Source organism: Sphingobium sp. Ant17 (assembly GCF_000588875.1).
Lineage (GTDB): Bacteria > Pseudomonadota > Alphaproteobacteria > Sphingomonadales > Sphingomonadaceae > Sphingobium.
This window is the reverse complement of sequence record NZ_JEMV01000022.1, coordinates 1-57671: the sequence shown is the minus strand read 5'-3', so window position 1 is coordinate 57671 and position 57671 is coordinate 1. Positions and strand designations below refer to the sequence as shown.

General features: G+C 64.3%; 39 protein-coding genes and 4 pseudogenes (1 of these 43 running past the window's edge). 22 read left to right on the top strand and 21 right to left on the bottom strand.

The annotated features are described in order from the left end of the window. Positions 1 to 1526: the 5' portion of an acyl-CoA dehydrogenase C-terminal domain-containing protein gene (locus BF95_RS11665; protein ID WP_043151563.1), read on the bottom strand. It extends 277 nt beyond the left edge of the window; 1526 of the gene's 1803 nt are visible here — the first part of the coding sequence; its start codon is at positions 1524 to 1526; its stop codon lies off the left edge, out of view. Between the two features lie 40 nt (positions 1527 to 1566). Next, entirely contained in the window at positions 1567 to 1974 is a 408-nt protein-coding gene (locus BF95_RS11660) for a MerR family transcriptional regulator (RefSeq protein ID WP_043151562.1), read from the bottom strand. Between the two features lie 109 nt (positions 1975 to 2083). Between BF95_RS11660 and BF95_RS11655 the strand changes: the two genes are divergently transcribed. The 8 genes from BF95_RS11655 (at position 2084) to BF95_RS11620 (ending at position 11728) form a co-directional block, all read left to right on the top strand. Then, positions 2084 to 2491, top strand: a complete 408-nt coding sequence (locus BF95_RS11655) for a DUF2946 family protein (protein ID WP_043151561.1) — start codon at positions 2084 to 2086, stop codon at positions 2489 to 2491. Positions 2492 to 2594: 103 nt separating this feature from the next. After that, on the top strand, positions 2595 to 4625 hold the full coding sequence (locus BF95_RS11650) for a TonB-dependent receptor family protein (RefSeq protein ID WP_043151559.1): 2031 nt from the start codon (positions 2595 to 2597) through the stop codon (positions 4623 to 4625). Positions 4626 to 4647: 22 nt separating this feature from the next. Next, complete coding sequence (locus BF95_RS11645; protein ID WP_043151593.1) at positions 4648 to 5919, top strand: PepSY-associated TM helix domain-containing protein; 1272 nt, start codon at positions 4648 to 4650, stop codon at positions 5917 to 5919. Between the two features lie 41 nt (positions 5920 to 5960). Next, positions 5961 to 7583: an NAD(P)/FAD-dependent oxidoreductase gene (locus BF95_RS11640; RefSeq protein ID WP_043151558.1), complete on the top strand. Its 1623-nt coding sequence runs from the start codon at positions 5961 to 5963 to the stop codon at positions 7581 to 7583. Positions 7584 to 7686: 103 nt separating this feature from the next. Then, the gene (locus BF95_RS11635) at positions 7687 to 8718 is read left to right on the top strand and encodes a phosphoribosylglycinamide synthetase (protein ID WP_043151557.1); all 1032 of its coding nucleotides are present in this window, start codon (positions 7687 to 7689) and stop codon (positions 8716 to 8718) included. After that, positions 8718 to 9527, top strand: coding sequence for an NTP transferase domain-containing protein (locus tag BF95_RS11630; protein WP_043151556.1), 810 nt, complete (start codon positions 8718 to 8720; stop codon positions 9525 to 9527). Before BF95_RS11635 ends, BF95_RS11630 begins: the two co-directional genes overlap by 1 nt. Before the next feature lie 3 nt (positions 9528 to 9530). Continuing rightward, complete coding sequence (locus tag BF95_RS11625; protein ID WP_043151554.1) at positions 9531 to 10619, top strand: sugar-transfer associated ATP-grasp domain-containing protein; 1089 nt, start codon at positions 9531 to 9533, stop codon at positions 10617 to 10619. Beyond that, a complete protein-coding gene (locus tag BF95_RS11620; RefSeq protein ID WP_043151592.1) occupies positions 10616 to 11728 on the top strand; it encodes a glycosyltransferase in 1113 nt (370 codons plus the stop codon). The genes BF95_RS11625 and BF95_RS11620 overlap by 4 nt, the downstream gene beginning before the upstream one ends. A gap of 25 nt (positions 11729 to 11753) precedes the next feature. On the opposite strand, the gene BF95_RS11615 is transcribed toward BF95_RS11620, so the two are convergent. The 3 genes and pseudogenes from BF95_RS11615 to cysD all read right to left on the bottom strand — a co-directional run bounded on the left by BF95_RS11615 (position 11754) and on the right by cysD (position 15482). Continuing rightward, the gene (locus BF95_RS11615; RefSeq protein ID WP_043151591.1) at positions 11754 to 12503 is read right to left on the bottom strand and encodes a 3'(2'),5'-bisphosphate nucleotidase CysQ; all 750 of its coding nucleotides are present in this window, start codon (positions 12501 to 12503) and stop codon (positions 11754 to 11756) included. Between the two features lie 5 nt (positions 12504 to 12508). Beyond that, a pseudogene (gene cysN, locus BF95_RS11610) lies at positions 12509 to 14421 on the bottom strand (sulfate adenylyltransferase subunit CysN). A gap of 122 nt (positions 14422 to 14543) precedes the next feature. Continuing rightward, a complete protein-coding gene (gene cysD, locus BF95_RS11605) occupies positions 14544 to 15482 on the bottom strand; it encodes a sulfate adenylyltransferase subunit CysD (protein ID WP_051519972.1) in 939 nt (312 codons plus the stop codon). A 59-nt stretch (positions 15483 to 15541) separates the two neighbouring features. Here cysD and BF95_RS29080 point away from each other — a divergent pair, with 59 nt between their 5' ends. Both BF95_RS29080 and BF95_RS11600 read left to right on the top strand, forming a co-directional pair. Further along, positions 15542 to 15817 carry a hypothetical protein gene (locus BF95_RS29080; protein WP_235209699.1) on the top strand — a complete coding sequence of 92 codons (276 nt, stop codon included), beginning with the start codon at positions 15542 to 15544 and terminating at the stop codon, positions 15815 to 15817. Further along, a complete protein-coding gene (locus tag BF95_RS11600) occupies positions 15781 to 16629 on the top strand; it encodes a helix-turn-helix transcriptional regulator (protein ID WP_235209698.1) in 849 nt (282 codons plus the stop codon). Before BF95_RS29080 ends, BF95_RS11600 begins: the two co-directional genes overlap by 37 nt. Before the next feature lie 4 nt (positions 16630 to 16633). Here BF95_RS11600 and BF95_RS11595 read toward each other — a convergent pair whose 3' ends face one another. The 11 genes and pseudogenes from BF95_RS11595 to hflK all read right to left on the bottom strand — a co-directional run bounded on the left by BF95_RS11595 (position 16634) and on the right by hflK (position 36874). Next, positions 16634 to 17425: a sulfite exporter TauE/SafE family protein gene (locus BF95_RS11595; RefSeq protein ID WP_043151553.1), complete on the bottom strand. Its 792-nt coding sequence runs from the start codon at positions 17423 to 17425 to the stop codon at positions 16634 to 16636. Positions 17426 to 17655: 230 nt separating this feature from the next. Beyond that, complete coding sequence (gene rpoC / locus BF95_RS11590; RefSeq protein ID WP_043151589.1) at positions 17656 to 21912, bottom strand: DNA-directed RNA polymerase subunit beta'; 4257 nt, start codon at positions 21910 to 21912, stop codon at positions 17656 to 17658. Positions 21913 to 21986: 74 nt separating this feature from the next. Further along, complete coding sequence (gene rpoB, locus BF95_RS11585) at positions 21987 to 26150, bottom strand: DNA-directed RNA polymerase subunit beta (protein WP_043151552.1); 4164 nt, start codon at positions 26148 to 26150, stop codon at positions 21987 to 21989. Positions 26151 to 26458: 308 nt separating this feature from the next. After that, positions 26459 to 27748: an aminotransferase class V-fold PLP-dependent enzyme gene (locus tag BF95_RS11580; protein WP_443018362.1), complete on the bottom strand. Its 1290-nt coding sequence runs from the start codon at positions 27746 to 27748 to the stop codon at positions 26459 to 26461. Between the two features lie 121 nt (positions 27749 to 27869). Next, the gene (locus BF95_RS11575; protein ID WP_043151588.1) at positions 27870 to 29201 is read right to left on the bottom strand and encodes a cell wall hydrolase; all 1332 of its coding nucleotides are present in this window, start codon (positions 29199 to 29201) and stop codon (positions 27870 to 27872) included. A gap of 12 nt (positions 29202 to 29213) precedes the next feature. After that, positions 29214 to 30143, bottom strand: coding sequence for a cysteine synthase A (gene cysK / locus BF95_RS11570; RefSeq protein WP_043151550.1), 930 nt, complete (start codon positions 30141 to 30143; stop codon positions 29214 to 29216). Continuing rightward, positions 30140 to 31299, bottom strand: a pseudogene (locus BF95_RS11565) (MFS transporter). Before BF95_RS11565 ends, cysK begins: the two are co-directional and overlap by 4 nt. A 273-nt stretch (positions 31300 to 31572) precedes the next feature. Beyond that, positions 31573 to 33171, bottom strand: a complete 1599-nt coding sequence (locus BF95_RS11560; protein ID WP_043151549.1) for a helicase HerA-like domain-containing protein — start codon at positions 33169 to 33171, stop codon at positions 31573 to 31575. Positions 33172 to 33268: 97 nt separating this feature from the next. Next, complete coding sequence (locus tag BF95_RS11555; protein WP_043151548.1) at positions 33269 to 34771, bottom strand: Do family serine endopeptidase; 1503 nt, start codon at positions 34769 to 34771, stop codon at positions 33269 to 33271. A 136-nt stretch (positions 34772 to 34907) separates the two neighbouring features. Then, positions 34908 to 35756, bottom strand: coding sequence for a protease modulator HflC (gene hflC, locus BF95_RS11550; RefSeq protein ID WP_043151587.1), 849 nt, complete (start codon positions 35754 to 35756; stop codon positions 34908 to 34910). Then, positions 35756 to 36874: an FtsH protease activity modulator HflK gene (hflK, locus tag BF95_RS11545; RefSeq protein WP_043151547.1), complete on the bottom strand. Its 1119-nt coding sequence runs from the start codon at positions 36872 to 36874 to the stop codon at positions 35756 to 35758. The genes hflC and hflK overlap by 1 nt, the downstream gene beginning before the upstream one ends. Before the next feature lie 94 nt (positions 36875 to 36968). On the opposite strand from hflK, the gene BF95_RS11540 reads away from it, so the two are divergent. The 9 genes and pseudogenes from BF95_RS11540 to BF95_RS11500 all read left to right on the top strand — a co-directional run bounded on the left by BF95_RS11540 (position 36969) and on the right by BF95_RS11500 (position 46892). Further along, entirely contained in the window at positions 36969 to 37934 is a 966-nt protein-coding gene (locus BF95_RS11540) for an Mrp/NBP35 family ATP-binding protein (protein ID WP_043151545.1), read from the top strand. 182 nt (positions 37935 to 38116) lie between these two features. Then, positions 38117 to 38551: a CoA-binding protein gene (locus tag BF95_RS11535; protein ID WP_043151544.1), complete on the top strand. Its 435-nt coding sequence runs from the start codon at positions 38117 to 38119 to the stop codon at positions 38549 to 38551. A 39-nt stretch (positions 38552 to 38590) separates the two neighbouring features. Next, positions 38591 to 40858, top strand: a complete 2268-nt coding sequence (locus BF95_RS11530) for a molybdopterin cofactor-binding domain-containing protein (protein WP_043151543.1) — start codon at positions 38591 to 38593, stop codon at positions 40856 to 40858. Further along, positions 40855 to 41865 (top strand): ferrochelatase, encoded by a 1011-nt coding sequence (gene hemH / locus BF95_RS11525; RefSeq protein ID WP_043151541.1) that lies wholly within the window; start codon positions 40855 to 40857, stop codon positions 41863 to 41865. The genes BF95_RS11530 and hemH overlap by 4 nt, the downstream gene beginning before the upstream one ends. 19 nt (positions 41866 to 41884) lie before the next feature. Continuing rightward, positions 41885 to 42606, top strand: a pseudogene (gene phbB, locus BF95_RS11520) (acetoacetyl-CoA reductase). Next, positions 42606 to 42899, top strand: a complete 294-nt coding sequence (locus tag BF95_RS11515; protein WP_043151540.1) for a ribbon-helix-helix domain-containing protein — start codon at positions 42606 to 42608, stop codon at positions 42897 to 42899. Before phbB ends, BF95_RS11515 begins: the two are co-directional and overlap by 1 nt. 61 nt (positions 42900 to 42960) lie before the next feature. Beyond that, a complete protein-coding gene (locus BF95_RS11510) occupies positions 42961 to 45261 on the top strand; it encodes a TonB-dependent receptor (protein WP_043151539.1) in 2301 nt (766 codons plus the stop codon). Between the two features lie 171 nt (positions 45262 to 45432). Further along, positions 45433 to 46194 carry an energy transducer TonB gene (locus BF95_RS11505; protein ID WP_043151586.1) on the top strand — a complete coding sequence of 254 codons (762 nt, stop codon included), beginning with the start codon at positions 45433 to 45435 and terminating at the stop codon, positions 46192 to 46194. Between the two features lie 14 nt (positions 46195 to 46208). Further along, the gene (locus BF95_RS11500) at positions 46209 to 46892 is read left to right on the top strand and encodes a Fe2+-dependent dioxygenase (protein WP_043151538.1); all 684 of its coding nucleotides are present in this window, start codon (positions 46209 to 46211) and stop codon (positions 46890 to 46892) included. Between the two features lie 398 nt (positions 46893 to 47290). Here BF95_RS11500 and BF95_RS11495 read toward each other — a convergent pair whose 3' ends face one another. After that, positions 47291 to 47587 (bottom strand): RNA-binding S4 domain-containing protein, encoded by a 297-nt coding sequence (locus BF95_RS11495; protein WP_043151537.1) that lies wholly within the window; start codon positions 47585 to 47587, stop codon positions 47291 to 47293. Further along, the gene (locus tag BF95_RS11490; protein ID WP_043151536.1) at positions 47580 to 50294 is read right to left on the bottom strand and encodes a helicase-related protein; all 2715 of its coding nucleotides are present in this window, start codon (positions 50292 to 50294) and stop codon (positions 47580 to 47582) included. The genes BF95_RS11495 and BF95_RS11490 overlap by 8 nt, the downstream gene beginning before the upstream one ends. Positions 50295 to 50521: 227 nt before the next feature. Between BF95_RS11490 and BF95_RS11485 the strand changes: the two genes are divergently transcribed. Both BF95_RS11485 and BF95_RS11480 read left to right on the top strand, forming a co-directional pair. Next, entirely contained in the window at positions 50522 to 52051 is a 1530-nt protein-coding gene (locus BF95_RS11485; RefSeq protein ID WP_043151534.1) for a M23 family metallopeptidase, read from the top strand. Between the two features lie 40 nt (positions 52052 to 52091). Further along, positions 52092 to 52886, top strand: a complete 795-nt coding sequence (locus BF95_RS11480) for a nucleotidyltransferase family protein (protein WP_043151533.1) — start codon at positions 52092 to 52094, stop codon at positions 52884 to 52886. A 91-nt stretch (positions 52887 to 52977) separates the two neighbouring features. Here BF95_RS11480 and BF95_RS11475 read toward each other — a convergent pair whose 3' ends face one another. Next, positions 52978 to 54291, bottom strand: a complete 1314-nt coding sequence (locus tag BF95_RS11475; RefSeq protein WP_043151532.1) for a lipopolysaccharide biosynthesis protein — start codon at positions 54289 to 54291, stop codon at positions 52978 to 52980. Positions 54292 to 54410: 119 nt separating this feature from the next. Here BF95_RS11475 and BF95_RS11470 point away from each other — a divergent pair. Beyond that, a pseudogene (locus BF95_RS11470) lies at positions 54411 to 55180 on the top strand (sugar phosphate nucleotidyltransferase). Positions 55181 to 55399: 219 nt separating this feature from the next. On the opposite strand, the gene lpdA reads toward BF95_RS11470, so the two are convergent. Together lpdA and sucB are read right to left on the bottom strand one after the other, a co-directional pair. Further along, positions 55400 to 56800, bottom strand: coding sequence for a dihydrolipoyl dehydrogenase (gene lpdA, locus BF95_RS11465; RefSeq protein ID WP_043151531.1), 1401 nt, complete (start codon positions 56798 to 56800; stop codon positions 55400 to 55402). Positions 56801 to 56920: 120 nt separating this feature from the next. Continuing rightward, the coding region (gene sucB / locus BF95_RS11460) for a dihydrolipoyllysine-residue succinyltransferase (protein ID WP_043151529.1) at positions 56921 to 57671 on the bottom strand (751 nt) is incomplete at its 5' end.

The following is a 57671-nucleotide window of genomic DNA, read 5'->3' as shown; positions in this document are numbered from 1 at the left end:
GCATTCTGCATCAGCCACATGGTCGCCGCGCCCAGTTGCGCGCTTGCCTTTTCCAGCGCTTCGGCAAAGGGGGCGAGCTTCTCATGCCCCTTGGCTTCGGCGACTTCATCGGCGACCACCTTGAGGAAGGCCTGCAACGCCCGGCCGCCATTCATCGGCAGCTTGCGCCCGACCAGATCCATCGCCTGCACACCATTGGTGCCTTCGTAAATCTGGGCAATGCGCGCGTCGCGGACATACTGTTCCACGCCATTTTCCCAGATATAGCCATGGCCGCCGAACACCTGCTGGCAGGAGACGGCGATGTCGAAGCCCTTGTCGGTGCCATAGCCCTTGATCACCGGGGTCAGCAGCGACAGCATGTCGTCGGCGGTCTGCCGTTCTTCAGGGGTTTCGGCATGATGCGACAAGTCGGCCTGGAGCGCGCCCCACAGGATGAGCGCGCGCAATCCTTCGGTGATCGCCTTGGCCTCCATCAGCATGCGACGCACGTCGGGATGGACGAACAGCGTGTCGGCCTTCTCTTCCGGCTCCTGCGGGCCGGTCAGCGCGCGGCCCTGCCGCCGGTCGCGGGCATAATGAACCGCATTCTGGAAGGCGATCTCCGCCTGGCCCAGCCCCTGCAGGCCAACGCCCAGCCGCGCGGCGTTCATCATGATGAACATGGCGGCGAGGCCCTTATTCTCTTCGCCCACCATCCATCCGGTCGCGCCGTCATAATTCATGACGCAAGTGGCGTTGCCGTGAATGCCCATCTTATGTTCGATCGACCCGCACGACACGGCGTTGCGGTCGCCCAGCGATCCATCGTCATGCACCATCATCTTGGGCACGACGAACAGCGAGATGCCCTTGCTGCCTTCCGGTGCATCCGGCGTCTTGGCCAGCACGAGGTGGATGATATTGTCCGACAAGTCATGCTCGCCCGCCGAAATGAAGATCTTCGTGCCGGTGATCGCATAGCTGCCATCGGCATTGGGAACCGCCTTGGTCTTGATGAGGCCCAGGTCCGTGCCGCAATGCGGTTCGGTCAGGTTCATCGTGCCGGTCCATTCGCCCGACACCATCTTGGGAATGTAGCGCTGCTGCAGCTCGTCGCTGCCCTTGGCGATCAGCGCGGCTACCGCGCCGGCGGTCAGGCCATGATACATTTCGAACGACTGGTTGGCCGATAGGACATATTCGTCCACTGCCGTCGCCAGTACGCTGGGCAGGCCCTGGCCACCAAATTCGACCGGGCCGTGGATGGTGGTCCAACCGCCCGCGACGAACTGGTCGAACGCTGCCTTGAAGCCGGTCGGCGTGGTCACGCTGCCATCGGGATGGCGGGTGCAGCCTTCCTTGTCGCCCACGGCATTGAGCGGGAACAGGACTTCGGCCGCCATCTTGCCGCCTTCGGTCAAGATCGCGTCGACGAGGTCAGGGGTCGCATTCTCAAAGCCGGGCAGATTGGCGTAGCGCTCCAGCCCGACCACATGGTCCAGCACGAAACGAGTGTCGCGAACGGGGGCGGTATAACTGGGCATGATCTTCTCCTGCGAATTTTTTATGAGAGGCGGTTATTATTCAGTGGGCAATGGTGGCGACGAAGGCATCCAGTTCGGCGATGGCGGCGTCGATATCGTCCTTCTGCCGGTTGAGTAGGTCGATGCGCGCCTTGCACTTGGCGACCGTCACGCGGCGCTGTTCCTCATGGGCTTCGTCGGCGTCATAGAGGTCGATCATCTCGCGAATTTCGGTGAGGCTGAACCCCACCCGCTTGCCGCGCAAGATCCAGGCCAGCCGTGCCCGGTCGCGCCGCGAATAGATGCGGGCCAGACCCTGCCGCTCGGGCGATATCAGCCCTTCATCCTCATAGAAACGCAGCGCCCGCGCCGTGACGCCGAATTCTTCCGACAGGTCGGTGATGCTGTAGCTTTGCCGTTCGCTATGATCGGGCAATTCGATGCCCGCGATGCTGCTGCGATTGTCCATGAGGATAGAGATAATGGCACTTTACGTTTACGTCAAGGTGAGTGGGTGGGCTGAGACAATTTGTAGCGGTGACAGGTCGCCGATCATCCGTTAGGCGCGCAACGTGACCATGGGGGCAATCAGACGATCGGAAAGTGCGCGCGGCCTGCTGGCCGCGTTGGCGCTGCTCGTCCTCGCCATCCAGATGATCGTGCCGCCCGGCTTCATGCCCGTCCGCACGGCGCAAGGCGTCGTCGTGACGCTCTGTACCGGGCAGGGCGCGGTCAATGTCGTGGTGGATCGCGACCAGGCACCGGGGCAGGGCGATCATCAGCCCGATGACGGCATGGGCAGCCAGCAACATTGCCCCTTCGCCGCGTCGGTTCAGCCGATCGTGCCGCCGCTGATCCTCGCTGATCTCACGCTGCCCGCCTGGACGCTGGCCTTCGGCCCGATCGCCTTCGCGCTCAAGACCGGCCTGATCGCCCGCCTCGCCGCGCCTCCCCCACCGTCCTCCGGGCCGCCGACAGTCCTTTGACATCCTCCCCTGCAAGGGGAGGATCGCATCTGTCCAGCCCCTGTTCCAGCCGATCAAATATGGGTCGTTGGAATAAAAATACTATTATCAATAGGTTAAATCTATGCGCCATCATTCCGGCCTGCGCAGAATATCGCTGTGCGCCCTCGCCCTGTCGTCCGTCCCCGCTTTTGCCGAAGAGGCGGACGGCAGCCGCATCATCGTTACCGCCAGCCCGATGATCGAAGCCGCGACCACTCGCGTCCAGCGCACCGCAGGCGGCGTCGATGTCGTCGCGGCCGAGGCGTTCGAGGATAAGGTCGCCGTCTCGCTGCGCGATGCGCTCACCTTTTCGCCCGGTGTCTATACCCAGCCCCGTTTCGGGCAGGAGGTCCGCATCTCGATCCGGGGATCGGGACTGTCGCGCGGCTTCCACATGCGCGGGCTGACCCTGTTGCAGGATGGGATTCCGCTCAACCTTGCCGACGATAATGGCGATTTCCAGGAACTCGACCCACAGGTCTTCCAGCATATTGAGGTCTATCGCGGCGGCAATGCGTTGCGCTTTGGTGGATCGACGCTGGGCGGGGCGATCAACGCCGTGACGCCGACCGGCCGCAGTGCGCCGGGCATCGAACTGCGCGTCGACGGCGGCAGCTTCGACACGATCCGGTCAAAGGCCGCCTATGGCTATGCCGACGAACGGGGCGACGCCTGGGCCGCGATCACCACCGATCGGTCGGATGGCGACCGCGATCATGGCAAGCGGACATCCTATCGCTTCAACGGCAATGTCGGGGTGAAGATCAGCGAACATATCGAAACCCGCTTCTACGCCAGCGCCCAGACTATTCGTCAGAAGCTGTCCGGGTCGCTGTCCGAAAAGTCGGTGCTGACCGACCCGGCCAGGGGCAATTTCTTCGGCGATCAGGCGCGCGACATCGATTCGGTCCGCCTGCAAAACCGCACCACCATCGCCCTTGGCAATGGCGCGCTCGCCTTCGGCCTCTTCTTCAACGCCAAGGATCTTTATCATCCCATCTTCCAGGTGATCGACCAGAAATCGGAGGATCGCGGGGCATTCGCCAGCCTTGACCTGGCGGGCAATCTGGGCGGCATGCCGGTGGAAGTGACGCTCGGCAGCCAGGCACGCTTCGGCAAGGTGACCGCGCGCCAGTTCGTCAACATCGCGGGCGATCGCGGCGCCCCGACTGCTTTGGTCCAGCAGCGCGCGCAGACGATCAACAGTTATGGCGAAGCGCGCATTGCCCCGGTGCGCGGCCTGTGGCTGATCGGCGGTGGCCTCTATACCCATGGCGAGCGCCGCATCGACAATCGCTTTGCCCCGGCGCGCAGCGGGGACGCCCGTTTCGACGCCTTCGCGCCCAAGATCGGCCTGCTCTACGAACCAAGCGCCGCAGTGCAATTTTTCGCCAATTACAGCCGGTCGGTCGAACTACCTGGCTTTAGCGAGCTCAGCCAAACGCCCGCAGGCGGTGCGCCCGGCTTCACGCCCGTCCGCGCGCAAAAAGCCTGGACGGCGGAGATCGGCACGCGCGGCCGCATCGGCATCGCGGCCTGGGACATCAGCCTCTATCGCGCCGACATCAAGGGCGAGATGCTGCAATATAGCGTGATCGCGGGTGTCATCCCGGCGGCGACCTTCAACGCAGACAAGACCCGGCATCAGGGTGTCGAAGCGGGCCTGCAACTGGCCTTCACCCCTTGGGCATCGCTGCGGCAGGTCTATCAATATAGCGATTTCCGTTTCCGCAACGATGCCGTCTATGGCGACAATCGCCTGCCGGTGGTGCCGCGCCATTTCTACCGCGCGGAATTGCGGCTGGGCACTGACAGGATCAGCGTCTCACCCTCGATCGAATGGCTGCCGCAGGGGGCATGGGTCGATTATGTCAACAGCAAGCGGGTCGGCAGTTATGCGCTGCTCAACCTTGGCGCGCAGGCGCAACTGCGCGATGGCGTGACCCTGTTCCTTGACGCCCGCAACCTGACGCAAAAGCGCGCCATTGGCGACATCAGCGCGCTGGTCCGCTACGCCGCCGACAATCCTGCAACGGCGGCGGACGAAGGCAGCGTCGCCTTCTATCCACTTGAACGCCGCGCCATTTATGGCGGCCTACGCGCGCGCTTCTGAAGCTCAAGGGGAGGACGGGACGATGACGGACGGAGCCTTCTATCGCGCGATGATGCGCTGGCATTTCTATGCTGGGATCATCGTCCTGCCGATCCTCGCGCTGATGGCGGTGACGGGCGCGCTCTATCTCTACAAGGCGGAGGTGGAGGCGTGGCTCTATCCGGTGGAGATCGCCGCCAGGCCGGGGGTGGCGATGCTGCCCCTCTCGCGCCTGATCGCCGCCGTCGAGCAGGTCAGCGGTGAACAGGCGACCCAGATCCTGCGCCCCGCCAGCGCCACCCAAAGCTGGCGCGTGACGACCAAGGCGGCTGATAGCGCGTCGGTTGTCCATTTCGTCGATCCGCATAATGGTCGCCTGCTTGGGGTCATGCAGGGCGGCGGCATCATGAAGACGGTCAAGGATCTGCACAGCCTGGCGCTGACTGGCGCGGTCGGCAATCGGCTGGTCGAGGTGGTGGCGGGATGGGCGATCATCCTGTGTATCACTGGCCTCTATCTGCGCTGGCCCCGGCACGGCCAGCCCGCCATCGCCATTCGGGGCAGGGTGAAGGGACGGCTATTCTGGCGCGATGTGCATGGGACGCTCGGCTTCCTGTCGGCGGGCATCATCCTGTTCCTGGCGATCACCGGCATGCCCTGGACGGATATATGGGGTGGCGGGCTGCGCACCGTGGTCGCGGCGAACGACTGGGGCCGCCCGAAAATGGCGGTCATTCCCTGGACGGCTCCTGCCAAGGATGCGCTGCCCTGGACCCTGCGCGAAGGCGGGGCGGCACCGGGCGGGGCGGGCGACATCGGCGTCGATGCGGTCGCGGGGATCGCGGCCCAGCGCGGGCTGCCGGACGGCTATCAGCTCATCCTGCCCGCCTCGCCTGGCGCGCCCTATCTGGTCGTCACCCTCGTCACGCGCGCCGACGATTCCCGCGCCATCACCATCGACGCGGCGAGCGGCGCGGTGGTGCAGGATATGGACTGGCGCATGTTCGGCCCCGGCGCAAAGGCGGTCGAATGGGGCATCGCCACCCATCAGGGGCAGCAATATGGCGAGATCAACAGGCTGCTGATGCTGGCGGGCTGTGTCTGTCTGCTCGCTTTGTGCCTGACCGCGCCCATCCTGTGGTGGAAGCGTCGCAAACAAGGACGGCTGACCGCACCACCGCGCGCGATCGGTCGGGCGGAACGGGTCGTCGCCGTGACGATGCTGCTGCTGGGGGCGCTCTTCCCGCTTACGGGCCTCAGCATGATCGTGGCGCTGGCGGGCGAATGGCTGGTCGGGAAAATGCGCCCCGCCTGACGCCGCTTCCGTTTGGGCCATAGAGCGACTATGGGCAGCGCATGATCCGCCTTTCCGGCCTGAAACTGCCCCTCGACCATCCTGCCGAGGCGATGCCGCCTGCGATATGCGCGCGCCTTGGCCTGCAACCTGAAGAGCTGCGCGGCCATAGCCTGGTGCGGCGCGGCAATGATGCGCGGCGGCGCAGCGCGATCCAGCTCGTCTATACGCTCGACGTCGATGTCGTCGACGAAGCGGGTGTGCTGGCGCGCTTCGCGCATGACCATGACGTGCGGCCGACGCCCGACACCAGCTATGATTTCGTCGCCCGCGCGCCCGATGGCTGGCAGGGCAAGCGGCCGATCGTGATCGGGGCGGGGCCGTGCGGCCTGTTCGCCGGGCTGCTGCTGGCGCAGATGGGTTTCCGCCCGATCATCGTCGATCTGGGCAAGGTGGTGCGGGAGCGGACCAAGGACACCTGGGGCCTGTGGCGGCGCGGTGAGCTGAACCCCGACAGCAATGTCCAGTTCGGCGAAGGCGGCGCGGGCACTTTCTCCGACGGCAAACTCTATTGCCGGGTGAAAGACCCGCGCTTCCTGGGCCGTAAGGTGCTGGCGGAGTTCGTCGCGGCGGGCGCGCCGGACGATATATTGTGGGAGGCGCACCCCCATATCGGCACCTTCCGCCTGGTCACCATGGTCGAATCCATGCGCCGCCAGATCGAGGCGCTGGGCGGCGAATATCGCTGGCAGACCCGCGTCGATGATCTGGTGCTGGAGCGGCGCAGCGATGGCACGCAGCAATTGCGCGGCATCGTCATCCAGGATGGCAGCGTGATCGAGAGCGATCATGTCGTGCTTGCGGTCGGGCATAGCGCGCGGCCGACCTTCACCATGCTCCATGGCCGGGGCGTGCATATCGAACCCAAGCCCTTTTCCATCGGCGTGCGGATCGAACATCCGCAAAGCTGGGTGGACAAGGCGCGCTATGGCAGTTGCGCGGGCCACCCGGATCTGGGCGCGGCGGCCTATAGCCTGGCGCATCACTGCGCCAATGGCCGCACCGTCTATAGTTTCTGCATGTGTCCGGGTGGCCGCGTCGTCGCCGCCACGTCGGAGGAAGGGCGCGTCGTCACCAACGGCATGAGCCAATATAGCCGGGCTGAGTTCAACGCCAATTCGGGCCTGGTGGTCGGGATCGACCCGGCGCGCGACTATCCCGACGGGCCACTCGCGGGGATCGATTTCCAGCGCCACTGGGAATCGCAGGCCTATGTGGCGGGCGGCTCCACCTATTGGGCGCCGGGGCAGCGAGTCGGCGACTTCCTCGCCGGGCGTCCGTCAACGTCATTGGGATCGGTCACGCCATCCTACAAGCCGGGCGTTACGCCGACCGACCTGTCGCACTGCCTGCCCGACTTCGTGGTGGAGGCGTTTCGCGAAGCGCTGCCCATATTCGGGCGGCAACTGGCCCAATATGACCATCCCGATGCGGTGATGACCGGCGTGGAAACGCGCACATCGTCGCCCATCCGCATCACCCGCGACAAGGATTTCCAAAGCCTGACCGTGGCGGGCCTCTATCCGGCGGGCGAAGGCGCGGGCTATGCCGGGGGTATCTTGTCCGCCGCGATCGACGGCATCAAGGTGGCCGAAGCGGTGGCAAAGGCGATCGTCACCGCCTGACATGCGTTTGTCATCGCGGCGTCATATCGAAGCCGCCTGAACGACGCATTACCGTCATCGCGTGGTCGCCGCCCTGTCATGGCAGGCGACTAAATACAGGGCCATGCTGACCCATATCGACCGTTGCATTCGCATCTCCCCGGCCGACAAGGCTCGGTTGCGCCTGCTTTTCCTCGCCAAACATGCCCGCGCATCCGGCCAGCCGGATGCGGTCGATGGCAATCACGCCCTCTATCATCATGAGATGCGATCGACGCTGGAGGCGATCGGCCTCCAGGTGCGGGTCGCCGACAGCTATGAAGCGCTGTTCGATCGGCCCGATGTCGATTTTGTGGTCACGCTGCTCAATCGCGGCGGGTTTCAGAATAGCGAGATGCTCGCGCCGCTGCTGCTGAGCTGGCGCGACATGCCGCATATGGGCGCCAGCCCGATCCTGCGCGGCGTGTCGGACGATAAATATCTCTCCAAGCTGATCGCGCAGGCGCATGGCGTCCCGACCATGGCGGCGCAAGTGTTTCGGCGCGGCGGCCTGCCCGCGCAGCCGGGCTTTGCGGCCGAGCGGCTGGTGGTCAAGCCCAACGCCTCCTCCGCCTCCTGGGGGCTGGCGATGGTCGATGGCTGGGACGAGGCGCTGGCCCATGTCGCCTATCTTCAGGCGCTCGGTCATGACGCGCTGGTCGAGGCCTGGGCGCCCTTGCTCGACATCGCCGTGCCGGTGGTGGGCGGCAGCGGCGGGCAGCCGTGGATATTGCCGCCGATGATGTATGTCCCCGCCGACCCCAATCGCGCGCGCAGCCATGAAGAAAAGCGCGGCCTCATCGATGCGGGCGATGATCCGTTGGTGCTGGTCGAGGATCGCGACCTGCTCGCCCGGCTTGACGATTTGACCCGCCGCCTACTGCCCGAACTATGGCCGTTCGACTATGGCCGCTTCGAATTCCGCTATGACCCGGCCAGCGGCGCGGTGCAGTTCATGGAAGTGAACCTGTCCTGCAACCTCTGGTCGAAAAAGACGATCTCGCGCTCTGCCGCGTCGATCGGCGTCGATCATCAAACGCTGGTGGAAACGATCATCGGCCACAGCCTGGAACGGCAGGGTCTGCTCACCGAAGCGCCGATGCGGGTCGCGGCCTGATGGGTGGTCGCACGACCGCGCTGGTGCTGGCGGGCAAGCGCGATGGCGCGACCGACCCGCTCGCGCTGGAAGCGGGCGTCACCCATAAATGCCTGGTGCCGGTGGTGGACCAGCCGATGCTGGTCCATGTCATCGACGCGCTGGCGGCGAGCGAGCGGATCGGCGAGATCCGCGTCGCGATCGAAGAACCGGACGTGCTGACCAGCCTGCCGCAACTGCGCGGCCTGATCTCCAGCGGACGGCTGGTAGCGATCGGCGCGCGGCCCAATCTGGTGGATTCGGTGCTGGCTGCAGCGGACGGCGCGCGTTTTCCCCTGTTCATTACCACCGCCGACAATGTGCTGCTGACCCCGCCCGCCATAGCCGAGATGCTGGATGGCTGCGTTGCCGAGGGCGCTGATGCGGCGGTTGCCTTCGCCCGGCGCGCGTCGGTGCTGGCCGCGCACCCGGAGGGACAGCGCAAATTCTACGCCTTTGCCGATGACAGCTATTCCAACTGCAACAGCTATTGGCTGAAGGACAAAGCCGCGCTGGCCGCTGCCGAAACCTTCCGGTCGGGCGGCCAGTTCGTCAAGCACCCCTTGCGCATCATTGGGGCGTTCGGGCTGCTCAACCTTATCCGCTTCCGCTTTGGTATCGGTACGCTGGCCGCGACCTTCGCCCGCTTTTCGCGCCGCTTCCGCCTGACGATCGCGCCTGTGATCCTCTCCGATGGCGCGGTCGCGATCGACGTCGACAATGCCCGCACGCGCGGGGTGGCTAGCGAAGTGCTTAGCCGCCGTGTGACCATCGCCCAGGCCGCGGAATAGCATTTGCCCACGCTGCGCGCGTTGCCCGGACGGGGCGACAATGATTTGCTCGCTGCCTATCGAGACGGGCTGACCCGGCACTGGCCGTTCCGTCGGCATGCGCTCGCGCGCTTGCTCGCGGCGACGGGGCAGGGGGGCTGGACCCCGACCGAGCGGCATCTCCTGTCCGATGCGGTGCGGCAGCGGGGGCTGAGCATGCGCGACCGCAAGGGGCTGCACCGGCTGCTCAATCCAGGGGCTTTTCCCTTCGCCAGTAACCCACTGAAGAACAAGCAACTCTTCGCGGAGGTCGCGTGGGCGGCGGGCCTGACGATCGCGCCTGCCTGTAATCCCGACCGCGAGGATCTCGCCACCTGGTTGGCGGGTGAGCGCGACATCATCGCCAAGCCGAGCTTCCGATCGAAGGGCCAGGGGGTCGAGCGTTTCTGGCGTGAGGAGAATTGGCGCGGTTGCGATGGCCCGGTCGGCGACGACCTGCTGCGGGCACAGCTGTTGCGGGTGTGGCGCGAAGGCGGCGTGATCCAGCGCCGCCTGCCGACCCACGCCGCGCTCGTGGATCTGTCGCCTGGCGCGCTGCCGACGCTGCGGGTGATGACCTGCCTCGATGAAGATGGCCTGCCCGAAGCCTGCGGCCTCGCGCTGCGGCTATCGGCCGGGGGCACCCGTCCGGTCGATAATTTCAACGCGGGCAATCTGGTGCTGGGCGTCGATGCCACCGGGCGCTGCGGTCCCGCCTGGCTGGGCGGCGGCGCAGGCGCGCCCAGCGTGCATGTGCATCACCCCCTGACAGGCGCGCCGATCGAGGGCTTCCTGCTGCCGGACCTCCCCGCCGCGATCGCGCTGGCGTTGGGCGCGCATAGCGTCTTTCGCACCGGCTTCACGGTGATCGGCTGGGACATCGGCATGACCGAAGCCGGGCCTATGCTGGTCGAGGGCAATTGGAACCCCGGCACCGACATCCTGCAACTGGTGGAGGGACGCGGGGTCGCGGACATGCGGCTGGGCGCGCTCTACCGCCACCATCTCGATCGATTGCCAGCCCAAGCCTGGTGTGCTGCCCGCGCGATCGAGTGGGACCGGCGGCGGGCGTGATCTGCATCTATGTCCACGCGCTGGTCGCGACCGGCGTTGTGCGCAATGCCCGGCTGATCGCCGCCGGCCTCGCCGCGCAGGGACATAAGGTGCAACTCGTCACCGCGCTGCCGGGCGGGGAGGGGGTTGCGGGCGTCGTCCATCATGCCCTGCTGCCCGGCGCAGGCCGATCGCGCCTGTCGGAAAAGCTGCGCGCGGCATGGGCGTTGCGCGGCTATCTGCGCGCCACCCGCCCGGCGCTGCTGATCTCGGCGGGCAATCACGGCCATGGTACCGTCTGGGCGGGCAGTCGCGGCGCGCGGGCCACGCAGCGCATCTATCGCATCAGCAATGACATCATGCGCGCCATCCCCGGAGCGCCATCAGGCGGCATGAAGCGCTGGAGCCGCACCGCCATGGCGCGGTTGATCGCTGCCGATGCCGCCCATCTGGTGCTGGTATCGCCGACGCTGGCCGATACGCCGGTGTTTCAGGCAGCAGCGCGGGCAGGGCGGGTAACGGTGATCGCCAACGGCATCGACGCACCCACCGCGCGCCAGCATATCGGTGACATGGCCCCGCATCCCTGGTTCGGCGGCCCGGTGCCGGTGATCCTCGCCATCGGCCGCCTCGCCCCGCAAAAGAATTTCGCGACCCTGCTCGCGGCCTTCGCCGATCTGCGCACAACCCGGCCCGCGCGCCTCATCATCCTGGGCGAAAGCCGCGACGACGCCTGCACCCGGTTGCGCGCGCAAGCGACGGCGCTCGGCATCGCCGAGTATCTGGCACTGCCCGGCACGGTCGCCAATGTCTTTCCCTGGCTGGCGAGCTGTGACGCCTTCGTGCTGCCCTCCTGGTGGGAGGGGTCGGCCAATGTGCTGCTGGAGGCGATGGCGGTCGAAGCGCCTTGTGTCGCGTCGCGCAGCGCGGGCAATGCGGCGCACTTGCTCGATGGCGGACGTCATGGCCTGCTGGTCGATCCGGCCGATCCGCGCGCGATGGCCGATGCGCTGGCGCGTCAGATCAGTCCAGCGACACGCCTCCGCCCCGGCGACCGGATCGATGCTTTCGGTCTGGAAGCGGTATCCGACGGGTGGCGAGCGCTAGTGCAGCGTCTGCTGGCCGGGTGATCCTGATCCCCGGCCATAGACCCGATCACGGGGCGTCCTGCGCCAGCGCCGCGATATGCCCCAGCACCATGTCGGCATGTTCCTGCCGACAGATCAGCAGGTCGGGCAGATAGACGTCGCGCTGATTATACACCAGCGGACTGCCGTCGATACGGCTCGCATGCAGGCCATGCGCCAGCGCGACGGCGGCAGGGGCCATGCTGTCCCATTCATATTGGCCACCCGAATGAAGATAAATGTCGGCCTGGCCCAGGATGATCGCCATCGCCTTGGCCCCGGCCGATCCCATCGGCACCAGTTCTGCGTCCAGCTTTTCGGCGATCGCCACCGCTTCGGCGGCAGGCCGCGTGCGCGACACCACCATGCGCAGCTTTTCCGGCGCAGGCGGCACGGTGCGCGGTTCATCCGTCCGCAACACGACGCCGCCGTCGAACCCCGGCAACGCCACCGCACCGATCACCGGCGCGCCATCGATCGCCAGCCCGACATGCACGGCCCAGTCGGCCCGCGCCTCGCCATATTCGCGCGTACCATCGACCGGATCGACGATCCAGACACGCGACTGGGCCAGCCTGTCGTCATTGTCCTTCTCTTCTTCCGACAATAACCCATCCTCGCCCCGCACTTCGCGCAGCGCATGGCACAGAAATTGGTTGGCGGTCTGGTCGCCCGCCTTACCCAATGCCTTGGCACTAAACACACCAGACTCGCGCACTTCGACCAGGATGCGTCCGGCCACTTCGGCCAGATGGGCGGCCAGCGCCGCGTCGCTCATCGCGCTCATGGGATCAACCGCGCGACGATGGCGTCGGCCGCTTCTTCTGCGGTCATGGTCAGCGTGTCGATATGGATTTCCGGGTCCACCGGTGCCTCATAAGGACTGTCGATCCCGGTGAAATTCTTCAGATCCCCGGCCCGCGCCTTCTTGTACAGGCCCTTGACGTCGCGCCGCTCGGCCTCCGCCAGCGATGTGTCGATATGCACTTCGACAAATTCGCCCGGCTGCATCATCTGCCGCACCATGTCGCGTTCCGAACGGAAGGGCGAGATGAAGGCGGTGATGACGATCAGCCCTGCATCGGTCATCAGCTTGGCGACTTCGCCCACGCGGCGGATATTCTCCACCCGGTCGCGTCGGTAAAGCCCAGATCCTTGTTCAGGCCATGCCGCACATTGTCGCCGTCCAGCAGATAGGTGTGCCGGTTCATGCGGGCCAGACGCTTTTCGACCAGATTGGCGATGGTCGACTTGCCCGCGCCTGAAAGCCCGGTGAACCACAGCACGGCGGGCTTCTGGTTCTTGAGCCGGGCATGGAAATCGCGCGAGACGTCCGTCGTCTGCCAATGGACATTCTGCGCCCGACGGAGCGAAAAGTGCAGCATGCCCGCCGCCACGGTGGCGTTGCTGATCTTGTCGATCAGGATGAAGCCGCCCAGCGTCCGGTTCTGTTCATAGGGCTCGAACACGATCTGCTTGTCGGTCGACAGGTTCGCGACACCGATGGCGTTCAATTCCAGCGTCTTGGCCGCCAGATGTTCCATCGTATTGACGTTGACCTGATATTTGGGCTGCTGGACGGTCGCGGTGACCATCTGCGTCCCGATCTTGAGCCAGTAGGACCGGCCCGGCAGCATTTCCTCGTCCGCCATCCACACGATGGTCGCTTCGAACTGATCGGCAGCCTGGGGTGGATTATCGGCCAAAGCGATGACGTCGCCGCGCGAACAGTCGATCTCGTCGGCGAAACAGAGCGTGACCGACTGGCCCGCCACGGCTTCGTCCAGATCACCGTCTAGCGTGACGATGCGGCTGATGGTGCTGGTCTTGCCCGATGGCAGCACGCGGATGGCGTCGCCCGGCTTGACCGTGCCCGTCGCGATCAGGCCGGAAAAACCACGGAAGTCGAGATTGGGGCGGTTGACCCACTGTACCGGCATGCGGAACGGCTTTTCCGCGTCGGTCGCGCTGTTGACCTCGACCGTCTCCAGATGCTCGATCAGCGCCGGGCCGGTGTACCAGGGCGTGTTTTCCGACGGGACGGTGATATTGTCGCCCTTGAACCCGGAAATCGGCATCGGCGTGAACGCCGTGATGCCGATCGACTTGGCGAACTCGGTATAGTCAGCAACGATCGTGTCGAACACGCTCTGGTCATAGCCGACCAGATCCATCTTGTTGACGGCCAGCACGATGTTGCGGATGCCGATCAGGTGGGCGAGATAGCTGTGGCGGCGCGTCTGGGTCAGGATGCCTTTGCGCGCGTCGATCAGGATGACGGCCAGGTCGGCGGTGGACGCACCCGTCACCATGTTGCGGGTATATTGTTCGTGGCCGGGGGTGTCGGCGACGATGAACTTGCGCTTTTCGGTGGCGAAGAAGCGATAGGCGACGTCGATCGTGATGCCCTGCTCGCGCTCGGCGGCGAGGCCATCGACCAGGAGGGCGAAGTCGATCTCCTGCCCCTGCGTGCCCATCTTCTTGCTGTCGGCGGTCAGCGCTTCGAGCTGATCCTCGAAGATCATCTTGCTGTCGTACAGCAGGCGGCCGATCAGCGTCGATTTGCCGTCATCTACCGACCCGCAGGTGATGAAGCGCAACATCGTCTTATGCTCATGCACCTTCAGATAGGCGTCGATATCCTCGGCGATGAGGGCATCGGTTTTGTAGATGGGGTCTGTGAGTGAGTCAGTCATAATCTAAATTCCCCGTTCGGGCTGAGCTTGTCGAAGCCCTCCACTGAGCGAAGCGAAGTGCCTTCCCTCGTTCGGCCGAGCCCCTTTCGACAGGCTCAGCACGAACGGTGGAGTGCGCGGGTTCAAAAATAGCCTTCCTGCTTCTTCTTCTCCATGCCGGCCCCGCCCGCATCCTTGTCGATCGCGCGGCCCTGGCGTTCGGACGTGGTGGTCAGCAGCATTTCCTGGATCACTTCCGGCAAGGTCGCCGCCTCGCTCTCCACCGCGCCGGTCAGCGGGTAGCAGCCCAGGGTGCGGAAACGGATCGAGCGTTCCACCGGCGTCTCGCCCGGCTGGAGCGGGAAGCGGTCGTCATCGACCATCAACAACATGCCGTCGCGTTCCACCGTCGGGCGCTTGGCCGCGAAATAGAGCGGCACGATCGGCACGTCGTTCAGGTGGATATATTGCCAGATGTCCAGCTCGGTCCAGTTGCTGATCGGGAAGATGCGGATGCTCTCTCCCTTATTCTTGCGCGCATTGTAGAGGTTCCACAATTCGGGCCGCTGGTTCTTGGGGTCCCAGCCATGGCTGGCCGTGCGGAAGGAGAAGATGCGCTCCTTGGCGCGGCTCTTTTCCTCGTCGCGCCGCGCCCCGCCAAAGGCTGCATCGAAACCGTAGAGGTTGAGCGCCTGCTTCAACCCTTCGGTCTTCCACATGTCGGTATGCAGCGCGCCATGGTCGAACGGGTTGATGCCGCGATCCATGGCTTCCTGGTTGCGATACACCAGCAGTTCCATGCCGCTTTCCTGCGCCATCCGGTCGCGCAGCTTGTACATTTCCTGGAATTTCCAGGTCGTATCGACATGCAGCAGCGGGAAGGGCGGGGGCGATGGGTAAAAGGCCTTGCGTGCCAGATGCAGCATCACCGCGCTGTCCTTGCCGACGGAATAGAGCATCACCGGCTTCTCCGCTTCCGATACCACTTCCCGCAGGATGTGGATGCTCTCGGCTTCGAGTCGCTCCAAATGGGTCAGGGTTTTTTCGTCCACCAGCCGTACCTCGCAATCTTTGTGCGTCATCTTGTGCCATGACGCACGAATCGATGGACCTCCCAAATGGGAGGGTATAGCAATGACCCATGCGATTGGACGATACCGGCCTGCTGACCGCGTTGCATGAGGGGATGTTCCAGCAACCCTTGTGGCAGGATTTCCTGGAGCGGCTGCGCCAGCGGACGGGCGCGGTCTATACCACGCTTGTCTTTCGCCCGGTCGATGAGGATGCAATCGTCGAACTCTATGCCGGGCGCCCCCGCCTGCGCCTATCCATAATCTGTTCGTGGAAAAATATGCGCACGATCCCTGGCCCTACCGTCATATGCGCGAAGGGCGGGTCTATGCGCTGGCGGAATTGATCGAAGCGGGCAATCCAGTCCATCAATCCTTCCTGACCGACCTGATGGTGCCGCAGGGGATGACGGACATGCGCTCGGTCCGTGTGACCGAGCCGAGCGGCGTCGATGCCTGGCTCAGTTGCGTCGGCGGCCGTTCCATCGGCCCTGCAGTCGGTGCGCTGTTGACCGGCCTCGCCGCGCATCTGCGGATCGCGCTGCGCGCCTTTGTCGCGCTGGAGCGGGAGAGACTGCGATCGACCCTGACGTCCGAAGCCTTTGGGCGGCTCAATTTCGGCTGGCTGACGCTGGATGCACGGTGCCGCATCATCGACATGACGGCCCATGTCGATCAGCTGTTCCAGCGCACCAGCCTGTTGCGGCGCGGCCGTTACGACCGGCTCACCCCCGAATCGCCTGGGCTCGACCGGGAGTTGACCGCGCTGATCAAGAATTTCGCCGTCGATCCCGACGCCCGGCCAAGGGCGCTGAACCTCAGCCGGGATCCCTGGATGGATATGCTCGTCGCCCCGATGCGGGGCGGATCGGTCGCGGCGGGATCGACCCCGGTCGCCATCGCCTATTTGAGCGGGGATCGTTGGTCGCAGGCCGACCGCTGCGACCAGTTGGTCGATCTGTTCGGCCTGCTGCCCAGCGAAGCGCGGCTTGCCTGGGTCATCGCGCAGGGCATCCCGATCAAGGACGCGGCGCAGACGCTGGGCCTGACCGTGGAAACCGCGCGCAACTATTCCAAGCGCATCTACGCCAAAACCGGTGCGCGGGGGCAGGCGGAACTGGTGCGGATCGTCCTGACAAGCGTACTGGCCATCGCCTGAGCGCTCAGGCGATCAGACGCCAGCCCGCGATCACCAGCACGAAGGCGAGTAGCGGCTGCAACACCTTTTCGGGCACCTTGGACGCCAGCATGGATCCGATGATGATGCCAGGAATCGATCCGATCAGCAGGTTGAGCAGCAGCATCCCGTTGAAATTGCCGATCCACAAATGGCCGATCCCCGCTACCAGCGTCAACGGCACGGCATGGACGATATCAGTCGCGATCAGTTTTTGCAGCCGCATCCGCAACGGATAGAGTAGCAGCAGCAGCGTCGCACCCAGCGCGCCCGCCCCCACCGAGGTCAACGTGACCATCACGCCCAGCACAGCACCCGCCACGACGGTCAGTCCCGCCTGATAGCGCAGGAAGCGGTTGGCCGTGTCAGTCCGCGCATGCACCGCCCAATGATGAAAACGGTTGCGGAACAGGGTCGCCAGCGCGGTCAGGATCAGCACGATCCCCAGCGCCGTCATGATGAAGCTGCCCTTCACCTGATGGGTGTCGATCTGCGACAAAAACAGCAGGACGATGACGGCGGCGGGCAAGCTGCCGATGCAAAGGCGACGAATGACTTCGTAATCCGGCCCGCCTTCAGCGCCGCCATGACGGTGGTGGACGACGCCGCCCACGGCCTTGGTGATGGCCGCGAACCACAGGTCCGTGCCGACGGCCGTGGTCGGGGCTACCCCGAACAACAGGATCAGGATCGGCGCCATCAGCGACCCGCCCCCCACGCCGGTCATGCCTACCATGACGCCAACGAACAGTCCGGCGACCGCGTGCAACCAATCCATTCCATTCCCCCGATATGGCGATCGCGCTCTCGTCGCGCCCCATGACCAAAGTCATATCGGTAGGGGAAGGCCGCGAACAGGCTTTTTATGCCCGTCTTGGTGTGCCGGATCAGACCACACGAAAAACCCGCCGAAGCGCGGGCGCTTCGGCGGGTTTTTGATGGGTCGAAACAGGCGGTCAGCGTGGGCACCTCACCCTTCCGGGCAAGGCTTCCACCCCAACCGGTCGATCAGCCAGCGTCCTCGGTCGTGAAGTCACTACCCTGGACGGCAGCCAGCGGATCGTTACCGATCGCCGCTTCGGGGCCTTGTGCCAATTCGGCGGCATGTTCGGCCGCCGCCGTCTTGGGCGCGATCAGGTCGATCTGGCTGGCGGCCCGCAGCGAGGCGCGCATCGCCGCGTCACGCGACGAAGCGGCAACCCGCATCCGGTTCATGCCAGCGCCCGTACCCGCCGGGATCAGGCGGCCGACGATGACATTTTCCTTCAGGCCGATCAGCGTGTCCTTCTTCCCCTGAACCGCCGCCTCGGTAAGGACGCGGGTGGTTTCCTGGAAGGACGCGGCCGAGATGAACGAACGGGTCTGCAGCGAAGCCTTGGTGATGCCGAGCAGCACGGGCTTACCAGCGGCGGGCAGGAAGCCCGGTGCCAGCTTGCTGTTGATTTCGTCCATTTCCTCGCGGTCGACCTGCTCGCCCACCAGCAAGGTGGTGTCGCCGGACTCGATGATCTCGACCTTCTGCAGCATCTGACGAACGATCGTCTCGATATGCTTGTCGTTGATCTTCACGCCCTGCAGACGATAGACTTCCTGGATTTCGGCAACCAGATATTCGGCCAGCGGCTCGATGCCGAGCACTTCGAGAATATCATGCGGATCGGGCGAACCGCCGATCAGATTGTCGCCGCGCTTGACGAAATCGCCTTCCTGGACGTCGATCACCTTGCTCTTGGGGATCAGATATTCGACCGGCTCGCCGCCATCCTCGGGATTGATGGCGATCTTGCGCTTCGCCTTGTAATCCTTGAGGAACTGGACGCGGCCAGACACCTTGGCGATGATGGCGTTGTCCTTGGGCTTGCGCGCTTCGAACAGCTCCGCCACGCGCGGCAGACCGCCCGTGATGTCGCGGGTCTTGGCCGCTTCGCGGCTGACACGCGCCAGCACGTCACCGGCCGACACCGTGGCACCATCCTCGACCGACAGGGTCGCGCCGACCGCCAGCATATAGCGGGCCGCTTCCCCCGAACCATCGTCCAGCAGGGTCAGGCGCGGACGCAGATCCTCCTTGGTGCGTGCAGCACCACGATGTTCGGTGACGACGCGCTGGGCGATGCCCGTCGCTTCGTCGGTCTGTTCGGCCAGCGTCTTGCCGTCGATCAGGTCGACATACTTCACGATACCCGGACGCTCGGTGATCACCGGCATGGTGAAGGGATCCCACTCCGCAAAGCGATCGCCCTTCTTGATCGTGTCGCCATCTGCAAACAGGATGGTGGCACCATAAGGCAGGCGATGGGTTTCGCGTTCGCGCCCTTCGCTGTCGATGATCGCGATCTCGCCGTTGCGGGCAAGGCTCAGGCGACGGCCCATCTTGTCGGTGATGGTGGGCATGTCACGCAGTTCGATCGTGCCGTCCGCCATCGATTCCAGGTTTGACGTTTCGTTGAAGTTCGCCGCGCCGCCGATGTGGAAGGTCCGCATGGTGAGCTGCGTACCCGGTTCGCCGATGGACTGCGCCGCAATGACGCCGACCGCTTCGCCGATATTGACCGGGGTGCCGCGGGCAAGGTCACGGCCATAGCATTTGCCACAGACGCCCATCTTGCTTTCGCAGATCAGCGGCGAGCGGATCTTCACCGCCTGCGTACCGATCGCCTCGATCTGCACGATCAGCGCTTCGTCGAGCAGCGTGCCGATCGGCACGATGACCGAGCCATCCTTGGTATCCACGATATCCTCGGCCGTGGTGCGACCCAGGATACGTTCGCCAAGCGATGCGATGACGCTGCCGCCCTGGACGATCGCCTTCATCTCCAGCGCCTTTTCGGTGCCGCAATCTTCCTCGACGATCGTGCAATCCTGGCTGACGTCGACCAGACGGCGGGTCAGGTAACCCGAGTTTGCCGTCTTGAGCGCGGTGTCGGCCAGACCCTTGCGGGCGCCGTGGGTGGAGTTGAAATATTCAAGGACGTTCAGACCTTCCTTGAAGTTCGAGATGATCGGCGTCTCGATGATCTCGCCCGACGGCTTGGCCATCAGGCCGCGCATACCGGCCAGCTGCTTCATCTGCGCCTGAGACCCGCGGGCACCCGAGTGCGCCATCATGTAGATCGAGTTGATCTGTGCCAGACGGCCCGTCTTGGGGTCCTTGGGCTGGGCGCGGATCTCGTCCATCATGGCGTTCGCCACCTTGTCGCCGCACTGCGACCAGGCATCGATGACCTTGTTGTACTTTTCCTGCTGGGTGATCAGGCCGTCCTGATATTGCTGCTCATAGTCGGCCACGTTCGCCTTGGTTTCGTCGACCATCGCGGTCTTGGAATCCGGGATCACCATGTCGTCCTTGCCGAACGAAATGCCGGCCTGGAACGCATGCTTGAAGCCCAGCGCCATGATGGCGTCGGCGAACAGCACCGTGTCCTTCTGGCCGGTGTGACGATAGACCTCGTCGATCACGTCGCCCACGTCCTTCTTGGTGAGCAGGCGGTTGACGACGTCGAAGGGCACCTTGTGCGCCTTGGGCAGACATTCGCCCAGCAACATGCGACCCGGCGTCGTTTCATACCGCTTGAGGTAGCTGTTGCCCGCCTCGTCGGTCTGCGGCACGCGGCTGATGATCTTGCTGTGCAGGGTCACGGCCTTGGCGAACAGCGCCTGATGCACTTCCTGCATGTCAGCGAGCAGCATGCCTTCGCCCGGCTCGCCTTCGCGCTCCATCGACAGATAATAGATGCCCAGCACCATGTCCTGCGACGGCACGATGATTGGTTTGCCGTTTGCGGGCGACAGGATGTTGTTGGTCGACATCATCAGGACGCGCGCTTCCAACTGCGCTTCGAGCGACAGCGGAACGTGGACGGCCATCTGATCGCCATCGAAGTCGGCGTTGAAGGCCGAGCAAACGAGCGGATGAAGCTGGATCGCCTTACCCTCGATCAGCACGGGTTCGAACGCCTGGATGCCCAGACGGTGAAGCGTGGGCGCGCGGTTCAGCATGACCGGATGCTCGCGGATCACTTCGTCCAGGATGTCCCAGACTTCCTTGCGCTCCTTCTCGACCCACTTCTTGGCCTGCTTCAGGGTCATGGACAGACCCTTGGCATCCAAACGGGCGTAGATGAACGGCTTGAACAGTTCGAGCGCCATCTTCTTAGGCAGGCCGCACTGATGCAGCTTCAGCTCAGGACCGGTCACGATCACCGAACGACCCGAATAGTCGACGCGCTTGCCGAGCAGGTTCTGACGGAAGCGGCCCTGCTTGCCCTTGAGCATGTCGGACAGCGACTTGAGCGGACGCTTGTTGGCGCCGGTGATGACACGGCCGCGACGGCCATTGTCGAACAGGGCGTCGACCGCTTCCTGCAACATGCGCTTTTCGTTACGGACGATGATGTCCGGCGCGCGCAGTTCCATCAGCCGCTTCAAGCGGTTGTTGCGGTTGATCACGCGGCGATAGAGATCGTTGAGATCCGACGTCGCGAACCGGCCACCGTCCAGCGGCACCAGCGGGCGCAGCTCTGGCGGAATAACCGGAACGACGTCCAGGATCATCCATTCGGGGCGGTTGCCCGATTCCAGGAAGCTCTCGACAACCTTCAGACGCTTGATGATCTTCTTGGGCTTCAGCTCCGACTTGGTCGTCGCCAGCTCTTCAAGCAGGATCTTCTTCTCGCCCTCAAGGTCGAGGTCCATCAACATGATCTTGACCGCTTCCGCGCCGATCCCGGCGGTGAAGGCGTCTTCGCCATATTGATCCTGCGCGTCGAGCAGTTCGTCTTCGTTGAGAAGCTGATATTTTTCGAGCGGGGTCAGGCCCGGCTCGGTGACGATATAGCTTTCGAAATAAAGGACGCGCTCCAGCTGCTTCAACTGCATGTCGAGCAGCAGGCCGATGCGCGACGGCAGCGATTTCAGGAACCAGATATGCGCAACCGGCGCGGCCAGTTCGATATGGCCCATGCGCTCGCGGCGCACCTTGCTCACCGTGACTTCGACACCGCACTTCTCGCAGACGATGCCCTTATATTTCATGCGCTTATACTTGCCGCACAGGCATTCATAATCCTTGATCGGACCAAAGATGCGCGCGCAGAACAGGCCATCGCGTTCAGGCTTGAACGTGCGATAGTTGATGGTTTCGGGCTTCTTGATCTCGCCGAAGGACCAGGACCGGATGCGCTCTGGCGAGGCAAGGCCGATCTGGATCTGGTCGAACGTCTCGGTCTTGGCGACCGGATTGGCGAAGTTGGTCAGTTCATTCATGTTCATGTCCTCATGGAGAGGGAAATTCCGGGGCGCGGGGAAGAGGCGCTGCGGTCAGGCAGCGCCCGTATTTCCTACTCCGCAGCCGCCGCGAGGCCGTCATCGTCAGCGATCGCGTCCATCGTCGCGAGTTCGACGTTGAGGCCGAGCGAGCGCATTTCCTTGACCAGCACGTTGAAGCTTTCGGGAATGCCGGCCTCGAACGTGTCGTCACCCTTGACGATCGCCTCATAGACCTTGGTGCGGCCGACCACGTCATCGGACTTCACCGTCAGCATTTCCTGCAGCGTATAGGCAGCACCATAGGCCTGGAGCGCCCAGACCTCCATTTCCCCGAAGCGCTGACCACCGAACTGCGCCTTACCACCCAGCGGCTGCTGCGTGACGAGCGAGTAGGGACCGATCGAACGGGCATGGATCTTGTCGTCGACAAGGTGATGGAGCTTCAACATATAGATGATGCCCACCGTGACCTTACGGTCGAACTTGTCGCCGGTGCGGCCATCATACAGGTCGCTCTGGCCCGATGTGTTCAGCCCCGCCAGTTCCAGCATCGCCGACACGTCCGCTTCGCGGGCGCCGTCGAACACCGGCGTCGCCATCGGCACGCCGCGCTGGAGATGTTCGGCCAGGTCGACGATCTGCTCGGCCGTGCGGGCGTTGATCTCGTCGGCATATTGCGGACCATAAGCGGTCAGCAACCGGTCCCGCACCGCGTCGGGCATGACGCCCGGCTCAGGGTTGGGATTGGCCTCGCGCCAGTCTTCCAGCGCGTGCTTGAGCTGCTGGCCGATGCCACGGGCAGCCCAGCCCAGATGCGTTTCAAAGATCTGCCCGACATTCATGCGCGACGGCACGCCCAACGGGTTGAGCACGATGTCGACATGGGTGCCGTCTTCCAGGAACGGCATGTCCTCGACTGGCAGGATGCGCGAAATCACACCCTTGTTGCCGTGACGACCGGCCATCTTGTCGCCCGGCTGCAGCTTGCGCTTCACCGCCACGAACACCTTGACCATCTTGAGCACGCCCGGCGGCAGTTCGTCGCCACGCTGCAGCTTGTCGACGCGATCCTCGAACTTGTCGACAATCGACTTCACCGCTTCGTCATACTGCGCCTTGACCGCTTCGATGCCGGCCTGACGGATATCGTCCGCAACCGCGAACTTCCACCATTCATGCCGCTCGACTTCGCCCAGCAGGGCTTCGTCGATCTCGACGCCCTTCTTGACGCCCTTGGGCGCAGCCGTCGCCACCTGGCCCGTCAGCATTTCCTGCAGACGGTTGAAGGTTGCACGGTTGAGAATGGCACGTTCGTCTTCGCGATCCTTGGCGAGACGGTCGATTTCCTCCCGCTCGATCGCCATGGCGCGCTCGTCCTTGTCGATGCCGTGACGGTTGAACACGCGCACTTCGACGACCGTGCCCGCAACGCCCGGCGGCAGACGCAGCGACGTGTCGCGCACGTCGCTCGCCTTTTCACCGAAGATCGCGCGCAGCAGCTTTTCTTCCGGCGTCATCGGCGATTCACCCTTGGGGGTGATCTTGCCGCACAGGATGTCGCCCGGCTCCACTTCGGCGCCGATATAGACGATGCCCGCTTCGTCGAGGTTGCGCAGCGCTTCCTCGCCGACATTCGGGATGTCGCGGGTGATGTCCTCTGGCCCCAGCTTCGTATCGCGCGCCATGACCTCAAACTCCTCGATATGGATCGAGGTGAAGACGTCATCCTTCACGATGCGTTCGGAAATGAGGATACTATCCTCATAATTATAGCCGTTCCAGGGCATGAACGCGACGAGCGTGTTGCGGCCCAGGGCCAGCTCGCCGAACTCGGTCGACGGGCCATCGGCGATCACGTCGCCGCCTTCGATCAGGTCGCCGACATTCACCAGCGGACGCTGGTTGATGCAGGTGTCCTGGTTCGACCGCTGGAACTTCTGCAGCGTGTAGATGTCGACGCCCGACTGGCCGGGTTCGATATCCCCGGTCGCGCGGATGACGATACGGGTCGCATCGACCTGATCGACGATGCCGGGACGCTTGGCGGCGATGGCCGCGCCCGAATCGCGCGCAACCGTGCCTTCCATGCCGGTGCCCACAAACGGAGCCTCGGCACTGACGAGCGGCACCGCCTGGCGCTGCATGTTCGATCCCATGAGTGCGCGGTTGGCGTCATCATTTTCCAGGAACGGAATGAGCGAGGCCGCGACCGACACCAACTGCTTGGGACTGACGTCCATCAGCGTGATATGATCCTTGGGCGCCATCAGGAACTCGCCCGCTTCACGCGCGGAGATCAGGTCTTCGGCCAGCGTGTGGTCGGGGTTCAGCTCCGCGTTCGCCTGCGCGATCGTGTGCTTGGCCTCTTCCATCGCCGACAGATAGACGACGTCATCGCTCACCACGCCGTCGATCACCTTGCGGTAGGGCGTTTCGATGAAGCCGTACTTGTTGACCCGGCTGAACGTCGCGAGGCTGTTGATCAGACCGATGTTCGGGCCTTCTGGCGTTTCAATCGGGCAGATACGGCCATAATGGGTCGGGTGAACGTCACGGACTTCAAAACCTGCGCGCTCGCGCGTCAGACCGCCCGGCCCGAGCGCCGACACGCGGCGCTTGTGGGTGACTTCCGACAGCGGGTTGGTCTGATCCATGAACTGCGACAGCTGCGAGCTGCCGAAGAATTCGCGGACTGCGGCAACCGCAGGCTTGGCGTTGATCAGGTCGTTCGGCATCACCGTCGACACGTCCACGCTCGACATACGCTCCTTGACGGCGCGCTCCATGCGCAACAGCCCGACGCGATACTGGTTTTCCAGCAGCTCGCCGACCGAGCGCACACGACGGTTGCCGAGGTTATCGATATCGTCGATTTCGCCCTTGCCGTCCTTGAGGTTCACCAGTTCCTTGACGACGGCGAGGATGTCCTCGACGCGCAGGGTGGTGACCGTGTCTTCGGCGTCCAGTTCAAGCCGCATGTTGAGCTTGACGCGACCCACCGCCGACAGGTCGTAGCGTTCGGGGTCGAAGAACAGACCGGCAAACAGCGCTTCGGCGGTTTCCTTCGTCGGCGGCTCGCCGGGGCGCATGACGCGATAAATGTCGCTCAGGGCCTGGTCGCGCTCTTCGGCCTTGTCGGCTTTCAGCGTATTGCGGATCCAGGGACCGGTGGTGACATGGTCGATGTCGAGCAGTTCGAGACGGTCGATGCCCGCCTTGTCCAGCTTTTCCAGATTTTCCGGCGAAATTTCGTCACCGGCTTCGACATAGATTTCGCCGGTCGCGTCATTGACCAGGTCATAGGCGCTGTAGCGGCCATAGACTTCCTCGGTCGGGATCAGCAGCGACGTCAGGCCGTCCTTCTCCGCCTTGTTGGCGGCGCGGGGCGAAATCTTGGTGCCCAGCGGGAAGATGACTTCGCCGGACTTTCCATCGACGATGTCGAACGACGGCTTTTGCCCACGCCATGCTTCGGGCGCATAGGGAATCTGCCAGCCGCCTTCGCCACGGACGAAGGTCACCTTGTTGTAGAATTGGCCCAGGATTTCTTCGGCATTGAGGCCAAGTGCGAACAGCAACGCCGTAACCGGCAGCTTGCGCTTACGGTCGATACGGACGTTGACGATGTCCTTGGCATCGAACTCGAAATCGAGCCACGAACCACGATAAGGAATGACGCGCGCGGCGAACAGATATTTGCCCGACGAATGGGTCTTGCCGCGGTCATGGTCGAACAGGACGCCCGGCGAACGGTGCATCTGGCTGACGATCACGCGCTCGGTGCCGTTGACGATGAAGGTGCCGTTGCCCGTCATCAGGGGCATGTCGCCCATATAGACGTCCTGCTCCTTGATATCGAGCACGGAGCGGGTTTCGGTGTCCTGATCGACTTCGAACACGATGAGGCGAAGGGTAACGCGCATTGGCGCTGCATAGGTGATGCCGCGCTGACGGCATTCCTCGACGTCATATTTGGGGTCTTCCAGCTCGTAATGGACGAAGTCCATTTCGGCGGTGCCGGCGAAATCGCGGATCGGGAAGACGCTGCGCAGCGTCTTTTCCAGGCCCGATACATAACCGATCGAGTGGTCCGAACGGAGGAACTGTTCATAGCTCTCCCGCTGCACTTCGATCAGGTTCGGCATCTGCACCACTTCGTGGATGTCGCCGAACACCTTGCGGATGCGCTTCTTCGCGCCGGTGTTACTGATCGGGGGGAGAGCTTTGGTCGCCATGCTTGGTCCTTGCCTTCATTCGTCGCGTTTTTTCGCATCGCAGCGAAAATTCAGTCGAAGCGCGATGGAGAAAGGGGTGATTCGCACCGCTTGCTTCCACGCAAAAAAAGTGCGGGTCGGGACTGTCCGATCCGCACTGCCAGCACCTGATGACTCGCCGTTTTCGTCCAATACTGCCCTTGACCACGCGCTAACCGGCCCCGGTCCCCGAACGATACGGGAGACGGTCGACCCACTGCCAAGACTGGCGACAGGACGACCGGATTGCCACCCATATAGTCTGCTTGTCCGGCTTTGGGAAGGGGGTGTCAGGCAAACAGCCCGCGCTCCGCCCGGATCGCCGCCACCAGCCGATCGAGTTCGGCGCTGGTGTTGAACAGGGCAGGGGTCACGCGCAACACTGGCCCGGACGCCAGCCCCGCCTTGGCCACCACCAGCAGGCCATATTTGTTGAGGAACAGCGCCGCCGCCTTCTTCGCATCGTCCGGCCCGCCCATGCCGGGCAAACGGAACGCCGCCACCGCGCCATGCCGCCCCGGCCGTTCGGGCAATAGGATCTGTACGCCCGGCACATCGCGCACCCGGTCGATCCAATAATCGCGCAGCGCCAGCAGATGCCGATGCTTGGCGGGCAATCCGATCGCGTCCTGCACCGCGATGGCACGCGGCACCGTCAACCGGGCGGCGAAATCGACCGTGCCGGTGGGAATGCGCGCGCGAATATCGTCCGCCCCATGGATACGGTTGCCGAGCCATGGTGCTATATCCTGCAGCCGGTCCTTGCGAATATAGATGCCCCCTGTCCCCAACGGCGCCGCCAGCCATTTATGCAGCGAAAAGCCGATGAAGTCCGCGCCCGTCTCCGCGACCGTGAAGGGCAGGTGGCCGACCGCCTGCGCACTGTCGAGGATCACATCGACCCCGCGCGCCTTGGCCATCGCGACGATGGCCTTGACCGGCGGCACCAGTCCGTTGCGGTTGGACAGATGCGTCAGCAACAGCAGCTTGGCGCGCGGCGTGTCCTTGAGCACCTGCGCATAGGCGGCCAGGATATTCGCCTCCGTATGCGGTTCGGGCAGGTTGAAACGGACGATCCGCGCGCCCCGGCTCTGCTCCAGATAGTCGCAGGCGAACTGCATCTCGTCATAATCGACATCGGCATAGATCACCGCGTCGCCCGCCTTGAGCCGCGCATAATTGGCGATCAAAGCGTACAGCGCCTCGGTCCCGCCGCCCGCCAGCGCGATCTCCTCAACAGACGCGCCCAGCATCGCCGCCACCGCCGCGCGCGACTTGTCCAGTTCAACATCGCGCGGATGACCCGGTGCGCCATTGCGCAGGAACAGCGCATGATTGTGATTGACCCAGTTGGACCGCGCCGCATAGGCCGCCTGCACCGGCAGGGTCATCGCTCCATAATAGGCCGCATCGAACGTCGCGACATCGCGATTGACCGCGTACAGCTTCGCCAACGCACCCTGTGCCGCGTCGAAATCGGCCATGTCGCCAGTAAAGCGAAAGGGCGCTTCCTCGGGCCATTCCACATTCGTAACGATCGGCTGGGCATGGATATTCCCGCTACCCATCGCCATCCCCATCACGCCACCCATGGCCAACCCACCGCTGCCCAGAAACGTCCGCCGCGTTACCATATACCGCCCTCACATTGTCATGTAATAGCATATCATAACGAATGGATGTGACGATCCCGCTATGCGTTTACTCTGTCCGGGGCGCCATACTGTTCATGGCCTCCGTCGGAGCGATCTTGACCGTCTCGAACCGCTCCTTGCGCCGAACGCCCGCCAACGTCGCGTCGGGCGACGGGGCGGGGGCGGCAGCGACCGGTATGCGCTGGCGCATACATTCGCTTTTCACCGCGCGGGGCGTCTGCTTGCAATTCCACAGGGCGCGCTGCAATCCGATCCCGGCATTGTGGATATAGCCAAAGCTCATCGTCTCGATCTGCGCGGCGCTCGGTGGCCAGCCGCTCGGTGCGCTGCCCGCGCGCCAGCCCATGATGCGGCAGAGCGGTCGGCCCGCACATAATGTTTGCGCGATCGTCACCCAACTATCGGCTGCAGTCCCTCGACCCAATTCGACGAGAAAGCTCACATCGCCCGGTTCGATGGCGATCAGCCGCGCACCGGCCACCGTCTTGCCGACCGACTTCGCACCGATGGCCATTTTCGGTCGTGCCGCCAACTCTGCCGATGCAGCAACGGCGGTGGCGATCGCCGCCGACCGGGAAGGTTCGGCACCATCTCCACCTTGATGCGCGGCGGACAACGGCCCGATCTTGGCAATCACAGGCTCGCCATTCTCGCTACTCTTGCGGAAAGCGGGCGGTGTCCCCCACCAACCGCGCCAGCGAAAGAACAGATGCGTGCCAACGCCTGCAATCTTGTCCAGGCTACCGCTCCAATAGGGTACGACCCAATCGGTATGATAATGGGTGGCATAGCCGACTGCCCCAAATACCTTGCCGGCCAACGCGGCGCGCGCAATCTCGCGCGCCCGTTGCCATGCGGTGGGGGATGGCGTTCGCGCCAGCGCGCCATCGCAGGAAAAGGTGAACTGGCATCCGGTGCGCCGCTCCTGCCCCTGAAACACGACGCCGCACACGGTCTTGGGAAAGGCGGGATGGCGCACCCGGTTCAGCACGACCTGCGCGACGGCCTGCTCGCCCACCGCATCATCGCCCGCCTCATAGATTTGCGCCGCCGCGAGGCAATCGGTGGCACGGGCGAGATCCGTTTCCGAACCTGTAAAGATGAAAGGCCGTGCCGGCGGATTGGCTGTTCGTGCGAAGGGAATGGCGCTATTCAACGCCCGCGCCCGATCGCGCGGCAGGGCATAGATCGTCATCGGCTCGATCGGGGGCGGGCGCCGGACGTTCGGAACACCACCCGCCGCTGCTACGATCGCGCGAGGGCCGGTTGGGTGAGCGCGCTCCCGCGACTCCCAGCTTGCGACAAGCGCAGGCACACCGGCAAACAGCAACAACCAGATGAGCCAGACGAACGGGCGTGGGGACAGGGATTGGTTCAAGTCTTTCGACACTTATTCCGGTAGGAAGTCGGGCACCGACAAATAGCGTTCGCCCGTATCATAATTGAATCCGAGCACCCGGCTTCCCGCGGGCAGGTCGCCCAGCTTCTGCGCGATCGCCGCCAGCGTCGCGCCCGACGAAATGCCCACCAGCATGCCTTCCTCACGCGCCGCGCGCCGGGCATATTCCTTGGCGTCCGCAGGATCGACCTGGATCACCCCGTCGAGCAACTGGGTATGGAGATTGGCCGGGATGAAGCCCGCACCAATGCCCTGGATCGGGTGCGGTCCAGGTTGCCCGCCACTGATGACATGCGACAGTGTCGGCTCGACCGCGTAGATTTTGATGCCGGGCCAGACCGTCTTAAGCACTTCAGCCACGCCGGTGATATGCCCGCCGGTGCCAACCCCGGTGATCAACGCATCGATCGGCGTTTCGCCGAAGTCGGCCAGGATTTCCTGCGCAGTGGTCCGAACATGGACCGCGATATTGGCGGGATTTTCAAACTGTTGCGGCATCCAGCTATTGGGCGTCTGCGCCACCAGCTCCAGCGCGCGTTCGATCGCGCCCTTCATGCCCTTTTCGCGCGGGGTCAGGTCGAAACTCGCGCCATAGGCCAGCATCAGCCGCCGTCGTTCGATCGACATGCTTTCGGGCATGACGAGGACGAGCTTATAGCCCTTGACCGCCGCCACCATGGCGAGGCCGACGCCGGTATTGCCCGATGTCGGTTCGATGATCGTGCCGCCCGGCTGCAATTCGCCCGATGCTTCGGCCGCTTCGATCATGGCCAGCGCGATCCGGTCCTTGATCGACCCGCCGGGGTTGGACCGTTCCGACTTGATCCACACTTCGCTGCCTTCGGGCGCGTCGCTGAACAGCCGCGTCATGCGGATGTGCGGCGTGTGACCAATGGTTTCGAGTATCGAGGTGACTTTCATGGGGCCTTCTCCTGGCTATGGTCCGCCCCCCTTATGTCGGGTGGGTCGAAGGTGCGTGCAAGGCGCAATTCGGGAAAGAGCCGCGCCCAGAACAGGGTGATGACGATAGCGCCAATGCCCCCGCCGATGACAGCGACAACCGGCCCGACCAGCGCGGCGAGAAAGCCGGATTCCGCCTCGCCCAGTTCGTTCGATGCCGATATGGTCAGTTGCGACAGGCTCGACACCCGGCCGCGCATCGCATCGGGGGTGTGTAACTGGACCAGCGACTGGCGCACGAACACCGACACCATGTCGGCGGCGCCCAGCACCACCAGCGCGCCAAGCCCGACTTCCATTGCGATGTTGCGCGGCAGGAAAGCGGTGCAGCCAAAGACGATGGTGGCCAGGCCGAACACCATGACGGCGGCCAGCATCTTGAGGCCGACCTCGCGCTTCATCGGCCGGATCGAAAACCACAGCGCCACCAGCCCCGCGCCAATGCCCGGCGCAGCGGCCAGATGGCCAAGGCCCGTCGACCCGACCTGCAATATGTCGCGCGCATAAACCGGCAACAGCGCGGTCGCGCCAGCCAGCAGCACGGCGAACAGGTCCAGCGTGATCGTCGCCAGCACCAGGCGATTGGTCCGCACATAATGCAGCCCGTCGATCATCTGGCGGATCGGGTGACGGGTCCGGTCGCGCGCTGGCTGTGGCACTGGGCCGATCAGCATCATCGCGCCGAACGCCACGGCATAGAGCAAGGCGGCCAGCGCATAGGCGCCCCAGGCGTCGCTGCATAGGCATAGCCGCCCAGCGCCGGCCCCACGATCGATCCAGCCTGCCACACCACCGCGGATATGGCGATGGCGTTGGGCAGAACGGCGGGCGGCACCAGATTGGGCGCGAGCGCGCCATAGGCCGGGCCATTGAAGGCCCGCGCTATTCCCACGACAACGGCGATGCCAAAGATCAGCGGCAGGCTGACCCAATCCTCATAAGTGGCAAAGGCCAGCAATCCCGCCGCCAGCGTCAGCGCCGCCAGCGTCGTGCGCGAAATCATCCGCCGGTCATAATGGTCCGCAACCCAGCCGGTGATCGGTGTGAGGAAGAAGAGCGGCAGAAACTGCGCCAGCCCGATCAACCCCAGTTGCGCCGCCGCCCCTGACGTCGTCATCGTTTCCCGCGCAATATTATAGGCCTGCCAGCCCAGCACGATCATCATGCCATATTGCGCCAGCACGGCTGCGCATCGCCCGACGAGATAGGCCCGGAAATTGGGAAAATGCAGCGGATGCCGGGGCAGGGAGGGGGCGGTCATGGCCAGCGCTTTAGCCGCCCTCGCAACCATTAGGCAATCGCGCGAACGGGCGGGAGGGTGGAGCATTTCTTCGCCGCCCGATGATCGGGCTTTGCGTCCATCTCCTCCCGTCTCGCATCCGACTAAAGGCTATTTGAATAGCCCGCCCAATATCCCCCGCATCAATTTTCCAGCGAACCCGCCGCCCGATGCCTTGCGTCGGCTCGACCCGAACACCGCCTTGCCCAGTTCGTTGGCGACCTGCCGCCCAACGGAAGATCCGGCCGCGCGCGTCGCAGACTGGATCGCCCGGTCAAAGCCGCTGGGCTTGGCCGCTTCGCGCGCCGCCGCCTCGCGCTGCTTGGCCTCGACCTTGGCCTGCGCGGCGGCGGCCTTGTCGGCCTCGGCTTGCGCCTTGCTCGCCAGCGCAGCGGCGGCCGCCGCCTCTCCGCGTGCCGCCAATATCTCTTCGGCCGACTCCCGATCGACCGCAGCATCATATTTGCCGTCGCAGGGCGAAATCGACTGGATGATCGCCCGCTCCTTCGCGCTCACCGGGCCAAGCCGCGAGCGGGGCGGGGCGATCAGCGTGCGCTGGACGATGCCCGGCGATCCATCTTCCTGCAGCAGCGACACCAGCGCTTCGCCGACCTTCAACTCGGTGATCGCGGTCTCGACATCCAGATCGGGATTGATGCGGAACGTCTCGGCCGCCGCCCGGATCGCCCGCTGGTCGCGCGGGGTGAACGCGCGCAGCGCATGCTGCACCCGGTTGCCCAACTGCCCCGCCACCTCCTCGGGTATGTCGATCGGGTTCTGGGTCACGAAATAGACGCCCACGCCCTTCGACCGGATCAGCCGCACCACTTGCTCGATCTTGTCGGTCAGCGCCTTGGGCGCATCATCGAACAGCAGATGCGCCTCGTCGAAGAAGAAGACCAGCACCGGCTTGTCCGGGTCGCCGACCTCAGGCAGCGTCTCGAACAGTTCGGACAACAGCCACAGTAGGAAGGTCGCATAGAGTTTCGGACTCTGCATCAGCCGGTCGGCGGCCAATATGTTGATATAGCCACGCCCCTGCTCATCGACCTGCAGCATGTCGTTGATATCAAGCGCGGGCTCGCCGAAGAAATGGTCGCCGCCCTGCGCTTCGAGTTGCAGCAATTGTCGCTGGATCGCGCCGACGCTCGCCTTGGTCACATTGCCATAGCGCGCTGACAGCATCGCGGCATTTTCCGCGCAATAGCTCAGCATCGCCTGCAAATCGCCAAGGTCGAGCAGCAACAGCCCTTCCTCGTCGGCATAGCGAAAGGCGATGGTCAGCACGCCCTCCTGCGTCTCGTTCAGCCCCATCAACCGCGCCAGCAGCAACGGCCCCATCTCGCTGACGGTGGTGCGAACCGGGTGGCCCTGTTCGCCATAAAGATCCCAGAAGATCGCTGGATTGTCGCTATAGCTATAGTCGGTCAGCCCGATCTCGGCCGCCCGCGCCACCAGCTTGTCGGCATTTTTGAAGGTGGGCGAGCCAGCCATCGCGATGCCCGACAGGTCGCCCTTCACATCGGACAGGAAGACAGGCACGCCAAGCGCCGAAAAACTTTCGGCTATGCCCTGCAACGTCACCGTCTTGCCGGTGCCGGTCGCGCCCGCGATCAGCCCATGACGATTGGCGCGGCGCAAGTTCAGCGACTGCGGCACGCCGCCATCCTTCTCCGGCGCACCCAGCCCGATGAAAATGCCGTCGCTCATGTACCGCTGCCCCCCAAAAAAAAAACGTCACCCCCGCAGGCGCGGGGGTGACGAAAATTACGCTGAGTTTGGCAACTTCCGCAAGCGCGGAAGCGGCTTACTTGTCGCGCAGGCGCACTGGTAAGAAGATCGGCGACTGGCCGCGACGCAGAACCTGCAACAGGATGGCGCTGCGGTTTTGTCCCGCAACGGCCTTCACCTGCGCATCCAAATCGGCCTGGCTGGCAACGGGACGGTTGTTCGCGGTGATGATGACATCGCCACGACGCAGGCCCTTGGCGCCGGCATCGGTGGATCCGTCCACACCGGTGATGACCACGCCACGCGTATCGGCGGCAATGCCCAACTGGCGGATGATGCCGGGCGTCAGCGGGATCGCGGAGATGCCGAGCGACTGTTGCGCGGCCTGACCCGGATTCTGCTGCTGCTGGCTGAAATCCTCATCCTGCTGCGGTGCGAAATTGGTCAGTTCATCTTCGGACGGCCGCTCACCCACGACGGCATTGACCGTCTGGCGCTCGCCCCGGCGAATGAGCACGATCGGCACACGCGATCCGATCGGCTGCGACGCGACGATGGAGGAGAGATTCTGCTCGGGGCTGACTTCTTGCCCGGCCACGCTGACGATCACGTCGCCTGCCTTGATCCCGGCCTTCTCCGCGCCCTTGCCTGGCTCGACGCCCTGCACGAACTCGCCACGATTTTTCGCGAGGCCCAGCGATTCGGCGAGATCTTCACCCAGCGGGCTGATCTGCACGCCGAGATAACCGCGACGGACGGTCTCGCCCTTGCGCAAAGTCGCGACGATCGGTGCCGCCTGTTCCGACGGAATGGCAAAGCCGATGCCGACATTGCCACCCGAGGGCGAAAGGATCTGGCTGTTGATGCCGATCACATTGCCGCGCATGTCGAACATCGGGCCGCCGGAGTTGCCCTGGTTGATCGACGCGTCGGTCTGGATGAATTTCTCGTAACCGCCGCCGGTATTACGATGGACGGCGGAAATGATCCCGGCCGTGACCGTGCCCGACAGGGCAAAGGGATTGCCGATCGCAACGACCCAGTCGCCGACGCGTGCCTTGGTGCTGTCGCCGAATTTGACGAAGGGCAACGGCTTGGGCGAATCGATCTTCAACACGGCGAGATCGGTCGCGGGATCACGGCCCACCAGTTTGGCGGTATATTCCGTCTTGTTGGTCAGCGTAACGGTGATCGAATCCACCGTTGCGCCTTCGGCACCGGCCGACACCACATGATTGTTGGTGACGATATAGCCGTCGGCCGAAATCAAGAAGCCTGAGCCCAGCGACTGTGCTTGCCGCGTCTGCGGCTGGGCACCACCGCCCTGACCGAACAATTGGCCAAAGGGTGTTCCGGCGAAGGGGTTTTGCACCTGCACCCGTTGCTTGGTCGAGATATTGACCACGGCGGGTTGCAGTTTTTCGACCATATCGGCCAAGCTTGCCGGCGCGCCCTGCGGGGCGGCGGCGGTCAGGCCTTCATTCTGTGCGGTCTGGGCGCCCACATTGGAACTGGTGGTAACCGCAATGGCGGTGCCGCCCAGTAACAGGGCGCCGGTGATGGCATAAGCGTAACGCACTCGTGACGGTCCTCTCATGAACTGCGAAGGATTTGGAAGGCGGGACTTTGACGAAGTCCTAAGATGCGCCGCCTTCCCTTAACCCTCATTGAATGACGCTGGTTCCGTAATGATCCTGCCAGCACCGCGGCTCGGCTCAAGGCCGCCCCTGAAATTGCTGCAAAAACTCATTATTCGGCGACAGAATGATGTTGGTTTCACCCGGCCTGTCTGGCGAGAAGGTGTAGCGATAGCTCTGCATGGCCCGGTAAAAGTCATAGAAGCTCGGGTCTTTGCCATAGCTCGCCGCATAGATGCGCGCGGCATTGGCGTCCGCCTCGGCGCGGATGATCTGCGCCTGCTTGGCCCCCTGCGCCCGGATGGTCAGCGCTTCTTGCTCGCGCGCTGTCCGCATGCGGGTGAACGCGCTGTCGAGCGGCGTGCCGTCGGGCAGGTCGGCGCGCTTGATCCGCACATCGACGATTTCCGCCCCATATTGGCGCGCGACACGATCCAGGCCCGCCTCGATATTCTGCATCACCTGGCCCCGCTCCGGGCTGAGCAATGCGGCAAAGGGCCGCTTGCCCAATTCGTTGCGCAGCGCCGACCCCAGGATCGGGCGCAGAGCCTCCGATACCCGCTCTTCGCTACCTGCGGCGATATACATGCGCAGCGGATCGACGATGCGATAACGCGCAAAGGCATCGACCTGCAGTCGCAACTGGTCGGTCGAGAGCACCTGCTGGCGCTCCATTTCGACCGACAGCACGCGCTTGTCGATCCACACCACCTGGTCCACGAAGGGCCAGCGCATGATGATGCCGGCCCCAGTATTGCCGAAGGTTTCATTCTGGCGGTAGCGGTTGATGATCGCCTTGGGATCACCGAAGCGGACGATTACGCCCTGCTTGGTTTCCGGGACGATCGCGACGGTGCTGCCCAGCAGAATAAGCAATGCCAGCACAAGGAGCGCCAGGGCCATGGGATTACGCAGAAATGCGGGCATCACTGACCCTCCGTGCTGGAGACGGCAGGCGCAGCAGGATTGGCCTGCGTGGCGCGCCGTCTGATTTCGGGCAGCGGCAGATAGGGTGTCACATTGGTCCCTTCGACGATGGTCTTGTCGACATTGGCCAACACGCCTTCCATCGTTTCATAATACATGCGGCGACGGGTCACGTCCGGGGCCAGGCGATATTGTTCATACACCTTGTCGAACGAAGCCGCCTCGCCCTGCGCCTTGGCCGTCACTTGCTGGGCGGCGGCGCGCGCTTCGTTGAGATAGGTCTGCGCGGTCTGCTGCGCGGCCGACACGGCCTTGAACGCATCATTTACGGCGGCCGGCGGATCGGCCTGCTTGATCGCGATACCCTGGATGCGGATGCCGGAGCGATAACCGTCCAAAATCTCCTGCATCCGCTGTTCGACTTGCTGTTCGATCGCGGTACGGCCCGCACCCAGCGCATCGTCCAGGCTGACACTGGCAAGCACGGCGCGCATCGCGCTTTCGGCGACTTCGCGCACGGCCGCGTCAGGGTTGGACAACTGGAACAGATAAAGTTCGGGATTGCGGATGTTCCAGCGCACCGAATAAGCGAGATCGATGATATTCTGGTCGCCGGTCAGCACCAGATTTTCATTCTCCGCCGTGGTCGATCCTACGTCGATCGTGCGGATTTCCTCGACATCGACGATCGTTACCGCCGCAAACGGGGCGGGGAGCGTCAGGCTGATACCAGGCGTCAACGTGCGGCTGTAGCTACCCAGATAGGTGACGACGCCGCGTTCCTGTGGGCCGACGCGATGGAAACTCGTCAAGACCAGCCACAAAATGACCAGGATGGCGATGCCGATCGGCCATAGCGCCTTGCCGTTGGGACGCTGAGGCAGGCCACCAAAGCCACCGCCATTGCCGCCGCCCTGGCCAAAGCTGTCGCGCCCTCGGCGCAACATTTCCTCGATCGCGGACGGACCCTTCTGCCCAACCGGACGACCCGGTTGAGTCCAGGGATTGCGTGGGCCGCCATTGCCGCCCGCGCCCGTTCCGCCTGGTCCGTCGTTACTCTCCGGCCCGTCGCTTTTGCCGCCCCAGGGGCCTTGCGCCATGCTCACGATGCCGGGCATCCACCCGAATAATCTTTTCATGTCCCCTGTATAGGAAGGCTGTGCTGCGAAAAACAGTGCCAATGGCAGCGAATATTTCCTACAGGGCGTCGCCATGACCGATATCGCTGATTTTACTGCCCGACTGACCGCCTTGACGGGGGGGCGCGCCAGCGCGCCGCGCGTGAGGGATGGGATTATGACCCTCGCACTCGACGTGGGCGGCCTGTCGCCCGACCAGCGCGATGGCCTTGTCGCCGCAATCCGCGAAGGAGGCCTGACCGTGCCGGGCGTCACCGACGTGCGCATCGCCCAGACGGCCGAGCGCAAACCGCTGCGCATCATCGCCGTGGCGTCGGGCAAGGGTGGGGTGGGAAAGTCCACCCTGTCGGCCAACCTCGCCGTCGCGCTGCACCGTCTGGGCCACCGGGTCGGTTTGGTCGATGCCGACATCTATGGCCCGTCACAGGCGCGATTGATGGGTAGCGAGGATCAGAAACCCCAGGCTCGCGACAAGAAGATGATCCCAGTCACCGGCACGCTCGGCATCCCGATGCTGTCGATGGCGCATCTGGTCGAACCCGGCAAGGCGCTGGCGTGGCGCGGGCCGATGGTCGGCAATGCCCTGTCGCAACTGATCGACGCGGATTGGGGCGATGCCGACTTGCTGGTGGTCGACATGCCGCCGGGCACCGGCGACATTCAGCTAACGATGGTGCAGAAGCATAAGCCGGTCGGCGCGGTGATCGTCTCGACGCCGCAGGATCTGGCGCTGATCGACGCGACCCGCGCGGTAAGCCTGTTCACGCAGGCGGGCGTGCCGCTCATCGGCCTCGTCGAAAATATGGCGGGCTATGCCTGCCCCCATTGCGGCGAAATCTCCGACCCGTTCGGCACGGGCGGCGCAGAGACGGCGGCAGGCGAGATGGGGATGCCCTTCCTTGGCCGCATTCCGCTCGCCATCGATATCCGCCGCCAGTCGGACGCGGGTGATCCCCCGGCGGCGGGCGAGGGCGTCCACGCCGACGCCTTCCGGGAAATCGCGCAGAAGGTCGCGACATGGCTCGATGGCACGGCTTGACTGTCCTACAGCGGGGCAACAGGCTATGATCAGATGTCCGCGCACCGTGACATTGCGATAGGATCAGGGGCGCGCAACATTATGTCGAAATCAGCGGGAAATGTGCGAAGTTAAGGGGGTATTCTCCATCATCGGGAACGTCCCGGCCCCTGGCTCGTCCTAGCTGCATAAGGAGAATTTCCATGCCGCTAACCGCCCCGCAGGACATCGCCACCCTGCTCACCGAAACCCGCACCATAGCGCTGGTTGGCATATCCGACCGACCGGAGCGCGCGAGTTACAGCGTCATGGCCTTCCTTCAGGACCATGGCTATCGCGTCCTGCCAGTCAATCCGCAAATTGCGGGCGAACATGTCCATGGCGAATTTGTCTGGGGCCGACTGTCCGACATCGGCGAACCCATCGACATGGTGGATATCTTCCGGCGCAGCGATGCGGCCGGGGAGGCGGTGGACGATGCCATCGCGATCGGCGCGAAAGCGGTCTGGATGCAACTCGGCGTCGTTGACGAAGCCGCCGCGACCCGCGCCGAAGCAGCCGGCCTCAAGGTGGTGATGGACCGCTGCCCCGCGATCGAAATACCCCGGTTGGGCATCGCGCCGGTCAGCGCCGATTAACGCTTTCCACCCGGCCATCGCGCCCCTATCAGTCGGGCCATGGCTCGCCCCCCGCGCACAGTATCGGATCGCAGCAAGGGCATCGACCGGCGCACGCTATTGGTCGGCGGCGGCGCGGCGGCGGGATTGCTCATTGCCTGGGGCGTCTGGCCGCGTAGCTACCAACCCAGCCTCAATGCCGGTCCCGGCGAAACGATCGTCAACGCCTTCCTCAAGATCGACCGGTCGGGGCAGGTGATCGTCATCGTGCCGCAAACCGAAACGGGCCAAGGGGTGACGACCGTCCTGCCGCAGATATTGGCCGATGAACTTGGCGCGGACTGGCGCACGGTCGCGGTCCAAAGCGCGCCGATCAGCCCGCTCTACGCCAACACGCTGCTGGCGCAAGAATGGCTGGCGAGCGACTGGACACGCTTGCTGGGCGACGCAGGCGATTGGGTGATCGGCCAATATGCGACGCGCAACGGTTTGATGCTGACGGGCGGCGGCACGTCTGTCCCGATGTTCCATGACGCCTATCGCGATGCCGGTGCGGCGGCGCGCGTCCTGCTGTGCAAGGCAGCGGCCGCGCGCTGGTCGGTGCCGTGGGAAAGCTGCGATATAGTCGACGGGCTGGTCTCCGACGGAAGCGAGCGGCGGCTGAAGATCGGCGAACTGGTCGAGGAAGCAACGCAGTTCGACCTCCCCGCCATCCTGCCCTTGCGGCAGGGGCAGGATGGGCGGCTTTCGGGGCAGGATGTCCCCCGGCTCGACACCCCCTCGAAGATCGACGGCAGCCATAATTTCGCCGCCGACATTCGTCTGCCCGACATGGTCCATGCCTCGATCCGGCAAGGACCGATCGGCGATGCGATCCTCGCCGGGCTGGACGAGCGATCGGCCAGCACCGTCACGGGTTTCCTCAAGCTGGTCCGCACCGAGCGCTGGGTCGCCGCCGTTGCCACCAACTGGTGGGCGGCGAACAAGGCGCTCGACCTTGCCGATCCGGTCTTCACCCTGCGCGGCAAGCCGGTCGATAGCGCTGGAATAGACGCGGCGCTGGAAGCGGCCTTTTCCGGCTCGGCGGGGCGTCGCCTCTACGCCCAAGGCGACCTGCTGCCGGTGTTCGACGGCGCGACGATATTGGCCAGCGAATATCGGGTCGAAGCCGGACTGCACCTCGCGCTCGAACCGCTTTGCGCCACGGCGCGGGTGGGGCAGGAGGGCGCGGAAGTCTGGATGGCGACGCAGGCGCCGGGATTGGCGCGCGCCGCCATTGCCGATGCTTTGGGCTTCTCCGAAACCGCCGTCACGCTTTATCCGCTACATGCGGGCGGGTCGTTCGGGCGCAAAATGGACTGGGACGTCGGCGTGCAGGCCGCCTTGATCGCGCGCGATGTCGGCCGCCCGGTGCAACTGCTCTGGTCGCGGCTGGAGGATGTGGTGCAAGACCGGCCCAGCGCGCCCGCGCAGGCGCGGATGGCGGCGAAGATCGGGCGCAACGGCGCGATCGAGGGCTGGCTGGCCAAGGTCGCGGCCCCCTGCGCCATGACGCAGACCTGGGCACGGATCGCCGATGGCGCGCTGCCTCATGACGCAGCAGCACAAGGGGCGGACAAGGCGTCCCGGCTGGCGGTGGCGGGGATGGCGCCGCCCTATGCGATCCCCAATTGGGCGGTGGATCATTATCCCGCCGATGTTGGCCTTTCGCTCGGTTTCACGCGGGGTAACGCGCATCTGTATGGGGCGTTCTTCACCGAGAGTTTCGTCGATGAACTGGCGCATCTGGCGGGGATCGAGGCGATGTCCTTCCGTATCCAGATGCTGGGCGGCAATCCGCGCCTCGCCCATTGTCTGTCCACCGCTGCGGCGATGGGTGGCTGGCAAGGCGGCATAGCGGGCAGCGGGCAGGGACTTGCCGCGCACGTGATGCAAGGCGGCTATGCGGCGGTGATGGTCGAAGCATCGATGCGCGGGAACCAACTGAGCGTTAGCCGCATGATCGCGGCGGTCGATGTCGGCGATCAGGTCCATCCCGACATTGCCCGGCAGCAGGTCGAAAGCGGCCTGATCTATGGCCTCGCCTTTGCGATGGGGGCGTCCGTGCCCTATGCGCGCGGCCTGCCGACCCGCGCGATCCTGGGCCGGATGAATTTGCCACGCCTCGCCGATATCGGCGAAGTGACGGTCGAACTGATCCGCAGCACCGCATCCCCGGTCGGCGTCAGCGATCTCGCCGCGCCGCTGGTCGCGCCTGCTATTGCCAATGCATTGTACACATGGACAGGTCAGCGTTTGCGCAACCTTCCGCTATTGGCCACGACATGACCCTGCCCCCCAACCATCCCGCCATTCCCACCCCCAAAGTGGGCGTCCTCCTCATCAACCTCGGCACGCCCGATGCGCCCGACGCCGGATCGGTGCGGCGCTATCTTGGCGAATTTCTGTCCGATCGCCGCGTGGTCGAATTGCCGCCGATCCTGTGGCAGCCGATTCTGCGCGGCATCATCCTGACCACCCGGCCGAAGAAATCGGCCCATGCCTATCAACAGGTGTGGACCGACCAGGGGTCGCCGCTCGCCTTCCATACTCGTGACACGGCGTTGGCGCTTCAACAGGCGATGGGGCCGGGCGTTACGGTCGATTGGGCCATGCGCTATGGCAATCCCTCGATCGCCTCGCGGCTGTCGGCGATGAAGAAGGCGGGCTGCAACCGCATCCTGCTCGCGCCGCTCTATCCGCAATATAGCGGGGCCACCACGGCAACGGCCAATGACGCGGCTTTCGCGGCGCTCAAGGCGATGCGCTGGCAGCCGGCCATCCGCACCTTGCCGCCCTATCATGACGACCCGGCCTATATCGCCGCGCTCAAGGCATCCATCGACGCGCATATCGCGACGCTCGACTTCGCGCCGGACGCCATTCTTGCCAGCTTCCATGGCATGCCCGAACGCACCTTGCATCTGGGGGATCCCTATCACTGCCAGTCGGTCAAGACCGTCCGCTTGCTCCGCGAAGGACTGGCGCTGCCGGTCCATATGAGCTTCCAGTCGCGCTTTGGCCGGGCGAAATGGCTGGAGCCGGAGACCGAAGCAACCCTTGCCGGATTGGTGCGCGATGGTGTCCGTAATATTGCTGTCGTAACACCCGGATTTTCCGCTGATTGTCTGGAAACGCTGGAAGAAATCGCGTTGCGGGCAAAGGAGGCCTTTTTGTCTGCAGGCGGCGAAAAATTTGCCTATTTACCCTGTTTAAATGCAACGCCCGACGCTATCACTTTGTATCAGAGGCTGATCGGCCGCGAGCTTTCGGGCTGGATCGAACAGCCCGTCTAGGTAAGAAGAGGATGCGCATATGGCGAGAGTAGCGATCGTGACCGGCGGTACGCGGGGCATTGGCGAGGCCATCAGCCTGGCGTTGCGCGACATGGGATATACTGTTGCAGCCAATTATGGCGGCAATGATGAAAAGGCGAAGGCCTTTACTGAGCGGACCGGCATCGCTGCGTTCAAATGGGACGTGGGCGATCATCAGCCTGCCTCGATGGCTGCGCTGCCGTTGCCGAACAGCTTGGCCCGATCGACATCGTCGTGAACAATGCAGGCATCACGCGCGACGGCGTGCTCGCCAAGATGAGCTTCGATGACTGGAACGAAGTCATGCGCATCAACCTTGGTGGATGCTTCAACATGGCCAAGGCGACCTTTGGCGGCATGCGTGAGCGCGGCTGGGGTCGGATCGTCAATATCGGGTCGATTAACGGGCAGGCAGGCCAATATGGCCAGGTCAATTATGCCGCCGCTAAGTCGGGCATTCATGGCTTCACCAAGGCGCTGGCGCAGGAAGGTGCGAAGGTTGGCGTCACCGTCAATGCCATCGCACCGGGCTATATCGACACCGATATGGTCGCCGCCGTGCCCCCTGCCGTGCTGGAAAAGATCGTCGCCAAGATCCCGGTCGGCCGCCTGGGCCAGGCAAGCGAAATTGCGCGCGGCGTTGCCTTCCTGTGCAGCGAAGATGCGGGGTTTGTGACCGGCACGACATTGTCGCTCAATGGCGGGCAGCACATGTATTGATGAATAAGGGCGACCCTGTTGATGGCCCGGACGGGCCGATGGGGTCGCCCTTTGCCCCTCCGGTAAAACGGAGCGTGACGATCGCTGGGCACCAGACGGCGATCAGCCTGGAGCCTATTTTCTGGGATGCTTTGCGTCTCGCTGCCCAGCGCACCCAACTCCCCATCAACGCCTTGATCGCGCAAATCGATGTGATGCGGATGGCGGCCGCCGATCCTCCGAATCTCGCTAGCGCCATCCGCTGCTGGCTTTTTGCAGCTGCGCGACCTATAGATAATAATCACTCGCAATAGCATTGACTCTGCGAAGCGTTCGCAATAATTGATCTCCCGAGCAATAGGGGGATTGATATCCATGTCGAATACAGTATCTGCGCCGTCGTTTCTGGCCCTGTCCTGCGTGGGCGCGATAGCCTTCGCGACCACGGCGCATGCCCAGGATGGGGCCACGGCACCACGGCTGGGCGGCGTGACCGTCACGGATACGGCCATCGATGAGTCCGCAGTGAAGGTGGAAAAAGCAGAGTCGCCCAAATATGTGCGCGCTTTGCTCGACACGCCGCAGACCATCACGGTGATCGGCAACCAGACGATCAAGAAGCAGAATTTGCTGACGCTGCGCGACGTGCTGTCCACCATTCCGGGCATCACCTTCGGCGCGGGCGAAGGCGGCGGCGGCTATGGAGACAGCATCAATTTGCGCGGGCAGAGCGCCAACACCGACATCAGCATCGACGGCGTGCGCGACAGCGCGCAATATAGCCGGACCGACCCGTTCAACATCGAACAGATTGAAGTCACCAACGGGGCCAATTCCGTTTTCGGCGGATCGGGCGCGATCGGCGGCAACATCAATATCGTCACCAAGCGCCCCAAGGGCTATGACGAGACGCTGGTGCAGGCTGGCATCGGCACGTCCGATTATTATCGCGCGACGATCGACAGCAATGTCCGCGTGTCGGACTTCGTCGCGGTGCGCCTCAACGCCATGTACCATGAAAATGATGTCGCGCGCCGTAGTGTCGATCGGTATGAGCGCTGGGGTGTCGCGCCCTCGGTCAAGTTTGGCGTGGACGGCCCGACGTCGCTGACACTGCTTTATACGCATCAGGAAGATAAGAACACGCCGCTCTATGGCGTGCCTTATTACAAGAATGCGCTCTATGACGGCCCGCTGCCCGGTGTCCCCTATAGTGGCTATTATGGCTATAAGAATGTGGATCGCCAGGACCAGGTGATCGACCAGGCCACGGCCATCTTCGATCATCGCTTCAACGACCTGCTGGCCGTGCGGAACCTGTCGCGTTGGCAGCGGGTGGAGCAAAATCTGATCGTCAATCCGCCGCAGGGCACCTATTGCCTCGCCAATGGCCAGACGCCGACCGGCGCAGCCTGCGACGCAGGGCAGGTCGCGGGTATTTATTATCCTCGCGGCCCACGCGGCGGGTTCCGCAACTCCGTGAACGACACACTCTACAACCAGCTTGATCTGAGCTTCACCATTCCCGGCGGCCACTCGCTGGTGCTGGGTACGTCGATGTTGCAGGAGGATTATGCGCTGGATAACGGCAATGTGCTGCGCAACGCGGGCGGCACGCTGCCCAATCCGGTGCTTGATCCGATCAGCATCAGCAATCCCAATGCCATCTATACCAGCCCTGTGAATGCGATCCGGTCGGGGCATCAGGATGGCGACCTGTTCAACGTCGCGGCCTATGCCTTTGGGGCGATCAAGATCGTCGAGCAATTGGAGATCAATGGCGGCGTCCGCTGGGAACATAACCGCGCCCGTTTCCGGTCCGACACGATCGCCACGCCGGCGGCGGGCGGTGCCTACACGACCGGCGTATCGCAAAATGCGACCGATGACCTGTTCTCCTACCGCATCGGCCTGGTTTACAAGCCGGTGGAGAATGCCAGTCTGTATGTCGCCTATGGCAACAGCAAAAATCCGACGGCAACGACGGTTCGTGCGGGATGCGGCTTGGCCACGGCGGCCAACATGTCCAACGATCCTTGCGAGGCAAAGCCGGAACAGGCCGTCAATTATGAGATTGGCGGCAAGATCGACCTGTTCGATGCCAAGCTGCAATTGACCGCGTCGCTGTTCCGCAACGAGCGCACCAATTATCGGGTCGCCAGCAACGATCCGCTGATCGGCACATTGCCGGTCAATGACGGCCGCAACCGGGTGGACGGCGTGACATTGGGGGCAACGGGTAATATCAGCGATGCCTGGACGATCTTTGCCAACTACACCTATCTGGATAGCAAGGTGATCCAGAGCATTTCCGATTATCGGAAATCGCAGGGCGAGGTCGACACCCAGGCGGGCAACCCGATGACCAATAACCCCAAACATTCGGGCAGCCTGTTCACCACCTATACGCTGCCGTTCGGCTTGGAGCTTGGTTATGGCCTGACTTATCAGGGCAGCTGGTATCTGAGCAACGTTACTGGCGCGCCGATGTACAAGACCGACGATTATCTCGTGCATCGGGCGATGCTGTCTTATCCGGTCACCGAGAAGCTGAGCGCTCAGCTCAACGTCCAGAATTTCACCAACGAAAAATATTATACCAGCGTCCGCAACAATGGCTGGGCCAATCCGGGCGAAGGACGGTCGTGGGTGCTGACGCTGGGTTACAAGCTGTAAGACTATCCAGTTACCCCGGCACGTCCCGGCCGGGGCAGGGCGGGCAGCGATCACTCCAACCTCCTCGGTTCGCTGCCCGCCCACCATTGGATCGCCGCCAAGCCGCAATTGATTCGCATTAGGCTTTGCGGTATCGACACGCGAACCAAGGACGGAAAGGGAGGCGCTGTCATGCTGCATGCCGCAATTCGGCCGATCGACGACGATATCGTCATGCTCGATCCGCCTGGTGCGTCGTTGGTTGCAGCCGTTGCGCCACCGACCTCCGCCGTCGCACCGGGCCGATATGGCGCGCGGTCGCGGCCTAATGCCCTGGCCATCATTGCCATCATCCTCGTCCATACCCTGTTGATTAGCGCGCTGATGCACGTGCGCAGCCATGTGTTGCGGGCGCGGGAAGCGAAATTGACGGTGGTGAACCTCTCTCCGCCACCGCCGCCGCCCGCTGCGGAATCGCCACCACCACCGCCGTCGGCGCCGCAAGTGGTCGCGCCGCCGCCGATCGTGCAGGCTCCTGTGCCGATGCCGAGGGTCCAGACCGCGCCCGAACCGGTGCCAGTCTCGGTGCCTGCGGCCACCATGGCGGTGACGCCCGGCCCGGTCGCGGCGATCGCCGCGCCGCCTGCGTCGCCCAGCATCGTCCAAGGCGGCGACTTGGGCACTCAGATGGTGGCGGGCAAACCACCCCGCTACCCGATTGAAAGCCGTCGCAAGCGCGAGCAGGGGACAGTCGTGCTGACGCTGACGTTGGGCCTTGATGGCGCGGTCGATAGTATCGCGATCAGCCAGAGCAGCGGCTTTGCCCGGCTCGATAAGGCCGCGCGCGACGCGGTGAAAGGCTGGCGTTGGAAACCGATGATCCGCGACGGGCAGCCGGTGCAGGTCCGTGGCGTGGTCGAAATCCCCTTCATCCTGCGGTCCGACGCCGCGTAACGGATTTTTCTCCCATGTTGATCGCCATTCCCGACCTGCTCGATGCCGCAGGTGTTGCCGCCGTCCGGGCGCTGATCGACCCGGCGGACTGGGTCGATGGCAATGTGACGTCGGGGCATCAGTCGGCATTGGCCAAGCGCAACCTGCAATTGCCCGAAGACTCGCCCGCCGCCCAGCAAGCGGGGCAGGCCATCCTCGACGCGCTTGGCGGGTCGTCGCTGTTCATCGCTGCCGCCCTGCCGCTCAAGATTTTTCCGCCCTTGTTCAACAGCTATGCGGGCGGGCAGGCGTTCGGCGTGCATGTCGACAATGCGGTGCGGATTCAGGCGGGGACGGGCTTCCGCGTGCGATCCGACCTGTCGATGACGGTATTTCTGGAAGCACCCGACGCCTATGACGGCGGCGAGCTGACGATCGAGACGCAGTTCGGGGTGCAGCAGGTGAAGCTGCCTGCGGGCCATGCGGTGCTCTATCCCTCCTCCTCGTTGCATCGCGTCGAGCCGGTGACGCGGGGGCGGCGGGTGGCGAGCTTCTTCTGGCTGCAATCGATGATCCGCGACGATGCGGCACGGCAAATGCTGTTCGACCTCGACCGTAGCGTGCAGGGCGTGGCCGCCGCGCTGGGGCAGGATCATGACGAAGTGATCCGGCTGACCGGCGTCTATCATAATCTGTTGCGCCGCTGGGCCGACGCCTGAACCGCGTTTCGCGCGCGCAGGACGCGCCATGCGGGTCACACAGCGAAGTTCACACCGTCGTCGGGCCATCGCACAGCGATTTGCGCCAATCGTATCGCCGAAGCGGTCGCGACGTGCCGTCTGCGTATCATCGACGCGACAGTGACGCGACACACACGCGTCCCCTACGCGCCGGCGACGCGGCGTGGTTTGGGGCGGTGCGCGGAGAGGGCAGGAAGGGGCCGCGGGCGTCATCCATCAGGATAGATCAGAGAAAATCCTACATTGGAAGGGGAGGGGGTATCACTTTATCGAGAGGGCGACACCCCTCCGTCAGGGCTGCGCCCTGCCACCTCCCCTGCCAGGGGAGGATGATTAAAGGCGGCGAGAAAAAAAGCAGACCGTTCTCTTTTCACCCCTCACCCTCCGATCGTCAGTTCCTCATAGCAGGCGTGGGCCTCTGCGGCGGGGCCGCGTCTGATGGGGAGGTGGGTGACGCAGACGACGCGGACGGTGGTGCCGTGGGGGAAGGTGATAAGGTCTTGCGCGCGCACGGGAGCGTGGGCGCGTTCGATGCGGCGGCCGTTGAGGCGGATATGGCCGTCCTCCGCCAGTTTCTGGGCGCTCGACCGGCTGGAGCAGAGCCGGACGAACCAGAGATATTTGTCGATGCGCAGCGTCGGCGCATGGCCGGGGGCTGCGCCCGGATCAGCCATTGCGACCAAGCAGCTCGGCCAATCCGGCAAAGGCATTGTTGGCGGGCGCGGGGCTGCCGCCGGTCGTGCCGGAACGGGGAGCGGGCGGGCCGCCATCCTTGCCACCGCGACGCGCAGGGGCGGGCTTGTCGCCGCGCGGCTTCTGCTCATTGTCTGGGCGGCCGGTGCGCGGTCGGGCGTGTTGGGCGCGATCGGGACGGGGCTTTTGGCGGCCCTTGAACACCCAGTTGGCGGCGCCGACGGGGGGCGTTTCTGCCGTTTCTGCTCCCTCGACAGCTTCCTCGGCCGGGACCGGGGTGGGCGCTTCGACCGGGCGGAAGCCGGCCGCGCGCATCAGTTGCAGGAAGGCAGGTTCGAGCAGGCCGAGCGACACGATCTGCGGGCTGACCGCCGTGAAGGCCTCGCCCTTGGCGATCGCTTCATGCGCGGTGCGGGCCATGCGTTCGGCCATGTCGATGCGCAACATCTGTTCACCGAACCCGCGAAAACCAGCGATCCGCGCGCCCATCTGCGCGAATTTATCGCCAGCCGGCAGCAGGGTAAGGCCAGGCAGCGGCAAGGGCAGGCAGGGCTTGCCGAGTCGCGCCGCCAGCAGGACGGAGCGCCAGCGCGCCGCGCCGGGCTTGAGCAGGCCGGGATGATAGATGTCGAGCACGCCGATATCGATGCCCGCACGGCGCAGCAGGTGGCGCTGGTCCTTGTCGAGATGGCCGAGCGCAGCGTCGAGATCGACACGCGCCATCACGCCGCCGCCATCGGCGAGCTGGGCGAAGACTGCGCGCACCACGGGGGGCACGGCCGGATCGGCGGCGCTTTCGGCCATTTTCACCAACGGTAACAGATGCTTCTGTTTCTGGGCGTCGAGCCAGGTGGCCAGGCGCGTGGCGACCTGCTTCTGCATATCGGGGGTCAGTTCCAGGATGGCGCGGTCCAGCCGGACTTCGGGCGTGAGCAGCCCCGGCCCCGCCAACAGCGTTGCCACCGGTGCCTGCCCCCAAGCGATGCCCGGCATCTGTCCCGCTTCATCCAGCAGGGCAAAATCCGCATCCGCCGCCGCAACCAATTCTTCTGCCTTCACGCGCAATACCTTTCCAAGGCGCCTTTCCGCCGCCGCCAACAGCATCTTCCTGTCCTGATGCCGCGTAGCGGGATCGACCGAGAAACGAAATCCGTCAAGTCGCCCGATCGATTCTCCATCGACGCACACATTGCCGTCGGGTTCGACCGTAACCGGCAGGCTGCTCGCATTTTGACCCAGATCGCGCAACAGCACGGTGGTGCGCCGGTCCACAAAACGCTGCGTCAGCGCGGCGTGGAGCGCATCGGACAGCTTTTCCTCCAGAGCGCGGGTGCGTTCGGCCATTTCGGCGGGATCGGCGAGCCAGTCGGCACGGTGGGCGATGTAGGACCAGGTGCGGGCGGCGGCAATCCGGCCCGCGAGCGTGTCGATATCGCCCTGCACCGAATCGAGCCGGGCTATCGCCTGCGCAAACCAGTCGCGGGGGATGTGGCCATTGCCTTCGGACAGGAAGCGCCAGATCCGCGCGACGGCGCGGCCATGATGTTCGGTGCCGAGCTTCTGGAAGTCGGGCAGGCTGCATGCCGCCCAGAGCCGTTCGACCTGCCGCTGGCCACGCGCGCGGTCGATGACGAGGGGATCGTCGGCGAGCCGCTTGAGGACGGAGAGATCAACGGCCTGTGGCGCGGCGCGCAGTTCGGGGCGGTCGGGCCGCTCCTCCAGATCGGCGATGAGATGGTCGAGCCGGTCGGTGCGCGGGGTGCCGTCGCGCCAGTAGAGATGGTCCACCGGCGGGAAGCGATGCGCTTCGATCGCCTCTATCTCTTCGGGGGTGAAGGCGGCGTCGCTGTCTTCGCCGCCCAGCGATCCGAAGGTGCCATCCTTGTGATGCCGTCCGGCGCGCCCGGCGATCTGCGCCATTTCGCTGACGGTCAGGCGGCGGGTGCGGCGGCCGTCGAACTTGCGCAGCGAGGCGAAGGCGACATGGGCGACGTCGAGGTTCAGCCCCATGCCGATCGCGTCGGTGGCGACGAGATAATCGACCTCGCCATTGAGGAACATCTGCACCTGCGCATTGCGGGTGCGGGGGGAGAGCGCGCCCATCACCACGGCGGCACCACCCCGGAACCGCCGCAGCATTTCGGCGACGGCATAGACTTCCTCGGCCGAGAAGGCGACGATGGCGGAGCGTTTGGGCAGGCGCGAGAGCTTCTTCGCGCCAGCATAGGAGAGGGTGGAGAAGCGCGGGCGGCCGATGATCTCGACATCCTTGACCAGCGCCTTGACGGTGCGGGCGATGCTGGCGGAACCCAGGATCATGGTTTCCTCGCGCCCGCGCGCGCGGAGCAGCCGGTCGGTGAAGATATGGCCGCGTTCGGGGTCCGCGCCCAGTTGCGCTTCGTCCAGGGCGACGAAGGCATAATCACCGGTGATCGGCATGGATTCGGCGGTGCAGAGGAAGTAGCGCGCGTGGGGCGGGACGATCTTTTCCTCACCGGTGATCAGCGCGACCTGCGCCGGGCCTTTGATCGCGACCACCCGGTCATAGACTTCGCGGGCGAGCAACCGCAGGGGGAAGCCCATCATGCCGCTGCTGTGCCCGCACATGCGTTCGACCGCGAGATGGGTCTTGCCGGTATTGGTTGGCCCCAACACGGCGGTGACGGGCGATCGGGCAAAGGCAACCATGGTGGCCCTCTGTCGAGCATGGGGGGCGATGGAGCAAGGAGATTCGCGGGTTCCCTATCATGGTGCATTCCTATCGGGTCCGCGGCACGGGTCGTCGCAGGCGGGTGCGTCATTGGTGCGTCTTAAATTGACTTTAACCCTGTCGCTTCACAAGGGTCTGGCCCGACGCATGGCGCGGGGGCCGTTGCGTCGCCAAGCAATGCTATCATGCCCTTGGGGGTCGCGGTTTGTTTCAGGATAGCCAGTTCGGATCGCAGCAGGGCGGCGCCACCATGTCGCTATGGCTGGCCGACTCGCTGCGCCAGCCTGCGCCGGTGCCGCCGCGCGACTGGCGGATGCGGCTGCGCGAATGGGCGGACGAGTTGGAACTGGTCCCCGACCTTGCCCAGCGGATCGGCAGCCCGACCTGGTTTCGCGGCCTCGCCACCTGTTTCGGGCTGTGCGCGACGGCGCTCTATCTCTCGCCCGGTTTCAAGCCCATTCCGGGGCTCCCCGGCCGGACGATGGCCGAGGCGCACTATGACGAAGTGCGCAGCCAGATGATCACGCCACTGGCGCTGGGCGCGGACAGCGGGCGGCGGATGGGCGCGACCGATGCGGTGCAGCCGCTGCGCCAGACGCCCGAACGACCACAGATCGAGCTTAATGCGCAGGTCGGCAGCAGTGACACGCTGGCGCGCGCCTTGTCGCGCGCGGGAGTCAGCAGCGGTGACGTGGCGACGATCAACGCGCTGGTCGGCGCGGATATCAGCGACGGGGTGAAGCCGGGTACGCGGCTCGATATTGTGCTGGGTCGCCGCGCGAGCCGCGACCGGCCCCGGCCGCTCGACCGGCTGGCGTTCCGCGCGCGGCTCGACCTGGCGCTGGAGCTGGAGCGGGCGGGCGGCGTGCTGTCGGTGCGGCGCATTCCGATCCGCGTCGATAATACCCCGCTGCGCATTCAGGGCGTGGTGGGTGACAGCATCTATCGCTCGGCGCGTGCTGCAGGGGCCCCGCCCAAGGCGGTGCAGGCCTTCCTACGGGTGATTGCCGGGCAGGTCGATCTGGGCGGCATCGGCGCGGGGGACCGCTACGATATCGTGACCGAATATCGCCGCGCGGAAACGGGCGATATTGAAGTGGGCGAGCTGCTCTATGCCGGGTTGCAGCGCGCGCGCGGCAAGTCGGTCGATATGCTCAAATGGACCAGCAATGGCCGCACCGAATGGTTCGAAGCGTCGGGCGTGGGCGAGCGGCGCGGCGTGCTGTCGGCCCCGGTCGCCGGGCGCATGTCGTCCAGCTATGGCATGCGGCGGCACCCGATTTTGGGCTATAGCCGGATGCATGCGGGGATCGATTTCGCGGCGCGCTATGGCTCGCCCATCTATGCGGTGACCGATGGCGTGATCGCCTATGCCGGGCGGCATGGCGGGCATGGCAATTATGTGCGTATCCAACATGGCGGCGGCCTCGCCACCGGCTATGCGCATATGAGCCGCATCGCCGCTGCGCCGGGCCAGCGCGTCCGCAGAGGCCAAGTGATCGGCTATGTCGGATCGACCGGCCTGTCGACCGGGCCGCATTTGCATTATGAACTGTATCGCGGTGGCGCGACGGTCAATCCGCTGTCGGTGAAGTTCACGACGACGGCGCAGTTGGCAGGCAATGATTTGCGGGCGTTCCGTGCGCAACTGGCGCGTTACAAGGGGCTGCGCGTCGGCCAGCATCAGGCCTTTGCCGAGGCTCCATCCGTCGGGCCGGTCGCCAGCGGGAAATAAGCCGCTTCCCGCGCGGACGCCGCTTGGGTAACGAGCGGGGATGATCACTTCCGCTCCGGCTTCCGTCACTGCCATCCTGCTTGCGGGTGCGCGGCCCATTCCCGATCCGCTGGCGGTTGCCGCAGGCGTACCGGTCAAGCCGCTTGCGCCGGTTGCGGGCGAGCCGATGATCAATCGCCCGGCGCGCGCCTTGCTCGATCATCCCGCGATCGGGCAGGTGATCGTCCTGACGCAGCGGGCCGATGCCTTTGCCGCTGATCCGGCGACGGCGTGGCTGGGCGCGCATCCGCGCGTGCGGTTCGAGCGGGGCGGGGCGGGGATTGCGTCGTCGCTGCTGGCGTTGATGGAGGCGGGCGACCTGCCCTTTCCGCTGTTGCTGACCACGGCCGATCATGTGCTGCTCGACCGGGCGATGCTGGACCAGTTCATCGCCGAGGCGACGGGCGCGGATATTGCGGTGGCCATGGTCGAGCGGGCGACGCTGCTGGCGCGCTATCCGCAATCGCGGCGGACCTGGCTGAAGTTTCGCGACGGGGGCTGGTCGGGTGCCAATATCTTCTGGTTCGGCAGTGACAAGGCCCGGCCGGTGATCGCCTTGTGGCAGGAGGTGGAGCAGGACCGCAAGAAGGGCTGGAAAATCCTGTCCGCCTTCGGGCCGCTGGCCTTGCTGGGCGCGCTGCTGCGGATTTCGACGCTGCGCGGCGGCATGGCGCGGGTGGGGCGGCGCTTTGGCCTGGTCGCGCGGCTGGTGGCGATGGCGCAGCCCGAAGCGTGCATCGATGCGGACAAGCAGGCGGATGTGGATTTGATCGAGGCGATCCTGGCGGGGCGGTAGGCGCTATTCCGGGTTCCGTTCTTTCGAGCGAAGTCGAGAAACCGGCGCGAGGGTTTCTCGACTGCGCTCGAAACGAACGGCGGGTGGTGGCTTACTTGTCGCCCGCCACGGCCCGGCGGCTGGCCCAGCCCATCATCGCGAAACCGGCGAGCGCAGCGACGATATTCGCGACCGCTGCGCCGATCGTGCCGTAGAGCGGCAATAACGCGGCTTGCAGGCCGAGCAGCAACAGGGTCGCGACGAAGGTGATGCGCAGCGACAGGCCCGCGCGATCGGTCGCCATCAGCAGCGGGCGGTAGCTGACGCCGATCAGTTCGATGCAGGCGGCGATGCCGAGCAACAGCAGCAGCGGATAGGCAGGCAGGAAGTCCGGCCCGGCGATGAAGCCCAGCAACGGACGGCCGATGGTGGCAATCAGCGCGATGATGACCGCGCCCGCGATCAGTGCCAGCCGGTTGGTGCGGCGGAACAGCACGCCGAGCGCTTCCTTGCCATGGCTGCTGGTGCGCGAGAGTTCGACAAAGATGCTGCGCGACAAGAGGCTGCTGATCTTGGTCAGCGAATTGGCGAGCTGGTTGGCGAGGCGATAGAGGCCAGCGCCCACCGGGCCGACGAACGCCCCGACGATCAGCACCGCGACCTGCTGGCCGATCGAGGAGAGGCTGGTCTGCAAATTGGTGGCGGTCAGGAAACCGACGATGCCGGGGTTTTCGCGGCGGGCGTCGATCGCCCGTCCGGCGCGCCAATGGCCGATACGGCCATGGCCGACGCGCAGCGCCAGCCCCCAATAGCCAAGCGCGCAGAGCAGTTCGGCAAAGGCCCAGGCGATGAGGAAGCCGGTGATGTCGGGCATCCACAGCAGCGCCGCGCCCGCACCGATCATCCGCCCGACCGGGATCATGGTTTCGGCGAACGCGGCGCTGTCGAACCGGTCGAACAGGCGCAACAGGCCGGTCGGGCTGGAGCGGATGGTGATCATCATCACCATGCAGAACAGCCAGACCTGCCAGGCCATATGCGGTCCGACCTCCAGCAGGTCGGCGAACAGGAGCAGGATGGCGGCGGCGATCAGTCCACCCGCGACCGCCGATGCCAGGTCGATGAGGATGCAGAAGCGCAGCACCCGGTTGAGCGCGTCGCCATGGCCAGCGGTCAGATGCGGCTGGCCATAGCGCACGACGATCTGCCAGCTATCGAACGACACCAGCGTCTTGATCACCTGCGCGGCGCTCAGCACCAGGGCGAAGCGGCCGAAATCGGCGACGCCGAGCGTCCGGGTGACGATGGCGAGATAGGCGATGCTCAGGATCGCGCCGACGCCCTTACCGCCCAGCAGCCAGCCGGTATTGGCCAGGATGCGCGAAAAGCCGTCGCCTGCCTGCCCCGATCCGCGTTTGACCTTCACGTCTGCCCTGGCCTTTCACCCGGATGCCGGTCATCCGGCGTGCGCCTGTCTAGGGGGTTCGGGCCGTCGTGCAAACCCCGCCTTTTTTTCGGCCAAATTGCCGTTTAAGGCCGCGCGCTATGACGATCAGCAAAGCCATCATCCTTTCCGCCGGGCAAGGCTCGCGCCTGTTGCCGCTGACCCGCGACGTGCCCAAGTGCATGATCGAATTTAACGGGCGCACCCTCATCAGCTGGCAGGTCGCTGCGCTGGTCGCCAATGGCGTGACCGACATCGTGGTGGTGACGGGTTTCCGCACCGAGCGGGTCGAGGATCATGCGTTGCAGTTGTATCGCGAGACGGGCGCGCGCATCCGCACGGTGTTCAATCCCTTTTTCCAGGTTGCCGATAACCTCGGCACTTGCTGGATCGTGCGGGAAGAGATGGACCGCGACTTCATCATCCTGAATGGCGATACCATCGTGTCGGACGAGATCGTCGCCAGGCTGATCGCGGGGGCGAGCGATGCGATCACCGTCACCGTCGATGTGAAGCCCGACGGCGACTATGACGACGATGACATGAAGGTGAACCGCGACGAGAGTGGCCGCCTGCACCATATCGGCAAGCGGTTGTTGCCGCCCGACACCAATGCCGAATCGATCGGCATGCTGGCTTTCACCGGCGAAGGTCCGGCGATCTTCCGCAACCAGATCAACCAGATGATGCGGACGCCGAAGGGGTGGAGCGCTGGTATCTGCGCGCGATCGACATCATCGCCAAGGGCAACCGCGTGGGCACCGTGTCGATCGACGGGCTGCCGTGGCAGGAGGTCGATTTCCCGCAGGATGTGGAAGCGGCGGCGGCGCTGACGGCGCGGTGGGTTAGCGAGGGGCGCTATCGGCGATAGGAAAGCGGGCGCTTAACTTCGCATTATTCCCGTAAATTTTGACATTTAATATCCTGATCCGGATTTTTTGTTACAAACTTATGTGACGGGCAGATTGTAGCACTGTTGCCAGTTGTAGGACAGAGACAGGTCGCGTTGGCCGGTCAGGGTAGGCGACCATATGACAAAAAAGGCCTCCGGTTTGCGGAGGCCTTTTTTATTTGCGCAAGGTGGCGGCGATCACATGTGGATCGGTTTGCCGGTGACCGCCATGGCGGCTTCCTTGATCGCTTCGCTGTGCGTGGGGTGGGCGTGGCAGGTGTACGCGATGTCTTCGCTCGATGCGCCGAACTCCATCGCCTGCGCTGCCTGCGCGATCATCGTGCCGGCGGGCGTGGCGATGATCCAGACGCCCAGCACCTTGTCGGTTTCGGCGTCGGCGATGATCTTCACGAAGCCTTCGGGCTCGTGGTTGGTCTTGGCACGGCTATTGGCCATCATCGGGAATTTGCCGACCTTGATCGCGCCCTTTTCCTTGGCGGCTTCTTCGGTCAGGCCGACGCCCGCGATTTCGGGCTTGGTATAGACAACCGACGGGATCAGGTCGTGGTTCACGATGCCGGTCAGGCCCGCGATATTTTCCGCGACGGCAATGCCTTCATCTTCGGCCTTGTGCGCGAGCATCGGGCCGGGGATGACGTCGCCGATGGCCCAGACGCCGGGCACCTTCGTGCCGAATTCATGATCGGTTTCGATCTGGCCGCGCGCGTTCAGCTCCAGGCCGATCTTGTCGAGGCCAAGGCCGTTGGTGTTGGGGCGACGGCCGATCGATACCAGCACGACGTCGGCTTCGATGGTTTCGGTGTCCCCACCGGCGGCGGGCTCGACGGTCAGGGTCACGCCCTTGTCATGCGCCTTCGCGCCGGTGACCTTGGTGCCCAGGCGATATTCAAAGCCCTGCTTCTTGAAGATCTTATTGGCTTCCTTGCGGACTTCGCCGTCCATGCCGGGCAGGATCTGGTCGAGATATTCGACGACCGTGACCTTCGCGCCCAAGCGACGCCACACGCTGCCCATTTCCAGGCCGATGACGCCGCCGCCTACAACCACGAGATGGCCAGGCACCTTGTCCAGTACCAGCGCGCCGGTCGAATCGACGATCTTGCCGCCGTCATTGTCGACCTCGACACCGGGCAGCGGCGTGACCGACGAGCCGGTGGCGATGACGATATTCTTCGCCGTCACCTTTTCGCCGTTGATTTCAACGGTGTTGGCGCCAGTGAAGCTGGCCAGACCCTTGAGCCAGGTGACCTTGTTCTTCTTGAACAGAAATTCGATGCCGCCGGTCAGCCCCTTCACTGCATCGGCGCGCTGGCCCTGCATGGTGGAGAGGTCGAGGCTCATCTGGTCGATCTTGACGCCGAGCTTGGCGAGCGTGCCATTGGCCGCTTCGTCATAAAGTTCGGAGGCATGCAGCATCGCCTTGGACGGGATGCAGCCGACATTGAGGCAGGTGCCGCCCAGCGTGTCGCGGCTTTCGGCGCAAGCGGTCTTGAGACCCAACTGCGCGGCGCGGATCGCGGCGACATAACCGCCGGGGCCGGACCCGATCACCAGAACGTCGTAGTCGAAATCGGACATGTTATTCTCCGTTCGCCCTGAGCCTGTCGAAGGGCATTACTGCTTCTTTTGCCCTTTGCACAGAAAGGACGGGGCTTCGACAGGCTCAGCCCGAACGGATATGGTGTCTGATTGTGACTTTTACAGGTCGATCAGCAGGCGGGTCGGGTCTTCGATCGCGTTCTTGACCGCGACGAGGAAGGTTACCGCTTCGCGACCATCGACCATGCGATGATCGTAGCTGAGCGCCAGATACATCATCGGACGGATCACGATCTGACCGTCACGAACGACCGGGCGGTCCTCGATCCGGTGCAGGCCCAGAACGCCGGACTGGGGCGGGTTGATGATCGGGCTGGACAGCAGCGAGCCGAACACGCCGCCATTGGAGATGGTGAAGGTGCCGCCCTTCATATCTTCCATGGTCAGCTTGCCTTCCTTGGCCTTCTTGCCAAAGCCGCCGATGGTCTTTTCGATCTCGGCAACGCTGAGCGACTCCGCGTTGCGGATGACCGGAACGACGAGGCCGGTGGGGGCCGACACCGCGACCGAGATGTCGCAGAAATTATTATAGACGATCTCGTCGCCTTCAATCTGCGCATTGACGCCCGGAATGTCGCGGAGCGCCATGCAGACCGCCTTCGTAAAGAAGCCCATGAAGCCCAGACGGACGCCATGCTTCTTTTCGAACAGATCCTTATACTTCGCGCGCGCCTCGATGATGTTGGTCATGTCCACGTCGTTATACGTGGTCAGCATCGCGGCGGTATTCTGCGCTTCCTTAAGGCGCTTGGCGACCGTCTGGCGCAAGCGGGTCATCTTGACCCGTTCCTGCGCGCGGGTGGGGCCAGCGGCAGGGGCGTCGGCGGCCGGGGCCGAGGCAGGCGCGGAA

Excerpts from the sequence above, each read along its gene's own strand:
- BF95_RS11500 (WP_043151538.1), top strand. The coding sequence starts at position 46,209 with ATGTTGATCGCCATTCCCGACCTGCTCGATGCCGCAGGTGTTGCCGCC.
- BF95_RS11505 (WP_043151586.1), top strand. The coding sequence starts at position 45,433 with ATGCTGCATGCCGCAATTCGGCCGATCGACGACGATATCGTCATGCTC.
- rpoC (WP_043151589.1), bottom strand. The coding sequence starts at position 21,912 with ATGAATGAACTGACCAACTTCGCCAATCCGGTCGCCAAGACCGAGACG.
- cysD (WP_051519972.1), bottom strand. The coding sequence starts at position 15,482 with ATGACGCACAAAGATTGCGAGGTACGGCTGGTGGACGAAAAAACCCTG.
- cysK (WP_043151550.1), bottom strand. The coding sequence starts at position 30,143 with ATGAAAGTCACCTCGATACTCGAAACCATTGGTCACACGCCGCACATC.
- hflK (WP_043151547.1), bottom strand. The coding sequence starts at position 36,874 with ATGCCCGGCATCGTGAGCATGGCGCAAGGCCCCTGGGGCGGCAAAAGC.
- BF95_RS11630 (WP_043151556.1), top strand. The coding sequence starts at position 8,718 with ATGGGTGGTCGCACGACCGCGCTGGTGCTGGCGGGCAAGCGCGATGGC.
- BF95_RS11540 (WP_043151545.1), top strand. The coding sequence starts at position 36,969 with ATGACCGATATCGCTGATTTTACTGCCCGACTGACCGCCTTGACGGGG.
- hemH (WP_043151541.1), top strand. The coding sequence starts at position 40,855 with ATGACCCTGCCCCCCAACCATCCCGCCATTCCCACCCCCAAAGTGGGC.
- BF95_RS11535 (WP_043151544.1), top strand. The coding sequence starts at position 38,117 with ATGCCGCTAACCGCCCCGCAGGACATCGCCACCCTGCTCACCGAAACC.
- BF95_RS11480 (WP_043151533.1), top strand. The coding sequence starts at position 52,092 with ATGATCACTTCCGCTCCGGCTTCCGTCACTGCCATCCTGCTTGCGGGT.
- BF95_RS11650 (WP_043151559.1), top strand. The coding sequence starts at position 2,595 with ATGCGCCATCATTCCGGCCTGCGCAGAATATCGCTGTGCGCCCTCGCC.
- BF95_RS11580 (WP_443018362.1), bottom strand. The coding sequence starts at position 27,748 with ATGGGGATGGCGATGGGTAGCGGGAATATCCATGCCCAGCCGATCGTT.
- BF95_RS11510 (WP_043151539.1), top strand. The coding sequence starts at position 42,961 with ATGTCGAATACAGTATCTGCGCCGTCGTTTCTGGCCCTGTCCTGCGTG.
- BF95_RS11560 (WP_043151549.1), bottom strand. The coding sequence starts at position 33,171 with ATGAGCGACGGCATTTTCATCGGGCTGGGTGCGCCGGAGAAGGATGGC.
- BF95_RS11640 (WP_043151558.1), top strand. The coding sequence starts at position 5,961 with ATGATCCGCCTTTCCGGCCTGAAACTGCCCCTCGACCATCCTGCCGAG.
- BF95_RS11600 (WP_235209698.1), top strand. The coding sequence starts at position 15,781 with ATGCGCGAAGGGCGGGTCTATGCGCTGGCGGAATTGATCGAAGCGGGC.
- BF95_RS11495 (WP_043151537.1), bottom strand. The coding sequence starts at position 47,587 with ATGGCTGATCCGGGCGCAGCCCCCGGCCATGCGCCGACGCTGCGCATC.
- BF95_RS11615 (WP_043151591.1), bottom strand. The coding sequence starts at position 12,503 with ATGAGCGACGCGGCGCTGGCCGCCCATCTGGCCGAAGTGGCCGGACGC.
- BF95_RS11530 (WP_043151543.1), top strand. The coding sequence starts at position 38,591 with ATGGCTCGCCCCCCGCGCACAGTATCGGATCGCAGCAAGGGCATCGAC.
- BF95_RS11635 (WP_043151557.1), top strand. The coding sequence starts at position 7,687 with ATGCTGACCCATATCGACCGTTGCATTCGCATCTCCCCGGCCGACAAG.
- BF95_RS11655 (WP_043151561.1), top strand. The coding sequence starts at position 2,084 with ATGGGGGCAATCAGACGATCGGAAAGTGCGCGCGGCCTGCTGGCCGCG.
- BF95_RS11515 (WP_043151540.1), top strand. The coding sequence starts at position 42,606 with ATGAATAAGGGCGACCCTGTTGATGGCCCGGACGGGCCGATGGGGTCG.
- rpoB (WP_043151552.1), bottom strand. The coding sequence starts at position 26,150 with ATGGCGACCAAAGCTCTCCCCCCGATCAGTAACACCGGCGCGAAGAAG.
- BF95_RS11660 (WP_043151562.1), bottom strand. The coding sequence starts at position 1,974 with ATGGACAATCGCAGCAGCATCGCGGGCATCGAATTGCCCGATCATAGC.
- BF95_RS29080 (WP_235209699.1), top strand. The coding sequence starts at position 15,542 with ATGCGATTGGACGATACCGGCCTGCTGACCGCGTTGCATGAGGGGATG.
- BF95_RS11645 (WP_043151593.1), top strand. The coding sequence starts at position 4,648 with ATGACGGACGGAGCCTTCTATCGCGCGATGATGCGCTGGCATTTCTAT.
- BF95_RS11490 (WP_043151536.1), bottom strand. The coding sequence starts at position 50,294 with ATGGTTGCCTTTGCCCGATCGCCCGTCACCGCCGTGTTGGGGCCAACC.
- BF95_RS11595 (WP_043151553.1), bottom strand. The coding sequence starts at position 17,425 with ATGGATTGGTTGCACGCGGTCGCCGGACTGTTCGTTGGCGTCATGGTA.
- lpdA (WP_043151531.1), bottom strand. The coding sequence starts at position 56,800 with ATGTCCGATTTCGACTACGACGTTCTGGTGATCGGGTCCGGCCCCGGC.
- hflC (WP_043151587.1), bottom strand. The coding sequence starts at position 35,756 with ATGCCCGCATTTCTGCGTAATCCCATGGCCCTGGCGCTCCTTGTGCTG.